41 protein-coding genes, 4 tRNA genes and 9 pseudogenes (1 of these 54 running past the window's edge) are annotated in these 57,671 nt (G+C 60.3%); 42 read left to right on the forward strand and 12 right to left on the reverse strand.

Annotated elements, in window-relative coordinates:
* Window positions 1-511: 511 nt before the first annotated feature.
* Window positions 512-1,396, reverse strand: coding sequence for a helix-turn-helix domain-containing protein (locus ACZZZP_RS05225; RefSeq protein WP_463382026.1), 885 nt, complete (start codon window positions 1,394-1,396; stop codon window positions 512-514).
* A gap of 212 nt (window positions 1,397-1,608) precedes the next feature.
* Here ACZZZP_RS05225 and ACZZZP_RS05230 point away from each other — a divergent pair, with 212 nt between their 5' ends.
* From ACZZZP_RS05230 to arfB, 10 genes are all read left to right on the forward strand, one after another.
* On the forward strand, window positions 1,609-2,967 hold the full coding sequence (locus ACZZZP_RS05230; protein ID WP_463382027.1) for a glutamine synthetase family protein: 1,359 nt from the start codon (window positions 1,609-1,611) through the stop codon (window positions 2,965-2,967).
* 40 nt (window positions 2,968-3,007) lie between these two features.
* Window positions 3,008-4,099 (forward strand): polyamine ABC transporter substrate-binding protein, encoded by a 1,092-nt coding sequence (locus ACZZZP_RS05235; RefSeq protein ID WP_463382028.1) that lies wholly within the window; start codon window positions 3,008-3,010, stop codon window positions 4,097-4,099.
* Window positions 4,100-4,226: 127 nt separating this feature from the next.
* Window positions 4,227-5,549, forward strand: coding sequence for an NAD(P)/FAD-dependent oxidoreductase (locus ACZZZP_RS05240; RefSeq protein ID WP_463382029.1), 1,323 nt, complete (start codon window positions 4,227-4,229; stop codon window positions 5,547-5,549).
* A 178-nt stretch (window positions 5,550-5,727) separates the two neighbouring features.
* Window positions 5,728-8,136: an EAL domain-containing protein gene (locus ACZZZP_RS05245; protein ID WP_463382030.1), complete on the forward strand. Its 2,409-nt coding sequence runs from the start codon at window positions 5,728-5,730 to the stop codon at window positions 8,134-8,136.
* 487 nt (window positions 8,137-8,623) lie between these two features.
* Window positions 8,624-9,721: a 4-hydroxyphenylpyruvate dioxygenase gene (hppD, locus tag ACZZZP_RS05250; RefSeq protein ID WP_463536331.1), complete on the forward strand. Its 1,098-nt coding sequence runs from the start codon at window positions 8,624-8,626 to the stop codon at window positions 9,719-9,721.
* 16 nt (window positions 9,722-9,737) lie between these two features.
* On the forward strand, window positions 9,738-10,889 hold the full coding sequence (locus tag ACZZZP_RS05255; RefSeq protein WP_463382032.1) for a homogentisate 1,2-dioxygenase: 1,152 nt from the start codon (window positions 9,738-9,740) through the stop codon (window positions 10,887-10,889).
* A 114-nt stretch (window positions 10,890-11,003) separates the two neighbouring features.
* Complete coding sequence (locus ACZZZP_RS05260; protein WP_463382033.1) at window positions 11,004-11,987, forward strand: fumarylacetoacetate hydrolase family protein; 984 nt, start codon at window positions 11,004-11,006, stop codon at window positions 11,985-11,987.
* Between the two features lie 3 nt (window positions 11,988-11,990).
* On the forward strand, window positions 11,991-12,641 hold the full coding sequence (gene maiA / locus ACZZZP_RS05265; protein WP_463382034.1) for a maleylacetoacetate isomerase: 651 nt from the start codon (window positions 11,991-11,993) through the stop codon (window positions 12,639-12,641).
* Between the two features lie 117 nt (window positions 12,642-12,758).
* Window positions 12,759-14,168 (forward strand): amino acid permease, encoded by a 1,410-nt coding sequence (locus ACZZZP_RS05270; protein WP_463382035.1) that lies wholly within the window; start codon window positions 12,759-12,761, stop codon window positions 14,166-14,168.
* Between the two features lie 31 nt (window positions 14,169-14,199).
* Window positions 14,200-14,628: an alternative ribosome rescue aminoacyl-tRNA hydrolase ArfB gene (arfB, locus tag ACZZZP_RS05275; RefSeq protein WP_463536332.1), complete on the forward strand. Its 429-nt coding sequence runs from the start codon at window positions 14,200-14,202 to the stop codon at window positions 14,626-14,628.
* Window positions 14,629-14,717: 89 nt separating this feature from the next.
* Here the strand turns inward: arfB and ACZZZP_RS05280 are convergent, their stop codons facing one another.
* From ACZZZP_RS05280 to phhA, 3 genes are read right to left on the reverse strand one after another with little or no spacing between them, the layout of a single operon-like run.
* On the reverse strand, window positions 14,718-15,914 hold the full coding sequence (locus ACZZZP_RS05280; RefSeq protein WP_463382036.1) for an amino acid aminotransferase: 1,197 nt from the start codon (window positions 15,912-15,914) through the stop codon (window positions 14,718-14,720).
* Window positions 15,911-16,267, reverse strand: coding sequence for a 4a-hydroxytetrahydrobiopterin dehydratase (locus ACZZZP_RS05285; RefSeq protein ID WP_463382037.1), 357 nt, complete (start codon window positions 16,265-16,267; stop codon window positions 15,911-15,913). The genes ACZZZP_RS05280 and ACZZZP_RS05285 overlap by 4 nt, the downstream gene beginning before the upstream one ends.
* 21 nt (window positions 16,268-16,288) lie before the next feature.
* Complete coding sequence (phhA, locus tag ACZZZP_RS05290; RefSeq protein WP_463382038.1) at window positions 16,289-17,074, reverse strand: phenylalanine 4-monooxygenase; 786 nt, start codon at window positions 17,072-17,074, stop codon at window positions 16,289-16,291.
* Between the two features lie 276 nt (window positions 17,075-17,350).
* Here phhA and ACZZZP_RS05295 point away from each other — a divergent pair.
* The 21 genes and pseudogenes from ACZZZP_RS05295 (at window position 17,351) to ACZZZP_RS05395 (ending at window position 40,375) form a co-directional block, all read left to right on the forward strand.
* Window positions 17,351-18,903, forward strand: a pseudogene (locus ACZZZP_RS05295) (sigma-54-dependent transcriptional regulator).
* 236 nt (window positions 18,904-19,139) lie between these two features.
* Window positions 19,140-21,096 (forward strand): annotated as a pseudogene (gene acs / locus ACZZZP_RS05300) (acetate--CoA ligase).
* A gap of 934 nt (window positions 21,097-22,030) precedes the next feature.
* Window positions 22,031-22,810, forward strand: a complete 780-nt coding sequence (locus ACZZZP_RS05305) for an ABC transporter substrate-binding protein (protein ID WP_463382041.1) — start codon at window positions 22,031-22,033, stop codon at window positions 22,808-22,810.
* Window positions 22,811-22,992: 182 nt separating this feature from the next.
* Window positions 22,993-23,682 carry an ABC transporter permease gene (locus ACZZZP_RS05310; protein ID WP_463536333.1) on the forward strand — a complete coding sequence of 230 codons (690 nt, stop codon included), beginning with the start codon at window positions 22,993-22,995 and terminating at the stop codon, window positions 23,680-23,682.
* Window positions 23,679-24,377, forward strand: a complete 699-nt coding sequence (locus ACZZZP_RS05315) for an ABC transporter permease (RefSeq protein ID WP_122451804.1) — start codon at window positions 23,679-23,681, stop codon at window positions 24,375-24,377. The genes ACZZZP_RS05310 and ACZZZP_RS05315 overlap by 4 nt, the downstream gene beginning before the upstream one ends.
* A 59-nt stretch (window positions 24,378-24,436) precedes the next feature.
* Window positions 24,437-25,200, forward strand: a pseudogene (locus ACZZZP_RS05320) (ABC transporter ATP-binding protein).
* 88 nt (window positions 25,201-25,288) lie between these two features.
* Entirely contained in the window at window positions 25,289-26,269 is a 981-nt protein-coding gene (gene argR, locus ACZZZP_RS05325) for a transcriptional regulator ArgR (protein ID WP_122492566.1), read from the forward strand.
* 342 nt (window positions 26,270-26,611) lie between these two features.
* Window positions 26,612-27,833: pseudogene (locus ACZZZP_RS05330) on the forward strand (aspartate aminotransferase family protein).
* Window positions 27,834-28,000: 167 nt separating this feature from the next.
* Window positions 28,001-29,016 (forward strand): annotated as a pseudogene (gene aruF, locus ACZZZP_RS05335) (arginine/ornithine succinyltransferase subunit alpha).
* Between the two features lie 11 nt (window positions 29,017-29,027).
* Window positions 29,028-30,059, forward strand: coding sequence for an arginine N-succinyltransferase (gene astA / locus ACZZZP_RS05340; RefSeq protein ID WP_463382044.1), 1,032 nt, complete (start codon window positions 29,028-29,030; stop codon window positions 30,057-30,059).
* Window positions 30,056-31,519 carry a succinylglutamate-semialdehyde dehydrogenase gene (gene astD, locus ACZZZP_RS05345; RefSeq protein WP_463382045.1) on the forward strand — a complete coding sequence of 488 codons (1,464 nt, stop codon included), beginning with the start codon at window positions 30,056-30,058 and terminating at the stop codon, window positions 31,517-31,519. Before astA ends, astD begins: the two co-directional genes overlap by 4 nt.
* Window positions 31,516-32,882: pseudogene (astB, locus tag ACZZZP_RS05350) on the forward strand (N-succinylarginine dihydrolase). The gene astD and the pseudogene astB overlap by 4 nt, the downstream one beginning before the upstream one ends.
* Window positions 32,883-32,895: 13 nt before the next feature.
* Window positions 32,896-33,183, forward strand: coding sequence for a topoisomerase II (locus tag ACZZZP_RS05355; RefSeq protein WP_463382047.1), 288 nt, complete (start codon window positions 32,896-32,898; stop codon window positions 33,181-33,183).
* A gap of 28 nt (window positions 33,184-33,211) precedes the next feature.
* Window positions 33,212-34,231 (forward strand): succinylglutamate desuccinylase, encoded by a 1,020-nt coding sequence (astE, locus tag ACZZZP_RS05360; protein WP_463382048.1) that lies wholly within the window; start codon window positions 33,212-33,214, stop codon window positions 34,229-34,231.
* A gap of 82 nt (window positions 34,232-34,313) precedes the next feature.
* Window positions 34,314-35,327 carry a low-specificity L-threonine aldolase gene (ltaE, locus tag ACZZZP_RS05365; RefSeq protein WP_463382049.1) on the forward strand — a complete coding sequence of 338 codons (1,014 nt, stop codon included), beginning with the start codon at window positions 34,314-34,316 and terminating at the stop codon, window positions 35,325-35,327.
* 212 nt (window positions 35,328-35,539) lie between these two features.
* Window positions 35,540-38,164: an alanine--tRNA ligase gene (alaS, locus tag ACZZZP_RS05370; protein WP_463536334.1), complete on the forward strand. Its 2,625-nt coding sequence runs from the start codon at window positions 35,540-35,542 to the stop codon at window positions 38,162-38,164.
* A gap of 87 nt (window positions 38,165-38,251) precedes the next feature.
* The gene (locus tag ACZZZP_RS05375; RefSeq protein WP_122492557.1) at window positions 38,252-39,487 is read left to right on the forward strand and encodes an aspartate kinase; all 1,236 of its coding nucleotides are present in this window, start codon (window positions 38,252-38,254) and stop codon (window positions 39,485-39,487) included.
* A gap of 194 nt (window positions 39,488-39,681) precedes the next feature.
* Window positions 39,682-39,867: a carbon storage regulator CsrA gene (csrA, locus tag ACZZZP_RS05380; protein WP_003283978.1), complete on the forward strand. Its 186-nt coding sequence runs from the start codon at window positions 39,682-39,684 to the stop codon at window positions 39,865-39,867.
* Window positions 39,868-39,928: 61 nt separating this feature from the next.
* A tRNA-Ser gene (locus ACZZZP_RS05385) sits at window positions 39,929-40,019 on the forward strand.
* 108 nt (window positions 40,020-40,127) lie between these two features.
* Window positions 40,128-40,204: transfer RNA gene (locus ACZZZP_RS05390), tRNA-Arg, on the forward strand.
* Between the two features lie 94 nt (window positions 40,205-40,298).
* A tRNA-Arg gene (locus ACZZZP_RS05395) sits at window positions 40,299-40,375 on the forward strand.
* A 41-nt stretch (window positions 40,376-40,416) separates the two neighbouring features.
* Here the strand turns inward: ACZZZP_RS05395 and ACZZZP_RS05400 are convergent.
* Window positions 40,417-40,923: a DUF4124 domain-containing protein gene (locus ACZZZP_RS05400; RefSeq protein WP_463382051.1), complete on the reverse strand. Its 507-nt coding sequence runs from the start codon at window positions 40,921-40,923 to the stop codon at window positions 40,417-40,419.
* Window positions 40,924-41,240: 317 nt separating this feature from the next.
* Between ACZZZP_RS05400 and mgtE the strand changes: the two genes are divergently transcribed.
* Complete coding sequence (gene mgtE, locus ACZZZP_RS05405; RefSeq protein WP_122492555.1) at window positions 41,241-42,683, forward strand: magnesium transporter; 1,443 nt, start codon at window positions 41,241-41,243, stop codon at window positions 42,681-42,683.
* Between the two features lie 80 nt (window positions 42,684-42,763).
* Here mgtE and ACZZZP_RS05410 read toward each other — a convergent pair whose 3' ends face one another.
* Window positions 42,764-43,096, reverse strand: coding sequence for an Arc family DNA-binding protein (locus ACZZZP_RS05410; protein WP_122451789.1), 333 nt, complete (start codon window positions 43,094-43,096; stop codon window positions 42,764-42,766).
* A gap of 411 nt (window positions 43,097-43,507) precedes the next feature.
* On the opposite strand from ACZZZP_RS05410, the gene phnN reads away from it, so the two are divergent.
* The gene (gene phnN, locus ACZZZP_RS05415; RefSeq protein ID WP_463382052.1) at window positions 43,508-44,059 is read left to right on the forward strand and encodes a phosphonate metabolism protein/1,5-bisphosphokinase (PRPP-forming) PhnN; all 552 of its coding nucleotides are present in this window, start codon (window positions 43,508-43,510) and stop codon (window positions 44,057-44,059) included.
* On the opposite strand, the gene ACZZZP_RS05420 is transcribed toward phnN, so the two are convergent.
* On the reverse strand, window positions 44,056-44,529 hold the full coding sequence (locus ACZZZP_RS05420; RefSeq protein ID WP_122492553.1) for an Lrp/AsnC family transcriptional regulator: 474 nt from the start codon (window positions 44,527-44,529) through the stop codon (window positions 44,056-44,058). The genes phnN and ACZZZP_RS05420 overlap by 4 nt on opposite strands.
* A gap of 199 nt (window positions 44,530-44,728) precedes the next feature.
* Here ACZZZP_RS05420 and ACZZZP_RS05425 point away from each other — a divergent pair, with 199 nt between their 5' ends.
* The 4 genes and pseudogenes from ACZZZP_RS05425 (at window position 44,729) to ACZZZP_RS05440 (ending at window position 51,276) form a co-directional block, all read left to right on the forward strand.
* On the forward strand, window positions 44,729-48,214 hold the full coding sequence (locus ACZZZP_RS05425) for an indolepyruvate ferredoxin oxidoreductase family protein (RefSeq protein ID WP_463382053.1): 3,486 nt from the start codon (window positions 44,729-44,731) through the stop codon (window positions 48,212-48,214).
* Window positions 48,215-48,343: 129 nt separating this feature from the next.
* Window positions 48,344-48,418: transfer RNA gene (locus tag ACZZZP_RS05430), tRNA-Arg, on the forward strand.
* A gap of 246 nt (window positions 48,419-48,664) precedes the next feature.
* Window positions 48,665-49,907: pseudogene (locus ACZZZP_RS05435) on the forward strand (glutamine synthetase family protein).
* A gap of 61 nt (window positions 49,908-49,968) precedes the next feature.
* Window positions 49,969-51,276, forward strand: coding sequence for an MFS transporter (locus ACZZZP_RS05440; RefSeq protein WP_463536335.1), 1,308 nt, complete (start codon window positions 49,969-49,971; stop codon window positions 51,274-51,276).
* Between the two features lie 60 nt (window positions 51,277-51,336).
* On the opposite strand, the gene ACZZZP_RS05445 is transcribed toward ACZZZP_RS05440, so the two are convergent.
* The 4 genes and pseudogenes from ACZZZP_RS05445 to flgA all read right to left on the reverse strand — a co-directional run bounded on the left by ACZZZP_RS05445 (window position 51,337) and on the right by flgA (window position 53,954).
* Window positions 51,337-52,080 (reverse strand): flagellar brake protein, encoded by a 744-nt coding sequence (locus tag ACZZZP_RS05445; protein WP_463382054.1) that lies wholly within the window; start codon window positions 52,078-52,080, stop codon window positions 51,337-51,339.
* A gap of 99 nt (window positions 52,081-52,179) precedes the next feature.
* Window positions 52,180-52,650 (reverse strand): flagellar protein FlgN, encoded by a 471-nt coding sequence (locus ACZZZP_RS05450; RefSeq protein ID WP_122492548.1) that lies wholly within the window; start codon window positions 52,648-52,650, stop codon window positions 52,180-52,182.
* Between the two features lie 56 nt (window positions 52,651-52,706).
* Window positions 52,707-53,045 (reverse strand): flagellar biosynthesis anti-sigma factor FlgM, encoded by a 339-nt coding sequence (gene flgM, locus ACZZZP_RS05455; protein ID WP_122492547.1) that lies wholly within the window; start codon window positions 53,043-53,045, stop codon window positions 52,707-52,709.
* A gap of 149 nt (window positions 53,046-53,194) precedes the next feature.
* A pseudogene (flgA, locus tag ACZZZP_RS05460) lies at window positions 53,195-53,954 on the reverse strand (flagellar basal body P-ring formation chaperone FlgA).
* Window positions 53,955-54,037: 83 nt separating this feature from the next.
* Here flgA and ACZZZP_RS05465 point away from each other — a divergent pair.
* Window positions 54,038-54,965 (forward strand): annotated as a pseudogene (locus ACZZZP_RS05465) (chemotaxis protein CheV).
* Between the two features lie 55 nt (window positions 54,966-55,020).
* Window positions 55,021-55,848, forward strand: coding sequence for a protein-glutamate O-methyltransferase CheR (gene cheR, locus ACZZZP_RS05470; protein ID WP_122492545.1), 828 nt, complete (start codon window positions 55,021-55,023; stop codon window positions 55,846-55,848).
* Here cheR and ACZZZP_RS05475 read toward each other — a convergent pair.
* Complete coding sequence (locus ACZZZP_RS05475) at window positions 55,841-56,050, reverse strand: hypothetical protein (protein WP_463536336.1); 210 nt, start codon at window positions 56,048-56,050, stop codon at window positions 55,841-55,843. The two genes, cheR and ACZZZP_RS05475, sit on opposite strands and share 8 nt — an antisense overlap.
* 54 nt (window positions 56,051-56,104) lie before the next feature.
* Between ACZZZP_RS05475 and flgB the strand changes: the two genes are divergently transcribed.
* The 3 genes in view from flgB to ACZZZP_RS05490 are tightly spaced (at most 19 nt apart) and all read left to right on the forward strand, a layout consistent with a single transcriptional unit that may run on beyond the window.
* Window positions 56,105-56,512, forward strand: a complete 408-nt coding sequence (flgB, locus tag ACZZZP_RS05480; protein ID WP_122492544.1) for a flagellar basal body rod protein FlgB — start codon at window positions 56,105-56,107, stop codon at window positions 56,510-56,512.
* 14 nt (window positions 56,513-56,526) lie between these two features.
* On the forward strand, window positions 56,527-56,979 hold the full coding sequence (gene flgC / locus ACZZZP_RS05485; RefSeq protein WP_122492543.1) for a flagellar basal body rod protein FlgC: 453 nt from the start codon (window positions 56,527-56,529) through the stop codon (window positions 56,977-56,979).
* 19 nt (window positions 56,980-56,998) lie between these two features.
* Window positions 56,999-57,671, forward strand: partial view of a flagellar hook assembly protein FlgD gene (locus ACZZZP_RS05490; protein WP_463382056.1) — the 5' portion only. The gene runs 5 nt beyond the window's last position; 673 of the gene's 678 nt are visible here — the first part of the coding sequence; the start codon lies at window positions 56,999-57,001; its stop codon lies off the right edge, out of view.

The raw sequence follows: 57,671 nt of genomic DNA on the forward strand, positions 1-57,671 counted from the left end.
CTTAAGGCGTTGCGGAGCATTCGCTGGGCGCAACCACACGCCCACTTTTAGCCCGAGCGAGCGCTCGGTTTATTCCAGCCCGGGCGCGAGTAAGCCATTCGCCAGCGCGCTATAGCGAAAGGCTTACAAGAAGCGGTTCCGATATCGCCTTTTATGTATGTAGGAGATTTCTTAATCTAACCGCGTCACTGAAGCGCAGGGAGTGCTTCAGGATCAGGGACGATCGACCATTGCCAAGGTGGCTGCCGACAGGATGTTGGGATGGTCTGAGAAAAACCCGCTTCGGCGGGTTTTTTGTTGTCTGCGATTTACCGGGGCTGAAAAAGCATCGAGGCTAAAGCCTCTCCCACAGGTAATCAGCTCTCCTACAGGTGATGAGTTTTTTGTGGGAGAGGCTTCAGCCTCGAGCTTTTGATCTTGGCATTGGCCAGGTCGAGAGCAGTTCAACAGCATCGAGGCTGAAGCCTCTCCTACAGGTGATGAGTTTTTGTGGGACGTGAGCGCTGCGGGCTCAACTCCAACGCCGCTGCAACGTGCACCGGGGCATCTCGTTAAACAACCCCCGATACGCTTCGGAAAAGCGCCCCAAATGCCAGAACGACCAACGCATCGCTACCTCTGCCACGGTGGTTTCTTCCGGCGCGGCGCGGGCCAGGTCGCGGTGGGCGGCGTTCAGTCGGCGCAGGCGCAGCCAGGCGCTGGGGGTAATGCCGGTGAACTGGGTGAACGAATGCTGTAACTGGCGCACGGTCACGCCGGCTGCGGTCGCCAGTTCCAGCACGTTGAAATTGTCTTCCGGGTAGGCGCTGGCCAGCTCGAATACCTTGCCGACGATGCGCCGGTCTTCGGCTAGGCGCCGTTGCCGCGATTGGTCGAGCGAGCGCGACGAGCAGTCGAGTACGAATAAACAGTCGTCCACCAACTGCCGCGACAAGTTGGCGTCCAGACTGGCGCCCGGCGTGGCGGAAAGTTTGTTCAGCACGTAGCTCAACCATGAACTGAACACCTGGCTCTGCTGCGATTTCAGCGGCGTCAGCAGCAGGCCGTCGAGGCTGTTGGGGCAGGGCGGTTGGCCCATCAGGTCGAGGTCGATTACCACCGCCACTTCGCGGTAGTTCTCGGGGGTGATCCAGGTGTTCTGGGTTTCGCTGTTGAGCAGGTACAGGGCGCCGTCGGCCATGTCGAAGCTGAACACCAGGGCGTTGTCGGGCGCATGAAAATGCTGCTCGACGCGGGTGTTCATCCGTTCTTCGTAGGCTTCCACGCCGTTGCATTGGGCATGCACGATGCGGCCGTGGAAACGCCCCGCCGACATCTGCGCGTAGTGCTGGTGCCAGCCGTCGATGGCCGTCCTTTGCTGGTCGACGTCCAGAGTTTGCAAGACCTTGATCGCCATCGCGAATCACGTTTTCAGATTGTTATGCGCCCGATTATGGCCGGGCTTGCCGAGGCGTTGGTTTAGTCGTTGGCGGAGCTTAGGTGTGCCGTTTCGCGACTAAACGCCACATGCGCCAAAAAGTGGCAGCCACCGTTGCGCAAACTGGATAGATGCCCCGCGAACGCCCCGCGCAGAATCGGCGCCTTCAAGCACAACTCCCCTGAGGGTTTATGAAAGGCGATCTGCAACAGCTGAAAACTTGGCTGAATAACAATAAAGTCACCGAAGTCGAGTGCCTGGTCTCCGACCTTTCCGGCATCGCCCGCGGCAAGATTTCCCCCACCAACAAGTTTCTCGCTGAGCAGGGCATGCGCCTGCCAGAGAGTGTGCTGTTGCAGACAGTGACCGGCGACTTCGTCGACGACGACGTCTACTACGACCTGCTCGACCCCGCCGACATCGACATGCATTGCCGCCCCGACGAAAACGCCGTGTTCCTGGTGCCATGGGCGCTGGAGCCGACCGCTCAGGTGATTCACGACACCTACGACAAGATGGGCAACCCCATCGACCTGTCGCCGCGCAACATCCTCAAGAAGGTGTTGGCGCTGTACACCGCGAAAAACTGGAAGCCCATCGTTGCGCCGGAAATGGAGTTCTACCTCACCGAGCGCAGCCCCGACCCGGACTATCCGTTGAAGCCGCCAGTAGGCCGTTCCGGTCGCCAGGAAACCGGCCGCCAGAGCTATTCCATCGAAGCCACCAACGAGTTCGATCCTCTGTTCGAAGACATGTACGACTGGTGCGAAGCCCAGGGCCTGGACCTCGATACCCTGATTCACGAGGAAGGCACCGCGCAGATGGAAATCAACTTCCGTCACGGTGACGCGCTGCATCTGGCGGACCAGATTTTCGTGTTCAAACGCACCATGCGCGAAGCGGCACTGCGCCATAACGTGGCCGCCACCTTCATGGCCAAACCGATGACTGGCGAGCCGGGCAGCGCCATGCATTTGCACCAGAGCGTGGTCGACCTGACCACCGGCAAAAGTGTGTTCGCCAACGACGACGGCAGCATGAGCGCGCTGTTCCTCGGCCACATCGGCGGCTTGCAAAAGTACATCCCCGACACGCTGCCGCTGTTCGCACCAAACGTGAACTCGTTCCGCCGCTTCCTGCCCGACACCTCGGCGCCAGTGAACGTGGAGTGGGGCGCAGACAACCGCACCGTGGGCCTGCGTGTACCGGAATCTGATCCGCAAAACATGCGCGTGGAAAACCGTTTGCCAGGCGCTGACGCCAACCCGTACCTGGCCCTGGCCGCCAGCTTGCTGTGCGGTTATGTCGGCATGGTCGAAGGTCTGAACCCGAGCGAGCCGGTGGTCGGTCGCGGTTATGAGCGCCGCAACCTGCGCTTGCCGCTGACGCTGGAACAAGCCCTGGAATGCATGGAGCAATCGACCGTGGTTAAGGAGTACCTGGGCCAGCGTTTCCCGGCTGCGTACGTGGCAGTGAAGCGTGCTGAACACGAAAACTACAAACGCGTCATCAGCTCGTGGGAGCGCGAGTTCTTGTTGCTGAGCGTGTAAAAACAAAAACCTGAAAGGGACACACCCTAGAGGAAGGCGAATGAGCAAGTCACTGATCAAAACAGTGTTGGCGAGCAGCGTATTGCTGCTCAGCGGCGGCGTATCTGCCGGCGGCGTGGTGAACGTTTACAACTGGACCGACTACATCGGCGAAACCACCTTGAAAGACTTCAAGGCCGAGACCGGCATCAACCCGGTGTACGACGTGTTCGACTCCAACGAAACCCTGGAGGGCAAGCTGCTGGCCGGGCGCACCGGTTACGACATCGTCGTGCCGAGCAACCACTTCCTTAGCCGTCAGATCCGCGCTGGCGTGTTCCAGCCGTTGGACAAAAGTCTGCTGCCGAACTGGAAAAACCTCAGCCCCGCCTTGCTCGAACGCCTGCAAGAAAACGATCCCGGCAATCAATACGCCGTGCCCTACCTGTGGGGCACCAACGGCATCGCCTTTAACGTCAAGAAAGTAAAAGAGGCGCTGGGCGTCGACACTATCGATTCCTGGGCCGTGCTGTTCGAGCCGGAGAACATCAAAAAGCTGCAAGCCTGTGGCGTGTCGTTGATGGACTCGCCAGACGAGGTTTACCCCTCGGTGCTCAACTACATGGGCAAAGACCCACGCAGCAAAAACCTTGAAGACTATAAGGAAGCGCAGAAAAAGCTCGACGCCATTCGCCCGTACATCACCTATTTCCATTCCTCGAAATACGTGGCGGACCTGGCCAACGGCAATATCTGCGTGGCCTTCGCCTATTCGGGCGACGCCTTCCAGGCCATGAGCCGCGCCAAGGAAGCCGGCAACGGCATCGACATCGCCTACGTGGTGCCCAAAGAGGGCGCCAACCTGTGGTTCGACATGTTGGCCATTCCCGCCGACGCGAAAAACATCGCCGAGGCGCACGCCTACATTAACTACCTGCTCAAGCCGGACGTGATCAGCAAAGTCAGCGACTTTGTCGGCTACGCCAACGCCAACCAGGCGGCCGACGCGGTGATGGACCCGGAAATTCGCAACAACCCGTCCATCTACCCGTCGGACGAGGTCTTGAAAAAGCTCTACGTATCGTCCGAATGGACCACCGCCGTCATGCGCTGGACCACCCGTGCGTGGAACAAATACAAGTCCGCCCGCTAATAGCGCTCGGCGCTGCATCTGCGCAATAAGAGCATCGAGGCTGAAGCCTCTCCTACAGGTGGTTTCTCGCCTGCTGTGGGAGAGGCTTTAGCCTCGATTCCTGGAAACATTAATACCGGGTCTTTGTATGACGCTGAACTCCCCTAATCCTGGCACCGCGCCCACGGCCCACACCGCCTCCTACTACCACGCCACGCGCAACAAACAGATCGACTTTCCGGTGCTCACTGGCGCGCTGGATTGCGATGTGTGCATCGTCGGCGGCGGTTTCAGCGGCTTGAACACCGCCATTGAATTGGCCGAACGCGGCCTGTCTGTGGTGCTACTGGAAGCCAAGCAAATCGCCTGGGCCGCCAGCGGTCGCAACGGCGGGCAATTGATTCGTGGCGTCGGCCACGACTTGTCGAAATTCGCCAGCCAGATCGGCACCGACGGCGTGGCCACGCTCGAACGCTTGGGGCTGGAAGCGGTGGAAATCGTTCGCCAGCGCGTCGCCAAATACGGCATCGAATGCGACCTGCGCTGGGGCTACTGCGACCTGGCCAACACGCCGCAGCACTACCAAGGGTTTATCGAAGACAAACAGGCGCTCGAGCGCATGGGCTACAGCCATGAGCTGACCCTGATCGAGCCCGACCAAATGGAGCGCGTGGTCGGCTCCAAGGTGTTTGTCGGCGGCATGATCGACAGCGGCTCAGGCCATTTGCATCCGCTTAACCTCGCACTTGGCGAAGCCGCCGTAGCGCACAAGCTGGGCGTACGAATTTTCGAGAACAGCGCCGCGCAGCGCATCGAATACGGCGCCAAAGTGAAAGTGCACACCGCCTCCGGGCTGGTGCGCGCGGGCTCGCTGGTGCTGGCCGGCAATGCTCACCTGGCCGGGCTGGTGCCGGAACTCAGCGGCAAAGTGTTGCCCGCTGGCAGCTACATCATCGGCACCGAACAACTCAGTGAAGCGCAGGCCGAGCAGTTGATTCCGGGCAACCGCGCCTTGTGCGACCAGCGCGTGGGGCTCGATTACTTCCGCTTGTCTGCCGATCGCCGTCTGTTGTTCGGCGGCGCCTGCCATTACTCGGGGCGCGACCCTCAGGACATCGCCGCGTATATGCGGCCGAAAATGCTCCGCGTATTCCCGCAATTGGCCGACACCCGCATCGACTTCGCCTGGGGCGGCACGATCGGCATCGGCGCCAACCGCTTGCCGCAAATTGGCCGCCTGAGTGGCGAAACCAACGTGTACTTCGCCCAGGCCTACTCGGGGCATGGCGTGAACACCACTCACCTGGCCGGTCGGCTGCTCGCTGAAGCCATCTGTCGTCAGGACAGCACCGGCTTCGACCTGTTCGCGCAAGTGCCGCACATGAAATTCCCGGGCGGCAAACTGCTGCGCACGCCGCTGTTGGCGCTGGGCATGTCGTGGTATCGGCTGCGGGAGATTGCCGGTATTTGAACAACACCGGTGTGCGTGCGCAGGGCCCGATTGCCGGGCCCTGCGCAGCTTCTGCGGTTTGCTTCTATGCTGCAAAAGCCGCCCTACAAGGCGGGCAGCAGTGGGGCACTACGCGGGAGCGAACCGGGCACTGACCCCGAGGCCTTTCGCTTCATAAGGATTGAGCGGGGCACTTCGGATGCGGGACAAACGTCGCCTGTTCGTGTTGGTGTGGCCTTTTATCGCCATTGTTGTGCTGCAGGCCGCGCTGGCGGGCCTCAGCCTGGACGTGATGTCGTCGGTGCGCGCCTATGTGACCGGCGAAAGCCTGTGGTCCAAAGGCCAGAAAGATGCGTTTTCCTATCTGCATTTGTACGCCGACACCCGCGACGAAGCCGACTACCGCGCCTACCAGGCGGCCATCGCCATTCCCTTGGGCGACCATGCCGCGCGCCTGGCCATGGACCTGCCAACCCCCGACTACCGCGCTGCCCACGAAGGGTTTCTGCGCGGCGGCACGCACCCGCAAGACATTCCCGGCCTGATCTGGCTGTATCGCGACTTTCGCCACTTCAGTTACCTGAGCACCGCCATCGGCCATTGGCAGGTCGGCGACCGTTTCATTCTCGCCCTGCAAGACGTCGGCGAGCGCATGCACCAAAGCATCAGCACCGGCAGCGCAACGCCTGAACAGGTGGAGGTCTGGAACGAGCAGATCTACGCCATCAACCAGCAAGTCACGCCGGTGGCCAAGGCGTTTTCCGACACCCTGGGCCAGGGGTCGCGCTTTATTCAGCGCTTGCTGCTGGGCGCCAATGTGCTGGCCGCTGCCGTGTTGATCGCGCTGGCGACCCTGCGCACGTTGAAGCTGGTGCAACAGCGCGAAACCTTCGAGCTGGCCCTGCAAACCGAGAAGGAGCGGGCGCAAACCACCCTGGCCTCGATTGGCGATGCGGTGATCCGCACGGACGAACGCGGCTGCCTGGAATACATGAACCCGGCCGCCGAAGACCTGATTTTGTGCCGCAACGAACACGCCCGCGGCCGCTCGCTGGGCACGCTGTTCCAGCTGCAAGACGGCGACTGTCAGCAAGCCGACACGCCGCTGGTGGAACGCATTCTGACCGGCGAAATCGGTGGCAGCGCCCACGCCCAGCAAGTGGTGCGCCTGGACGGCAGCAAGGTGGCGGTGGCGTTGGTCAGCGCGCCTATTCGTATCGCCGGACGCATTGCCGGCGCCGTGCTGGTGCTGCACGACATGACCCGCGAACGCCAGTACATCGACACCCTGTCTTGGCAGGCATCCCACGACGCCTTAACCGGCCTGGCCAACCGCCGCGAATTCGAGCAACGCCTGGAAAGCGCCTTGCTGCGCCTGGAAACCCAGGCGGGGCAGCACGCGCTGATGTTTCTCGACCTCGACCAATTCAAAGTGGTCAACGACACCTGCGGCCATGCGGCGGGCGACCAGTTGTTGCGCCAAGTGTGCGTGTTGCTGCAAGAGCACCTGCGCGAAGGCGACACCCTGGCGCGGCTGGGTGGCGATGAGTTCGGCATTCTTCTGCAAAACTGCCCGGCCGCGCCGGCGGCACGTATTGCCGAACTGCTGCGCATGACCGTGCACGACCTGCAGTTCGTCTGGGACGGGCGCAACTTCAACATTGGCGTGAGCATCGGCCTGGTGATGCTGGCGCAGTCGCGCCTCACCCTTGCCGAGGCGCTGCGCTCGGCCGACATGGCCTGCTACATGGCCAAGGAAAAAGGCCGTAACCGCGTGCAGGTGTATGAAAGCGACGACTCGGAGATGTCCAACCGCTTCGGCGAAATGGCCTGGGTGCAGCGCATTCATGCGGCGTTGGAAGAGCAGCGCTTTTGTCTGTACTACCAACTGATCGCGCCGGTGGCGGCGGAGCAGGGCAGCGGCGCGCACCTGGAACTACTCGTGCGCCTGCGCGACGAAGACGGCCAGTTAGTGCCACCGATTCGCTTTATTCCGGCCGCCGAACGCTACGGCCTGATGCCGCTTATTGACCGCTGGGTGGTCAGCCATGCGTTTTACGTGTTGGCGCAACGACAGGCCAACCCGGACAGCGAGCCGATCGCCACCTGCGCCATCAACCTGTCGGGGCCGACCTTTGGCGACCAGGCCTTCCTCGGCTTTGTGCGCGAGCAACTCAGCCACTTCAACATCGCGCCGCAGCAAATCTGTTTTGAAATTACCGAAACCAGCGCCATCGCCAACCTGGCCAGCGCCATCCATTTCATCCGCGAACTGAAAAGCCTCGGCTGCCGCTTTTCTCTGGACGATTTCGGCGCGGGCATGTCCTCGTTTGGCTACCTGAAACACTTGCCGGTGGACTACCTGAAAATCGACGGCAGCTTCGTCAAAGACATGCTCGAGGACCCCATCGACCGCGCCATGGTTGAGTCGATCAACCAGATCGGGCACGTCATGGGCAAACTGACCATCGCCGAATTCGTCGAGACGGCGGAAATAATGCAAGCGCTGGCGGAGGTCGGCGTGGATTACGCGCAGGGGTATGCGATTGCCAAGCCGATGCCGTTTGATGCGCAGGTGAGGTGGAGTACCGGCGTCAGGCCGGGGTGAGCGGGGCGAAGGCGAGCGCTTGGGTGGTGGACGTAACGAAAGGTGGCCGGGGTGGCAGGTTTTCTTTACGTTTTTGGCCGGTTAAAAGCGGTCAAGTACTCCGACGTCGAAGGCCCAGGCGGGGCGGATATATAGGTTCGCCATGCAAGCCTGGATCCCGAATCGTCGGACCGCCGCCTGCGCGGGGATGGCGGAGGTTTGATTGCCGAGTTTTGTTCGGCTTACACCGTCATTCCCGCGAAGGCGGGAATCCAGAGTAGTGAAGGGAGCAAACTTCATCGCCCCGACGAAACTCCCTGAATCGGAGCAAAGCACCGCCTCACCAAAACCCACCCAACCCACCCCCGTATCAAATCCTTGCCACCTCACGCCACAACCCCCTCAAAACCTCCACCCACCCCATCTTGTTCCCGCCCCCCGCAAGCGCTGTTATGAACCCCACCGGCCACCCCCCGGCCACCGCCATAACAACAATTCAGGAGGCGCAATGAACGCCGTGCACGCTCTCAAACCCGATCCAATCCAGGCCCACAACCCCATCGGCACCGACGGCTTCGAGTTCGTCGAATACACCGCGCCAACGCCCGAAGGCATCCAGCAGCTGCGTGAGCTGTTCACCGCCATGGGCTTTACCGAAACCGCCAAGCACCGTTCCAAGGAAGTTTTTCTGTTCCAGCAGAACGACATCAACTTCGTGCTCAACGGCAGCCCCACCGGCCATGTGCGCGAGTTCGGCCTCAAGCATGGCCCCAGCGCCTGCGCCATGGCCTTCCGGGTACAGAACGCCGCGCAAGCCGCCGCTTACGTGCAGTCGCAAGGCGCCAAGCTGGTGGGCAGCCACGCCAATTTCGGCGAGCTGAATATTCCCTGCGTCGAGGGCATCGGCGGCTCGCTGCTGTATCTGGTTGACCGTTACGGCGACAAGAGCATTTACGACGTCGACTTCGAATACATCGAAGGCCGCACCCCGAACGATAACGCTGTGGGCTTGCGGGAAATCGATCACCTGACCCACAACGTCAACCGTGGGCAAATGGACGTGTGGTCCGGCTTCTACGAGCGCATCGCCAACTTCCGTGAAATTCGCTACTTCGACATCGAAGGCAAACTCACTGGCCTGCTGTCGCGCGCCATGACCGCGCCGTGCGGCAAGATCCGCATCCCGATCAACGAGTCGGCCGACGATAAGTCGCAAATCGAAGAGTTCATTCGCGAGTACCACGGCGAAGGCATCCAACACATCGCGCTGGCCAGCGACGACATCTACGCCACCGTTCGCCAGCTACGCGCCAATGGTGTGGACTTCATGACCACCCCCGACACCTATTACGCCAAGGTCGACACCCGCGTGGCCGGGCATGGCGAGCCGACGGCCGTGCTGCAAGAGCTGAACCTGCTGATCGATGGCGCGCCGGGCGATGACGGCATCCTGCTGCAGATTTTCACCAATACGGTGATAGGCCCGATCTTCTTTGAAATCATCCAGCGCAAAGGCAACCAAGGCTTCGGCGAGGGCAATTTCCAGGCGCTGTTCGAGTCGATTGAGGAAGATCAGGTTCGCCGTGGCGTGATCGCAGCGGACTAAGCACAGGAGCTGCACCATGAGCCGCAACTGGATTCAGTTTCCCCTGCGCGAAGGCGACTGTTCACGGCAAGCGCACTGTGACTTTCCCGAAGGCACCTATGAGCGTGAGATGGGCCGCGAGGGCTTTTTCGGCCCCGCCGCGCACCTGCACCACAAGCATCCGCCAACCGGCTGGGTGGATTGGCAAGGCCCGCTGCGCCCCCATGCGTTCGACCTGAATCGAGTGCCGAGCGAAAGCGATTGCCCGCTCGCCGCGCCGCTGGCGCTGCACAACAGCGACGTGCGCATTCGCGTGTGGAAATGCAACGGCGCCATGCGCCATCTGGTGCGCAACAGCGACGGCGATGAGCTGCTGTTCGTGCACGAAGGCAGCGGCCATTTCTACTGCGACTTCGGCCACTTGCAGTACCGCGACGGCGATTACCTGGTGGTGCCACGCGGCACCGCCTGGCGCATCGAGGCCAGCGAGCCGACATTTATGCTGCTGATCGAAAACACCGACGGCGCCTATCAGTTGCCCGACAAAGGCCTGTTGGGCCCACACGCCATCTTCGACCCCGCCGTGCTCGACCACCCGCATCTGGACGACGCGTTCAAAGCCCAGCAAGACGAAAACACCTGGCAAATCCGCATCAAGCGGCGCAACCAGATCAGCACCGTGACCTACCCGTACAACCCGCTGGACGTGGTCGGCTGGCACGGCGACAACACCGTGGTGCGCCTGAACTGGCGTGACATTCGCCCGGTCATGAGCCACCGCTACCACCTGCCGCCGTCGGCGCACACCACCTTCGTGGCCAATGGTTTTGTGGTCTGCACCTTCACGCCGCGCCCGGTGGAAAGCGACCCTGGCGCGTTGAAAGTGCCGTTCTATCACAACAACGACGACTACGACGAAGTGCTGTTTTACCACCGCGGCAACTTCTTCAGCCGCGACAACATCGAGGCCGGGATGGTCACGCTGCACCCCTGCGGCTTCCCCCACGGTCCACACCCCAAGGCCCTGAAAAAGAGCCAGGAAAGCCCGGCGACCTTTGTCGAGGAAGTGGCGGTGATGATCGACACACGGCGTGGCCTGGAAATTGGCGAAGCCGCGGCGGCGGTGGATGTGGCGGCGTATGTGGATTCGTGGCGGGCGCCGGGGAAACCGACTGACGCTGCTCCCTGACGCCCACTTTCGTAAAAGCCAGCTTGCTGGCGAAGCCCTTTGTGCACCCGCTTCGCCAGCAAGCTGGCTCCTACAACAGCCGCGCGAACCGGCACCCTTATTTGGAATCCTGAGATGAAACTCGCATCCCTGAACACCGGCCGTGACGGCCAACTCATCGTCGTTTCCCGCGACCTGATCCGCGCCGTCAAAGTCCCAAGCATTGCCGCCACCCTGCAAGCGGCGCTCGACAACTGGGCCACCGCCCGCCCGAAACTCGAAGCGGTGTACCAGCGCCTGAACGATGGCCTGGAAGGCGAGGCCTTTGCCTTCGACCAGAGCGCCTGCGCCAGCCCATTGCCCCGTGCGTATCACTGGGCCGACGGCAGCGCCTACGTCAATCACGTGGAGCTGGTGCGCAAAGCCCGTGGCGCTGAAATGCCGGAAAGCTTCTGGCACGACCCGCTGATGTACCAAGGCGGCGCCGATACCTTTATCGCGCCCCATAGCCCGATTCTGATGGCGGACGAAGCCTGGGGCATCGACCTCGAAGCGGAAATCGCCGTGGTCACCGACGACGTGCCCATGGGCGTGTCGGCGGCCGAGGCGGGCGCGCATATCCAATTGCTGATGCTGGTTAACGATGTGTCGCTGCGTAACCTGATTCCCGGCGAACTGGCCAAGGGTTTCGGTTTTTACCAAAGCAAACCGTCGTCGAGTTTCTCGCCGGTGGCCATTACCCCGGACGAGCTTGGCGAAAGCTGGCGCGACGGCAAGGTGCACCGGCCGCTGACCTCGCACATCAACGGCGAGCTGTTCGGCCAGCCCGACGCCGGCACCGACATGACCTTCAACTTCCCGACGCTGCTGGCTCACGCGGCGAAAACCCGCGCGCTGGGCGCGGGCAGCATCGTCGGCTCGGGCACCGTGTCGAACTATGACCGCAGCGCCGGCTCAAGTTGCCTGGCTGAGAAGCGCATGTTGGAAATCGTCGAACACGGCGAGGCAAAAACCCCGTTCCTGCGCTTTGGCGACCGGGTGCGCATCGAGATGTTCGACGCGGCAGGGCAGAGCATTTTCGGCGCCATCGACCAAGTGGTCACTGCGTACCGAGGCTGAGCCATGCTGACGCTCTATGACTACTGGCGCTCCAGTGCGGCGTACCGGGTACGCATCGCGCTGAACCTTAAAGGCCTGGCGTACCAGTCGGTGCCGGTGCATTTGGTTAAAGACGGCGGCCAGCAGCACAGCGCCGACTACAAAGCGCTGAACCCGCAAGGGTTGTTGCCACTGCTGGTGGATGGCGACACGCGCATCGCGCAGTCCATGGCCATTCTCGAATACCTCGAAGAGTGCTACCCGCAACCGGCGCTGCTGCCCCGCGACCCAAGCCTGCGTGCGCAAATTCGCAGCGTGGCGCTGCATATCGCCTGTGATATCCACCCGTTGAACAACTTGCGCGTGTTGCAGTACCTAAGCGGAACGTTGGGCATAGAGGCGGCGGCCAAGGACGCGTGGTACCGGCACTGGGTCGATAGCGGCTTGGCGGCGGTTGAACAGAACCTGCAGCGAATGCCGAGCGAACTGTCGATGGGCGAGCGGCCGGGTTTGCTGGAGGTTTGCCTGGTGCCGCAGGTGTACAATGCCCGCCGTTTTAACTGTGACCTCCATGCGTACCCACGCATTCTCGCTGTAGTCGAGCGCTGCAATTCCCTTGAAGCATTTGCCAATGCGACGCCGGAGGTGCAGCCCGACGCTCCCCCGCTGTTGTAGGTGTAAAGGGGCGCGCCGACCACACCAAGGCCGCGCGCCCGCCTTGCTGAATTCCGCCGTGCCACAAGCGCGGCGGGTCCGATCCCGTCACAGATAAAAACAAGTAGGTGACGTTACATGCACGACAGTCAGACCTCCGGCCAGCTCAAACGCGGCCTGAAAAATCGCCACATCCAATTGATCGCCTTAGGCGGCGCCATCGGCACCGGGCTTTTCCTGGGCTCGGCCGGGGTGCTGAAAAGCGCCGGGCCGTCGATGATTCTCGGCTATGCCATTTGCGGCTTTATCGCCTTTTTGATCATGCGCCAGCTCGGCGAAATGATCGTCGAAGAGCCGGTAGCCGGGTCGTTCAGTCACTTCGCACATAAATACTGGGGCGGTTTCGCCGGCTTTCTGTCCGGCTGGAACTGCTGGGTTCTGTACATTCTGGTGGGCATGTCCGAGCTCACTGCCGTCGGCAAATACATTCACTACTGGTGGCCGGAAATTCCGACTTGGGTGTCGGCGGCCGTGTTCTTCGTACTGGTGAATGCCATCAACCTGGCCAACGTAAAACTCTTCGGCGAGGCGGAATTCTGGTTCGCCATGATCAAGGTGGTGGCCATCGTCGGCATGATCGCCCTGGGCTGCTACTTGCTGGTCAGCGGCGCTGGCGGTGAGCAGGCGATGGTCAGCAACCTGTGGGCCCACGGCGGATTCTTCCCCAACGGCATCAGCGGCTTGGTCATGGCCATGGCCTTTATCATGTTTTCCTTCGGTGGCCTGGAAATGCTCGGCTTCACCGCTGCCGAAGCGGATCAGCCGAAAAGCGTGATTCCCAAAGCAATCAACCAGGTCATCTACCGCATCCTGATCTTCTACGTCGGCGCGCTGGTCGTGCTGCTGTCGCTGACGCCTTGGAATCTGTTGCTTGAACACATCAACAGCGCCGGCGACCCGTACAGCGGCAGCCCGTTTGTGCAGGTGTTCTCGCTGCTGGGCAGCAACACCGCCGCGCACTTGCTTAACTTTGTGGTGCTGACGGCGGCGGTGTCGGTTTACAACAGCGGCACCTACTGCAACGGCCGCATGTTGCTGGGCCTGGCGGAGCAGGGTGACGCGCCCAAAGTATTCGCCAAAGTGGATAAACGCGGCGTACCGGTAAACGCCTTGCTGCTCTCGGCGCTGGTTACCGTTCTAGCTGTGGTGGTGAACTACGTGGTGCCGCAGAACGCCCTGGAACTGTTGATGTCGCTGGTGGTGGCGGCCCTGGTGATCAACTGGGCGATGATCAGTTACTCGCACCTGAAATTCCGCCAACGCATGGAACAAGACGGTGTACGCACCGCCTTCCGCGCCTTGCTGTTCCCCTACGGCAACTACCTGTGCCTGGTGTTCGTGTTGTTTATTCTCGGCGTGATGCTGCTGATTCCGGGCATTCAGGTGTCGGTGTACGCGATTCCGGTGTGGCTGGTCATCATGTGGGCGTGCTACCGATTGAAGCTGTCGCGGGCACGCACTGCCGCGCTGCAAGTCGCCACAGACTGACCCCTGCAAAAAGCAAAAGAGCGAACGTCCAATGCTGGAGATTTCCAACAACGTGCACCTACCCGACGCCGAAATTGAGCTGAGCGCCATTCGCGCTCAGGGCGCCGGTGGGCAGAACGTGAATAAAGTCTCCAGCGCCATGCACCTGCGCTTCGACATCAACGCCTCGTCGCTGCCGCCGTTCTACAAAGAGCGGCTGCTGCAATGGCGCGACAGCCGCATCACCAGCGATGGCGTGGTGGTAATCAAGGCGCAGCAATACCGAACCCAGGAACAGAACCGCGCCGATGCGCTTGAACGCCTGAAAGAGCTGATTCTGGCCGCCAGTAAAGTCGAGAAAAAACGCCGGCCGACCAAGCCGACGTTGGGCTCGAAGAAGCGGCGGCTGGAGGGCAAGAGTCAGCGTGGGGCGATCAAGGCGGGGAGGGGAAGGTGGAGTTTTGAGGTAAGTCGGCTTTAAAGGCTCGAGGCTGAAGCCTCTCCTACAGATTGCGCAGTACCTGTGGGAGAGGCTTCAGCCTCGATTCCTGCAAACAAAGAACGTCGCGATCAACCACTCACCTTGGCAATTGCCGCCGCCAGATAACCCAGCCGCCGCTCATCAATCCCCGCCACGTTCGCACGCCCCGAACTGACCATGTACACGCTGTGCTCATCGCGCAGTCGCCTCACCTGCTCGGCACTCAACCCGGTATACGAAAACATCCCGCGCTGGCTGCCGATATGGGCGAAACGTTCGGCCAAACCATACGGCTGCAACGCCGCCAGCAAACCCTGACGCAACTCGGCAATGCGCACACGCATGGCCTCGACCTCCGCCTGCCAGGTCAAGCGCAAACCCTCATCCGCCAGAATCTGCGCCACCACCGCCGCGCCATGGGCGGGCGGGGTGGACCACAAGTTGCGCGCGATGGCTGCCAGTTGGCTGCGCACGTCGGTGAGTGAATCCGGGGTGGCGCTCACCACCACCAGCGCACCGGTGCGTTCGCGGTACAGGCCGAAGTTTTTCGAGCACGAACTGGTGATCAGCACCTCCGGCAATTCAGCCGCGAACAGGCGCACGGCCCAGGCGTCCGCTTCCAGGCCTTCGGCGAAACCCTGGTAGGCGAAGTCGATCAGCGGCAGCAGCTCGCGCGCGCGCACCACGTCCAGCACCTGACTCCATTGCCCCTGATCCAGGTCGAAGCCGCTGGGGTTGTGGCAGCAGGCGTGCAGCAACACCACATCGCCGCGCGGAATTTGCTGCAGCGCGGCGAGCATGGCGTCGAAGGCCAGGCGATTGTCGGCGTCGACATACGGATAGTGATGCACCGCCAGCCCAGCCGCCGCGAACAGCGTTTCGTGAATCGGCCACGTCGGATCGCTCAGCCAAATGCTGCGCCCCGGCAGGCAATGGCGAATAAAGTCGCCGGCCAGGCGCAACGCGCCGGTGCCGCCTGGAGTTTGCGTGGCGCCAGCGCGGTTGCCGGTCAGCAACGGCGAGTCGGCGCCCAGAACCAGGCGCGCCAAATGCTGGGTGAACAGCGGGTCGCCATGGCCGCCGATGTAGCTCTTGGTGGTTTCGCTGTCGACCAGGTGGCGCTCGGCAATTTTCACCGAGGGCAGAATCGGCGTGTTGCCGTGGGGATCTTTGTACACGCCCACGCCAAGGTCGATTTTGTGCGGGTTGCTGTCGCTGCGGTACGCGTCGATCAGCCCGAGAATCGGGTCGCCGGGCACGCGTTTCACCGTGTCGAAATGGCTCACTTCACGCCTTCCGCCGTCTTGGCCACCTGATCGGTGCGTGCCGCCATGATGAAGTCGTTGCGGTGCAGGCCTTTAATCGAATGGCTCCACCAGGTGACGGTGACTTTGCCCCATTCGGTGAGCAGGCCAGGATGATGGCCCTCGGCTTCGGCGATTTCGCCGACGGCGTTGGTGAAGGCCAGGGCGTGTTTGAAGTTTTTGAAGTCGTAGCGTTTTTCCAGTTGCAGCACGCCGTCGCGCACTTCGATGTTCCAGTCCGGTATTTCCTTGATCAGCGCGGCCAGTTCGTCATCCGACACTTTTGGCGCATCGGCTTTGCAGGCTTCGCAGTGGGCTTGGTTCAGGGCAGTCATCGGAGGCTCCAGTCAGAAAAGTCAGGCCGCTTTTGGCGGAAATTTTGCGGGGTGCAGGCCCAATTGGGCGGCTTGGGCAACCATGGCCATGAGGTCTTCATGGGCGAGGTCGAACAGGCGCTTGAGGTCGGGCAGCACGAAATACAGCGGTTGCAGGATGTCGATCCGGTACGGCGTGCGCATGGCGTCCAGCGGGTCGAAGGCCTGATGCTCCGGTGCATCGGACAAGCTATAGAGGGTTTCCTTCGGCGAAGAAAGAATGCCGCCGCCATAAATCCTCCGGCCGTGTGGCGTGTCGACCAAGCCGAATTCGATGGTCATCCAGTACAAACGGGCAAGAAACACGCGCTGCTCTTTGCTGGCCTTGAGGCCCAGCTTGCCGTAGGTGTGGGTGAATTCCGCGAACCACGGGTTAGTCAGCAGCGGGCAGTGGCCGAACACCTCGTGGAAAATGTCCGGCTCTTGCAGGTAGTCGAGTTCTTCGGGCGTGCGAATAAACGTGGCGACCGGAAATTGCTTGCTGGCGAGTAGTTCGAAGAACGTCTGGAAGGGAATCAGCGCCGGCACCCGCGCCACTTGCCAGCCCGTGGTCGCGCCCAGCACGCGGTTGATCTCGCCCAACTGCGGAATGCGCTCATGGGGCAGGGCCAATTGCTCGATGCCGTCGAGGTATTCCTGGCAGGCGCGGCCTTCGACCAGTTTCAGCTGCCGCGTAATCAAGGTGTTCCAGACTTCATGCTCGGCATCGGGGTAATCGATAAACCCATTGCTGTCCGGCTCGCGTGCCACGTAGTGCGACTGCTTCATCGCTGCCTCTCTTCATTGTTGTTATTGACGACCGCTTGTGGGGCTAGAGATAACCTGCGGCGCGCCTGATTTCAGCTGGGCCTAGGCAGTCCGGTGTGATGACGGCGTGCAAAAACCGTAAAGAAATGATGACAAGCAGGCGAAAGCGGCGAGGCCTCGTATTGCTGGCGCGCTAATTCGTAAACTATCCTTTACGAAAATTCCGCCGCGTCGTCAGATTTTCCTGATGGCGACGGTGATAGCAGCGCCTATCAGAACAACAACAATGAGCCCGCCATGCGTATCAAAGTCCATTGCCAGAACCGGATTGGCATTCTTCGCGACATCCTCAATCTGCTCGTCGAGTACGGCATCAACGTCGCGCGCGGCGAGGTCGGCGGTGAGCAGGGCAACGCCATCTACCTGCATTGCCCGAACCTGATCAACCTGCAATTCCAATCCCTGCGACCTAAGTTCGAGGCGATTGGCGGTGTGTTCGGCGTCAAGCGCGTGGGGCTGATGCCGAGTGAGCGGCGGCACCTGGAATTGAACGCATTGCTGGGAGCGCTGGAGTTTCCCGTGCTGTCGATCGACATGGCCGGCTCTATCGTCGCGGCAAACCGGGCGGCGGCGCAGTTGCTGGGCGTGCGCGTTGATGAAGTGCCGGGCATGCCGCTGTCGCGCTACGCCGAAGACTTCGACTTGCCGGAGCTGGTGCGCGCCAACAAATCGCGCATCAACGGCCTGCGCGTGAAGATCAAAGGCGACGTATTCCTCGCCGACATCGCGCCGCTGCAAACCGAGCATGAAGAAAGCGACGCCATGGCGGGCGCTGTGCTCACCCTGCACCGCGCCGACCGCGTAGGCGAGCGCATCTACCATGTGCGCAAACAGGAACTTCGCGGCTTCGACAGCATTTTCCAAAGCTCGCGGGTGCTCGCCGCCGTGGTGCGCGAAGCCCGGCGCATGGCGCCGCTTGATGCCCCTTGCTTATCGAGGGTGAAACCGGCACCGGCAAGGAACTGCTGGCTCGCGCTTGCCACCTGGCCAGCCCGCGCGGCCAGTCACCGTTTATGGCGCTCAACTGCGCGGGCTTGCCCGAGTCGATGGCCGAAACCGAGCTGTTCGGCTACGGCCCCGGCGCGTTCGAAGGTGCGCGCCCCGAAGGCAAGCTTGGCCTGCTGGAACTGACGGCGGGCGGCACGCTGTTTCTCGACGGCGTCGGCGAAATGAGCCCGCGCCTGCAAGCCAAACTGCTGCGCTTTCTGCAAGACGGCTGCTTCCGCCGCGTCGGCAGCGACGAAGAGGTGTACCTCGACGTGCGGGTGATCTGCGCCACTCAGGTGGACTTGTCGGAGCTGTGCGCCAAAGGCGAATTCCGCCAAGACCTGTACCACCGCCTGAACGTCCTGAGCCTGCACATTCCGCCCCTGCGCGAATGCCTGGATGGGCTGATGCCGCTGGTTGAACACTTCCTCGACCAGGCCAGCCGGCAAATCGGCTGCCCGCTGCCGACCCTTGCGGCGCCGGCCTTCGAGCGCCTCAATCACTACCACTGGCCGGGCAACGTGCGGCAGCTGGAAAACGTGCTGTTTCAGGCGGTGTCGTTGTGCGACGGCGCTGTGGTGAAGGCCGACCATATCCGCCTGCCGGATTACGGCGCGCCGCAGCCGCTGGGCGACTTTTCCCTGGAAGGCGGGCTGGACGCGATCCTCGGGCGCTTTGAACAGGCGGTGCTGGAGCGGCTGTATCACGAGCATCCGAGTAGCCGGCAACTGGGCAAGCGGTTGGGGGTTTCGCATACCACCATTGCCAACAAGCTGCGGCAGTATGGGTTGGGTAAGGAGTAAACATCGGCCCTCACCCCCAGCCCCTCTCCCGCAAGCGGGAGAGGGGAGCCTTACCGCAATTTGTCATGCCACCTCGTTCAGTCCCCTCGCCCCAGAGGGGAGAGGGTTAGGGTGAGGGGAGCGGGTTCTCGGCTGTGGTTCACGCGCCCGGTAAGACCATGGTCGAATGGCCCAGCCGGGAGGGGAGGGCTACAAAAGGCGCCATACAAAAACAACGATTGCCCGAGGTATCCCCGATGAGTGCTGTGTATCCCGTACGTCCTGAGGTCGCGGCTAACACGCTGACCGACGAGGCCAGCTACAAGTCCATGTACCAACAGTCGGTCGTCAACCCCGATGGCTTCTGGCGTGAACAGGCCCAGCGCCTGGACTGGATCAAGCCGTTCTCGGTGGTGAAACAAACCTCGTTTGACGATCACCACGTGGACATCAAATGGTTCGCCGACGGCACCCTGAACGTCTCGGCCAACTGCCTGGACCGCCACCTGGCCGAGCGTGGCGATCAACTGGCGATCATCTGGGAGGGCGACGATCCTTCCGAGCACCGCAACATCACCTACCGCGAGCTGCACGAAGAAGTCTGCAAATTCGCCAACGCCCTGCGCGGCCAGGACGTGCACCGCGGCGACGTGGTGACCATCTACATGCCGATGATTCCCGAAGCCGTGGTTGCCATGCTGGCGTGCGCGCGCATCGGTGCCATTCACTCGGTGGTGTTCGGCGGCTTCTCGCCGGAAGCCCTGGCCGGGCGCATCATCGACTGCCGTTCCAAGGTGGTGATCACCGCTGACGAAGGCCTGCGCGGCGGTAAGAAAACCCCGCTGAAAGCCAACGTCGACGACGCCCTGACCAACCCGGAAACCAGCTCGATTCAGAAAGTGATCGTGTGCAAACGCACCGGCTCGCCGATCAAGTGGAACCAGCACCGCGACATCTGGTACGAAGACCTGATGAAGGTCGCCGGCAGTGTCTGCGCACCGAAGGAAATGGGCGCTGAAGAAGCCCTGTTCATCGCTTTACACCTCCGGCTCCACCGGCAAACCCAAAGGCGTGCAACACACCACTGCCGGTTATTTGCTTTACGCCGCGCTGACCCATGAGCGCGTGTTCGATTACAAACCGGGCGAGGTGTACTGGTGCACCGCCGACGTCGGCTGGGTGACCGGCCACAGCTATATCGTGTACGGCCCGCTGGCCAACGGCGCGACCACGCTGCTGTTCGAAGGCATTCCGAACTACCCGGACATTACCCGCGTGTCGAAAATCATCGACAAGCACAAGGTCAACATCCTCTACACCGCGCCAACCGCCATTCGCGCCATGATGGCCCAGGGCAAGGCCGCCATCGAAGGTGCCGACGGCTCAAGCCTGCGTCTGCTGGGTTCGGTGGGCGAGCCGATCAACCCGGAAGCCTGGAACTGGTACTACGAAACCGTCGGCCAGTCGCGCTGCCCGATTGTCGATACCTGGTGGCAGACCGAAACCGGCGGCGTGCTGATCAGCCCACTGCCTGGCGCCACGGCGTTGAAGCCTGGCTCGGCGACACGGCCTTTCTTTGGCGTGGTGCCGGCGCTGGTGGATAACCTGGGCAACCTGATCGAAGGCGCGGCCGAGGGCAACCTGGTGATCCTCGACTCGTGGCCAGGTCAGGCGCGCACGCTGTACCGCGACCACGACCGCTTCGTCGACACCTACTTCAAAACCTTCCGTGGCATGTACTTCACCGGCGACGGCGCGCGCCGTGATGAAGACGGTTACTACTGGATCACCGGCCGCGTCGACGACGTGCTTAACGTCTCTGGCCACCGCATGGGCACCGCCGAAATCGAAAGCGCCATGGTCGCCCACCCGAAAGTGGCCGAAGCCGCCGTGGTCGGCATGCCGCACGACATCAAAGGGCAGGGCATCTACGTCTACGTGACGCTCAACAACGGTGAAGAACCGAGCGAAACGCTGCGCCAGGAACTTAAACAGTGGGTGCGTAAAGAGATCGGCCCGATTGCTGTGCCGGACGTCATTCAATGGGCGCCGGGCCTGCCGAAAACCCGCTCGGGCAAAATCATGCGTCGCATCCTGCGCAAGATCGCCACGGCGGAATACGACAGCCTAGGCGACATCTCCACCCTGGCCGATCCGGGTGTGGTGCAGCATTTGATTGATACGCACAAGGCGATGCAGCAAGCGGTGGCGTAACGGCTTCGCTGTGACAAAACGCCCGCTTGGTTGCGGGCGTTTTGTTTTGCGTATTCCTTGCACCCAACATCGTCATTCCCGCGAAGGCGGCGGTGCGACGATTCGGAGTCCAGGGTTTCGGAAGAGTTGCATTTCCCTGTCAGATACTGGATCCCCGCGTTCGCGAGGATGACGGGGGATTTTACTGATGGCTGTGTGTCGACTGACGCACTGCAGGGGTACGAAGCCCCCAAACAAAACACCCGTCATTCCCGCGCAGGCGGAGGTGCGACGATTCGGAGTCCAGAATCTCGGACCGTTTCGCCATCTTTGGCACGTCCAAAACTCTGGATCCCCGCGTGCGCGAGGATGACGGAGGTTTTAAATACCCGTCATTCCCGCGAAAGCGGAATCCAGAGTTTCGGACGTGTCGAAGATCACGAGACAATCCAAAACTCTGGATCTCGAATCGTCGGAGCGCCGCGTTCGCGAGGATGACGGGGGTTTTTATGAAGATTTTTATCCGTCTTCCACGACCCGGTATCACTCCCGACCGATAACGGGGCAATCGGAAACAGCCTGCCCCCTTCACGGGCGTTTTCCTCGTTTCGAAAAAAACATTTCTTTGGCAAAACCCAATGCCCGTAAAGGCTCATAAAAACCTGGCCCAAATCCTGCTGTAGTTTCCCGTTTACCCGCGTTCTCGCGGCTGCCGCTTTTCGCAGCTGCTGTCAATAGGCCGAGCGCCTCTCAAAGCCGTTTTGTAATTACTTGTCGCATTGAAGAAATATCGGCTTTAGGGCTGTCGTTAGAATGCCGCCACCCAGACGCCGCTACTCGCGCGTCGGCCGATGAGCTTCGTCCCTTCGGGTTATCACCCGGCAAAGATGGCGACTCTTCCTATAATTTCACGGTCGGCCTGTTACCCAGCGCACGACCTAATAAGGAGTCCACGATGAAGAAGCTCGCCCTTCTCGGCGCCCTGGCGGTGTCGCTGCTGTCGCCCCTGGCCATGGCCGATGATGCCAAGCCCCTGCGTATCGGTATTGAAGCGGCTTACCCGCCCTTCGCCTTCAAGACTCCTGACGACAAAATCACCGGCTTCGACTACGACATCGGCATGGCCCTGTGCGAAGAGATGAAGGTCGAGTGCAAGTGGATCGAGCAAGAGTTCGACGGTCTGATCCCTGCGCTGAAGGTCCGCAAGTTCGACGCGATTCTGTCGTCCATGTCGATCACCGACGACCGCAAGAAGTCGGTCGATTTCACCGGCAAGTACTACTCCACCCCAGCCAAGCTGGCGATGAAGGCCGGCACCACCCTCAACGACCCGTTGACTGACCTTAAAGGCAAGAAAATCGGCGTTCAGCGTTCCTCGGTTTATGACCGTTACGCCACCGAAGTCTTCGCCCCGGCCGGCGCCGAGATCGTGCGTTACAGCTCGCAGAACGAAGTGTTCCTCGACCTGGCTTCGGGCCGCCTCGACGCCACCCTGGCGGACTCGGTGAATATCGACGACGGCTTCCTGAAAACTGACGCTGGTAAAGGCTTCGCCTTCGCCGGCCCAGATTTCACCGAAGAGAAATACTTCGGCGAAGGCCAAGGCATTGCGGTGCGCAAGGGCGACAAAGCCCTGGCCGACAAGATCAGCGCGGCCATCCTGGCCATTCGCGCCAACGGCAAATACAAGCAAGTGCAAGACAAGTACTTCGCCTTCGACGTTTACGGCAAGTAACTCCAGCACGCTGACAGTGGCACAGGCTCGATTGACGGGATGTGCCACTTTTTGTTTGCGCCACAGATCTCTGTGGGAGCGGCTTTAGCCGCGATGCGGTTAGCGCTTAAAGCGAGTGCGGCCAACCGCAGTGCCGGACCGGCCTCTCCCACAGCGACCTTTATTCTCACGGGCTCTTCATCATGCTCAACGGCTACGGCTCGACCATTCTCGATGGCGCATGGCTGACCATTTCCCTGGCGCTGACTTCGATGGCGCTGGCGATTGTGCTCGGCCTGATTGGCGCTGCGTTTCGTTTATCGCCGATAAAGTGGCTGGCATTGCTGGGCGAAACCTACGCCACGGTCATTCGCGGTATTCCCGACCTGGTGCTGATTCTGCTGATTTTCTACGGTGGCCAAGACGTGGTGAACCGCGTGGCGCCGCTGATGGGCTTTGAGGATTACATCGACCTGGACCCGTTTGCCACCGGCGTGTTCACCATGGGTTTTATCTTTGGTGCGTACCTGTCGGAAACCTTTCGGGGCGCCTTCATGGCCATTCCCAAGGGGCAGAGCGAGGCGGGCGCCGCCTACGGCATGAGCGGTATGCAGGTGTTCTTCCGGGTGCTGGTGCCGCAGATGATCCGGTTCGCCATTCCCGGTTTTACCAATAACTGGCTGGTATTGGTCAAAGCCACCGCGCTGGTTTCAACGGTGAGCCTGCAGGACATGATGTTCAAAGCCAAGAACGCCGCCGACGCGACGCATCAGCCGTTCACCTTCTACCTGGTGGTGGCAGCGTTGTATTTGGCGATCACCAGCGTGTCGCTGCTGCTGTTGCGGGCGTTGGAAAAACGCTATTCGGTGGGCATGAAGGTGGCTGGATTATGATTTTCGACTTCGCGCCTATCTGGGAAAACATCCACCTGTACCTGGGTGGCATCCTGATCACCCTCAAGCTTTTGCTGATTTCCCTCACGGTTGGTCTGGCCGCCGCGGTGCCCCTGGGCTTGATGCGGGTGTCCCGGCAGCCTTTGGTAAACGCCACGGCCTGGCTCTACACCTACGTGATTCGCGGCACGCCGATGCTGGTGCAGCTTTTCCTGATCTATTACGGCCTGGCGCAGTTCGCCGGCGTGCGCGAAAGCGTGTTCTGGCCGTACCTGTCCAACGCCACGTTCTGCGCGTGCCTGGCCTTCGCCATCAACACGAGCGCCTACAGCGCGGAAATTCTGGCCGGTAGTTTGAAGTCGATTCCCCACGGCGAAATCGAGGCGGCCAAGGCCATGGGCATGTCGCGCGCCAAGCTGTATCGCCGCATTCTGCTGCCCTCGGCCTTGCGCCGGGCGCTGCCGCAATACAGCAACGAAGTGATCATGATGCTGCACACCACCAGCCTGGCGTCGATCGTCACGCTGGTGGACATCACCGGTGCGGCGAAAACCATCAACTCGCAGTTCTACCTGGCCTTCGAGGCCTATATCACTGCCGGTGCCATTTACCTGTGCCTGACCTTCGTGCTGGTGCGCCTGTTCAAGCTGGCCGAGCGCCGCTGGCTGGCCTACCTGGCGCCGCGTAAGGCCTGAGAATTTCCGAATTAGCAACGCCAGCCACGGCTGAACCCTTGCCTGCCGAGAACCTGACCATGTACAAACTTGAAGTCAAGACCTGCATAAACGCTACGGCAGCCATGAAGTGCTCAAGGGCGTGTCGCTGGCCGCCAAGGCGGGCGATGTGATCAGCATCATCGGCTCCAGTGGTTCGGGCAAAAGTACCTTTCTGCGTTGCATCAACCTGCTCGAACAGCCCCACGGCGGCAAGATTCTGCTCAACGGCGAAGAGTTGAAACTGGTGGCCAACAAGGAAGGCGCGCTGAAAGCCGCCGACCCCAAGCAGCTGCAACGCATGCGCTCGCGCCTGTCGATGGTGTTTCAGCACTTCAACCTGTGGGCGCACATGACGGCGCTGGAAAACATCATCGAAGCGCCGGTGCATGTACTTGGCGTGCCGAAAAAAGAAGCCATCGAAAAGGCCGAGCATTACCTGGCCAAAGTGGGCGTGGCCCATCGTAAAGATGCCTACCCGGCGCACATGTCGGGCGGCGAGCAGCAGCGCGTGGCCATCGCTCGTGCCCTGGCAATGGAGCCGGAAGTGATGCTGTTTGACGAGCCCACCTCGGCGCTTGATCCCGAGTTGGTCGGCGAAGTGCTGAAAGTGATGCAGGACCTGGCCCAAGAGGGGCGCACCATGGTTGTGGTCACCCACGAAATGGGTTTTGCTCGCGAAGTTTCCAACCAGTTGGTGTTTCTGCACAAAGGCGTGGTGGAAGAGCGCGGTTGCCCGAAGGAAGTGTTGGTCAATCCGCAGTCCGACCGTCTCAAGCAATTTCTTTCCGGCAGCTTGAAGTAAGCTTCAGCGCGGCTATTAACCTAAGACTGCTTCGTAGCAGCACAACCGGCCATGTGAATGCATGGCAACAGAGCCTAGACTGCCAGCCATGACTGCCCACCGAATCGGTTTTCTCCTCTGGCCCAACACCAAGGCCATGACCCTGGCTCTGGCCGAAGAAGCTTTGCGTGTCGCCCAGCGGGTGCACCCCGAAGTGGCCTATGAACTGGTATTTCTCCAGGCCGAACCGGCCACCGAAGGCGCCTGGCGTCTGCCCGGCGAGCCCTGGGCCGGCAAACTCGAAGGCTGCCAAAAACTCTTTCTGTTAGCGGACGAGCCGCCAGGGCACCTGGCCCCGGCGCTGTCCAGCGCACTGAAACAACTGGTGCGTGCCGGTTGCGTGATTGGCGGGTTGTCCGCAGGCGTGTACCCGCTGGCGCAACTTGGTTTGCTCGACGGCTACCGCGCCGCCGTGCACTGGCGCTGGCAAGACGATTTCACCGAACGTTTCCCCAAAGTGATCGCCACCAGCCACTTGTTCGACTGGGACCGCGACCGCCTCACCGCCTGCGGCGGCCTGGCCGTGCTGGACCTGCTGCTGGCCGTGCTGGCTCGCGACCACGGCGCCGAGCTGGCGGGCGCGGTGTCGGAAGAGCTGGTGGTCGAACGCATTCGCGAAGGCGGCGAGCGCCAACGCATTCCTCTGCAAAACCGCCTCGGCTCCAGCCATCCCAAGCTGACCCAGGCCGTGTTGTTGATGGAAGCCAACATCGAAGAACCGCTGACCACCGATGAAATTGCCCAGCACGTCTGCGTGTCGCGCCGTCAGCTGGAACGCATCTTCAAGCAATACCTCAACCGCGTTCCGAGCCAGTACTACCTGGAACTGCGCCTGAACAAAGCGCGCCAACTGCTGATGCAAACCAGCAAATCGATCATCCAGATCGGCCTCTCGTGCGGCTTCTCCTCCGGCCCGCACTTCTCCAGCGCCTACCGCAACTTCTTCGGTGCCACGCCCCGCGAAGACCGCAATCAACGGCGCAGCAGCAGCCCGTTTGAACTGAGCTCGATTCCTTCCGAACGCGGTTGATTTGCCCCGCCTTAAAGCATCGCGGCTAAAGCCGCTCCCACAGACCGCCCTCGCTCCATGTGGGAGCGGCTTTAGCCGCGATGCGCTTGACCTCGGATACCAGAAGGCGCCGTCGCTCGAGATCCCACAACCCCGCTTCGATCATATTTCCGTCCCGTCGCCAACCCTGTTTAAACTGCGCCTCTGCGAACCTTTCTGTCGCAATTCGGAAAGCCGCGGGAAATCAGGGGTTGGCGCTATAAGAAGTTGTCGCATGCCGACAATGCCCTCCCCAAATCGAGTCCCTACAATTCATTCCAACGCCGGCCTATGGGGTCGGCGGTCCTTGTCAGGAGAGCTTCGATGTCCGTTGAGCAAGTGCAGGTCCAGCGCGCCGATTTTGATCAGGTGATGGTGCCCAACTACGCCCCAGCCGCGTTTATTCCGGTGCGTGGTGAGGGTTCCCGAGTCTGGGATCAAAGCGGCCGAGAGCTGATCGACTTTGCTGGCGGCATTGCCGTGAACTCCTTGGGCCACGCGCACCCAGCGCTGGTCAAGGCACTCACTGAACAAGCCAACAAAATCTGGCACGTGTCCAACGTGTTCACCAACGAGCCGGCCCTGCGCCTGGCGCACAAGTTGGTCGATGCCACCTTTGCCGAGCGCGTGTTCCTCGCCAACTCCGGCGCCGAGGCCAACGAGGCCGCCTTCAAGCTGGCTCGCCGTTATGCCAGCGATGTGTATGGCCCGGAAAAATTTGAAATTATCGCCGCCACCAACAGCTTTCACGGCCGCACGCTGTTCACCGTAACCGTGGGCGGGCAGCCGAAGTATTCCGATGGCTTCGGTCCGAAAATCGAAGGCATCACCCACGTTCCATTCAACGACCTGGCCGCCCTCAAAGCGGCCATCTCGGACAAAACCTGCGCCGTGGTGCTTGAGCCGGTACAAGGCGAGGGCGGTATTTTGCCGGCCGACAAAGCCTATCTGCAGGCCGTGCGTGAACTGTGCGACGCCCACAACGCGCTGCTGGTGTTCGATGAAGTGCAGAGCGGCATGGGCCGCAGCGGTGAGCTGTTCGCTTATATGAACTACGGCGTCACGCCCGACATTCTCACCAGTGCGAAAAGCCTGGGCGGCGGCTTCCCCATTGGCGCCATGCTCACCACCACTAAAATCGCCTCGCACCTGGCGGTTGGCGTACACGGCACCACATACGGTGGCAACCCGCTGGCATGCGCAGTCGCTGGCGCAGTGCTCGACGTGATCAACACGCCGGAAGTACTCAACGGCGTGAAAGCCAAGCACCAGCGTTTCCGAGCGCGCCTGGAAGCCATGGCGGCCAAGTACGGCATCTTCACCGAAGTGCGTGGCCTGGGCCTGTTGATTGGCGCCGCGCTCAGCGATGCCTGGAAAGGCAAAGCCAAAGACGTGCTCAACGCCGCTGAAAAAGAATGCGTAATGGTGCTGCAAGCCGGCCCGGACGTGGTGCGTTTTCGCGCCAAGCCTGGTGATTCCGGACGCCGACATCGACGAAGGTCTCGACCGCTTCGAGCGCGCCGTGGCCAAGCTGACCCAAGCCTGACGGCTGTACGCGGACGCTGATCTGCTTTTTGTAGGAGCGGCTTCAGCCGCGATGCTCTTAAAAGAGCACCGCGGCCAACCGAAGCGCCGAACCGGCCGCTCCTACAAAATTCGAGCCTTCAGCGTTTCCGCTTTTCAAATACCAAAGAGAATTTAAGGAGTAACACCATGCTGGTGATGCGCCCTGCGCAAATGGCTGACTTGGCGGACGTGCAACGTCTGGCTGCGGACAACCCGGTTGGTGTTACTTCGCTGCCGGACGATGCCGGCCGGCTGGGCGATAAAATCGCCGCGTCGGAAGCGTCGTTCGCGGCCGAGGTGAGTTTCAACGGTGAAGAAAGCTATTTCTTCGTGCTGGAAGACACGGAAACCGGCCGCCTTGTCGGCTGTTCCGGCGTTGTCGCTTCGGCCGGTTATTCCGAGCCGTTCTACAGCTTCCGCAACGAAACCTTCGTACACGCCTCACGCTCGCTGTCGATCCACAACAAGATTCACGTCTTGTCGCTGTGCCACGACCTGACCGGCAACAGCCTGCTCACCAGCTTCTACGTTGAGCAGCCGCTAGTGGATTCGCCATGGGCCGAGCTGAACTCCCGTGGGCGCCTGCTGTTCGTGGCCAGCCACCCGGAGCGCTTTGCCGATGCGGTGGTGGTGGAAATTGTTGGCCATAGCGACGAGCAGGGCGATTCACCATTCTGGGACGCCGTGGGCCGCAACTTCTTCGACCTCAACTATGCCGAAGCCGAGCGACTGTGCGGGCTGAAGAGTCGGACCTTTCTGGCCGAGCTGATGCCGCATTACCCGATTTACGTGCCATTGCTCCCCGACGAAGCCCAGGAAGCCATGGGCCAAGTGCACCCGCGCGCGCAGATCACCTTCGACATTCTGATGCGCGAAGGTTTTGAAACCGACCACTACATCGACATCTTCGACGGCGGCCCGACGCTGCATGCGCGCACCTCGGGCATTCGCTCCATTGCGCAAAGTCGCGTGGTGCCGGCGCGTGTCGGTGAGCCTCGGCAAAGGCCGCTTGTATCTGGTTGCCAACGGCCAGCTGCAGGATTTCCGTGCAGTGGTGGTGGAGTTGGATTGGGTGCCGGGCAAGCCGGTGAACCTGGAGTGCTGATGTTGCTGAGGCCTTGGGCGTCGGTGAGGGCGCGAGCGTGCGCCTGGTTGCGGTTTAAGAGGAATAGCCATGATCGTTCGTCCCGTGCGCAGTGCTGACTTGCCTGCCTTGATAGCCCTGGCCCGCAGCACCGGCGCTGGCTTGACCACGCTGCCTGCCAACGAAGAGCGCCTGGCGCACCGCGTTGGCTGGGCGGAAAAGGCGTTCCGTGGCGAGGCGACCCGCGCCGATGCCGACTACCTGTTCGTGCTGGAAGACGACGACGGCAATGTGGTCGGCATTTCTGCCGTGGCCGGTGCCGTGGGCTTGCGTGAGCCTTGGTACAACTACCGCGTCGGCCTGACGGTGAGCGCTTCCCAAGAGCTGAATATCTACCGCGAGATTCCGACACTGTTCCTGGCCAACGATCTGACGGGCAATTCGGAACTGTGCTCGCTGTTTTTGCAGGCGGACCACCGCACCGGGCTCAATGGTCGGTTGCTGTCCAAAGCACGCTTCCTGTTTATCGCCGAATTCCCGCAGCTGTTCGGCAACAAGCTGATCGCCGAAATGCGCGGCATGTCGGATGAACACGGGCGCTCGCCGTTCTGGGAAAGCCTGGGCCGGCACTTCTTCAAAATGGAGTTCTCCCGCGCCGACTACCTCACCGGTGTAGGTAACAAGGCGTTTATCGCCGAGCTGATGCCCAAGTTTCCGCTGTACACCTGCTTCCTGTCGGAAGAAGCGCGGGACATTATCGGCCGCGTGCACCCCGATACCGAGCCGGCGCTAAACATGCTCAAGGCCGAAGGCTTCAGCTATCAAGGCTACGTCGACATCTTCGACGCCGGCCCAGCTATCGAGGCGGAAACCAACAAGATTCGTGCGGTGCGCGACAGCCAGGCGCTGGTGCTGGCCATCGGCACGCCGGGCGACGACGCCACCACCTTTCTGATGCACAACCGCAAGCGCGAAGAGTGCCGCATCACTGCCGCCCCGGCGCGTTTGGCGGCAGGCACGTTGGTGGTTGATCAGGCCACGGCCAAACGCCTGCAACTCAAGGCCGGCGATCAGGTGCGTGCCGTACCGCTAGCGGTGGAAAACAAGGAGCTGAGCCGATGAGCAGCCATTTCATTGCAGGCGCCTGGCAGGCCGGCGCGGGTGAGGCACTGGAATCCTTGAATCCGGTGACGCAAGCCGTGGTGTGGACCGGCAAGGCGGCCACGGCACCGCAGGTGGATGCTGCGGTGCAAGCGGCTCGCGCGGCGTTTCCGGCGTGGGCGAAGCTGACCCTGGACGAACGCATTGCCGTGCTTGAACGCTTTGCCGCCACCCTCAAAGCGTGTGGCGATGAACTGGCGCGCACCATTGGTGAAGAAACCGGCAAGCCGTTGTGGGAGTCGGCCACCGAGGTGACCAGCATGGTCAACAAAGTCGCCATTTCCATTCAGAGCTACCGCGAGCGCACCGGCGAGAAAAGCGGCCCACTGGCCGACGCCACCGCCGTGCTGCGCCACAAGCCTCATGGCGTGGTCGCCGTGTTTGGCCCCTATAACTTTCCCGGCCACTTGCCCAACGGCCATATCGTGCCGGCGCTGTTGGCAGGCAATGCCGTGGTGTTCAAGCCCAGTGAGCTGACGCCCAAAGTGGCTGAGCTGACGGTGCAGTGCTGGATCGAAGCGGGTCTGCCGGCAGGCGTGCTGAACCTGTTGCAAGGCGCTCGCGATACCGGTGTTGCCCTGGCCGCCCATGCGGGCATCGATGGACTGTTTTTCACCGGCTCCAGCCGCACCGGCAATCTGCTGCATCAACAGTTTGCCGGTCGCCCGGACAAGATTCTGGCCCTGGAAATGGGCGGCAATAACCCGCTGGTAGTCGACGAAGTCAGCGACCTCGACGCCGCCGTGTACACCATTATTCAGTCGGCGTTTATTTCCGCTGGCCAGCGCTGCACCTGCGCGCGCCGCCTGCTGGTGCCGCAAGGCGAGTGGGGCGATGCGCTGCTGGCGCGCCTGGTTGCGGTGGCCGCGACGATTCAGGTTGGCGCCTTTGACGCACAGCCGGCGCCGTTTATGGGCTCGGTTATTTCTCTGGAAGCGGCTCGCCAGCTGCTCAAAGCCCAGGCGAATTTGCTTAGTAACGGCGCCAGCGCCTTGCTGGCGATGACTCAGCCGCTGGAAAACTCGGCCTTGCTGACGCCCGGCATCATCGACGTCACGGCTGTGAGCGAACGCCCGGACGAAGAGTTTTTCGGTCCGTTGCTGCAAGTGATCCGTTACACCGATTTTGCCGGCGCTATCGCTGAAGCCAACAACACCCAATATGGTCTGGCGGCCGGGTTGCTGTCCGATTCTGCCGAGCGCTATCAGCAGTTCTGGCTGCAAAGCCGCGCCGGTATCGTCAACTGGAACAAACAACTGACCGGGGCGGCGAGTTCGGCGCCGTTTGGCGGCGTGGGTGCTTCGGGCAATCATCGCGCCAGCGCCTATTACGCAGCGGATTACTGCGCGTATCCGGTCGCCTCGCTGGAAAGCGAACGCGTGAGCCTGCCTGCAACCCTGACCCCGGGAGTCAGCCTGTGACTGTCGCCAATAATAAAAACACTGCTTATGAAGTGAACTTCGATGGCCTGGTTGGCCCGACCCACAACTACGGCGGCTTGTCGTACGGCAATGTGGCGTCGCAGGGCAACAGCCAGCAGGTGTCCAACCCTAAGGTCGCGGCCAAGCAAGGCCTGGCGAAAATGAAAGCGCTGATGGAAATGGGCTTCAAGCAGGGCGTGTTGGCCCCGCAGGAACGCCCGGATGTCGCCGCGTTGCGCCGTATCGGTTTTACCGGCAGCGATGCCGAGGTGATTCAGCGCGCCGCCAAAGAAGCGATGCCGCTGCTGGTCGCCAGTTGCTCGGCCTCAAGCATGTGGACCGCCAACGCCGCCACCGTTAGCCCAAGTGCGGACACCCGCGACGGGAAGGTGCATTTCACCGCCGCCAACCTCAACTGCAAATTCCACCGCAGCCTGGAACACCCGACTACCAGCCGCATTCTCGGCGCGATGTTCGCCGACGAAGGCCATTTCGCCCATCACGCCGCCTTGCCCGCCGTTGCTCAGTTCGGTGACGAAGGCGCGGCCAACCACACCCGTTTCTGCAAAGACTACGGCGATGCTGGTGTGGAATTTTTTGTGTTCGGCCGCAGCGCGTTCGATGCGCGCTATCCCGCGCCTCAACGCTACCCGGCGAGACAGACGCTGGAAGCCAGCCAGGCGGTGGCGCGTCTGCACGGTCTGGACGACGCCGGCGTGGTCTACGCCCAGCAGAACCCAGCCGTCATCGATCAGGGCGTGTTCCATAACGACGTGATCGCGGTGGGTAACGGCGAAGTGCTGTTCTATCACCAGGACGCGTTCCTGGACACCGACAAGGTGCTGGCCGAACTGCACGAAAAACTCGACCGTCGTGGCGGTCGCTTGCAGGCCGTGTGCGTGCCGCGCGATGCCGTCAGCGTTGAAGACGCCGTGCATTCCTACTTGTTCAACAGCCAGCTGTTGTCGCGCGCCGATGGCGGGATGTTGTTGATCGTGCCGGAGGAATGCCGCAACAACGAGCGCGTATGGCGTTACTTGTCGCGCCTGATCGCCGAAGACGGACCGATCCGAGACGTGCAGGTGTTCGATCTCAAGCAAAGCATGCAAAACGGCGGCGGTCCGGCCTGTTTGCGCTTGCGCGTGGCGCTTAAAGACCACGAACTGAACGCGGTAAACAGCGGCGTGATCATGACGCCCTCGGTATACGACACGCTTAACGTGTGGGTCGACAAGCACTACCGCGACCGCATGGCCGAAAGCGATTTGGCCGATCCACAACTGCTCATCGAATGCCGTTCGGCATTGATGAGCTCACGCAGATCCTTAAACTAGGCTCTGTGTACCCCTTCCAGCTTAATTAAGAGTGCCCTGACCATGTCCGATAGCCTGCAACTGATCCTCGAAGATACCGACGGCACCCAGCTGGAAACGTCCTGCACCCGCTTTGCCGTGATCTGGCAGGGCAAGGAAGTGTGGATTCAGCAAGACGGCCGCGGCCAACTGATCATCGGCGTCGACGTGGAGGAGGGCGACGAGGAATACGCCAACCTGTTGCTGCGCCCCCTGGCTACCAACCTGGTGAGCCTGGAGCTAGAAATGGAGCCGGCCGGCCAGATCGACGACGAACACGGCCACGTGCACGGCCCGGACTGCAACCACTAAAACCGCTACACCAAGACGGAACTTACCCATGCTAGCCCTCGGCAAACTGCTGGAACTGACCCTGGTGGGCCGCGAGCCGGCCGCGAAGATTCAGCTGACGCCTGACGGCGCACGGTTGCGCTGGTTGGCCGAGGGGGCGTTGGAGATTACGCCGCCTGCCGGCCAGGACAGCGGCCTGGACCTGCTGTTGTCCGCCGGCATTCACGGCAATGAAACCGCGCCTATCGAACTGCTTGATCGCTTGCTGCACGGCATTGCCCGAGGCGAGTTAAAACCCCGCGCGCGCATTCTGTTTCTGCTCGGCAACCCCGAAGCCATGCGCAAGGGCGAGCGTTATATCGAGCAAGACATCAACCGTCTGTTCAACGGGCGTCACGAGCAGAGCAGTGGTTCCGAAGCCCTGCGTGCCTGCGAGCTTGAGCGCCTGAGCGCCACGTTTTTTAACCAGGCGCCCAGCGACTCGCCTCGCCAGCGCCTGCATTACGACCTGCATACAGCCATTCGCGGTTCAAAAATTGAGCAGTTCGCGCTGTATCCATGGCGCGAGGGCTGCAAGCATTCAGTGACGGAACTGGCGCGCTTGAAGGCGGCGGGCGTGGCGGCCGTGCTGTTGCAGAGCAAAGCGTCTATCACCTTCAGCGCGTTCACCTACGCGCAACTGAACGCCGAAGCCTTCACGCTGGAGCTGGGCAAGGCGCGCGCATTTGGGCAGAACGAGGCGGTGAATCTCGATGCGCTTGAGGAGCGCTTGCAGCGGCTGATCGAAAACAACGAACCGGCGTTGGATGACACGGGTTTGGATGGGTTGCAGCTGTTTGCTGTATCGCGGGAAATCATCAAACACAGCGACGACTTTCGTCTGAACCTGCCTGCCGACATCGAGAATTTCAGCGAGCTGCCTGTGGGCTATGTATTGGCCGAAGACATCGCTGGCATGCGCTGGGTAGTGGAAGAGCAGGGCGCGCGAATTATTTTTCCGAACCCGAAAGTTAAAAACGGTTTGCGTGCTGGCATTCTGGTGGTGCCCACCAACGCTGACGCGTTGTAGTCGCCATTTAGTCGTAGAGCCCCTTGTCGCTATGGGACGCCTGCATTAGGGTCGACAGTCCGCCGTAAAAGGAGAGCTGTTAATGCCTGTTATCGACTTGCGTAGCGACACCGTCACCCAGCCCACCGCCGGCATGCGCGAGGCCATGTTGCAGGCCCCGGTCGGCGACGATGTTTACGGCGAAGACCCCACCGTTATCCGACTGCAAAACTACCTGGCCGACAATCTCGGCTTCGCCCAAGGTTTGTTCGTGCCCAGCGGCACCATGAGCAATCTGCTCGGCCTGATGGCGCACTGCGAGCGCGGCGACGAGTACATCGTCGGTCAGGAAGCGCACACCTATAAATATGAAGGCGGCGGCGCGGCGGTATTGGGCTCAATTCAGCCACAGCCATTGCAGGTTGAAGCTGACGGCTCCCTCGACCTTGAGCGTGTAGCGGCAGCGATCAAACCCGACGATTTCCACTTTGCCCGCACCCGGTTATTGGCGCTGGAAAACACCATGCAGAGCAAAGTGCTGCCACTCAGTTACCTGGCGGCGGCACGCAGGCTCACCCACGAGCGGGGGCTGCAGCTGCATTTGGACGGCGCAAGGCTGTACAACGCGGCGGTGAAACAAGCGGTTGAAGCGCAGGAAATTACCCAATATTTCGATTCCGTTTCCGTGTGTTTGTCCAAAGGTCTCGGCGCGCCGATAGGCTCGGTGCTCCTGGGCAACGATCAACTCATCGACAAGGCGCGGCGCCTGCGCAAGATGGTCGGTGGCGGTATGCGCCAAGCCGGTATCCTTGCAGCGGCGGGACTGTATGCCTTGGAACATCAGGTGGCGCGTCTGGCTGATGACCACGCCAATGCCGCGGCCCTGGCGGCCGGATTGGTGGAGTTGGGGTATAGCGTCGAGCCGGTGCAAACGAATATGGTCTACGTGAAGATGACCGGGCGGGCCGCCGCATTGAAAGCATTTATGGCCGAACGCGGCATCACCATTTCCGCTGCCGACCGTTTGCGTCTAGTCACCCACCTCGACGTGAGCCGCGATGATATTGGCCAGGTGATCGACGCGTTTGCCGCTTTTGCGCAAAAACAATCCGGTTGAAACCTGTACCTGCTGTGGAGATTTCGACTGTGCGTGTGGGTGTGGCCAACGGCGCACCAATCGTTTTCATAGAGCCCATAGCGACAAAGGCACTGTACCCCGGGGCCGAGGCCGATATAATGCGGCCCTTTGCCGGCCTAAAAGCGGTAGTTATTAGCCCTATCGCGCGCTGTACCTAATTAGATCGCCGCCTTTCCCGTGGAAAAAAATTGATGAAAAGCGCAGAAATCCGCGAAGCCTTCCTCCGCTTCTTCGAAGAACAGGGTCACACCCGTGTTGCTTCCAGCTCGCTCATTCCAGGCAACGACCCGACGCTGCTGTTCACCAACGCCGGCATGAACCAGTTCAAAGACTGCTTCCTGGGCCAGGAAAAACGGGCTTACACCCGCGCGGTGAGCAGCCAGAAATGTGTGCGCGCCGGTGGCAAGCACAACGACCTGGAAAACGTCGGTTACACCGCACGGCACCACACCTTCTTCGAAATGCTCGGCAACTTCAGCTTTGGCGACTATTTCAAGCGCGACGCGATCAACTACGCCTGGCAATTCCTGACCTCGGAAAAGTGGCTGAATCTGCCCAAGGAAAAACTCTGGGTGACGGTGTACGCCAGCGACGACGAGGCCTACGACATCTGGACCAAAGAGGTCGGTGTGCCAGCTGAGCGCATGGTCCGTATCGGCGACAACAAGGGCGCGCCCTATGCGTCCGATAACTTCTGGACCATGGGCGACACCGGCCCATGCGGACCCTGCACCGAGATTTTCTTCGACCACGGCGCTGACATCTGGGGCGGCCCGCCTGGCTCGCCGGAAGAAGACGGCGACCGTTACATCGAAATCTGGAACAACGTCTTCATGCAGTTCAACCGCACTGCCGACGGTGTGCTGCATCCGCTGCCAGCGCCGTCGGTAGACACCGGCATGGGCCTTGAGCGCATCAGCGCCGTGCTGCAGCACGTGCACTCGAACTATGAAATCGACCTGTTCCAAAGCCTGCTGGCCGCCTGCGCCAAGGCCATTGGTTGCGCGAACGACGATCAGCCGTCGCTGAAAGTAGTGGCTGACCACATCCGTTCGTGCGGCTTCCTGATTGCCGACGGCGTCACGCCATCGAACGAAGGTCGTGGCTATGTGCTGCGCCGCATCATTCGTCGCGCCTGCCGTCACGGCAACAAGCTGGGCGCCAAAGGCAGCTTCTTCTATCAGATCGTTTCCGCGCTGGTCGCGGAAATGGGCGACGCCTTCCCGGAACTGAAACAGCAACAAGCGCACATCGAGCGCGTGCTGAAGACCGAAGAAGAGCAATTCGCCAAGACCCTCGAGCAGGGCCTGAAAATTCTCGAGCAGGATCTGGCCGAGCTGAAAGGCAGCGTCATTCCGGGCGAAGTGATTTTCAAGCTGTACGACACCTTCGGTTTCCCGATGGACCTGACAGGCGACATCGCCCGTGAGCGCGAGCTGACTCTGGACGAAGCCGGTTTCGAGCGTGAGATGGAAGCTCAGCGCGAGCGCGCTCGCAAAGGCAGCTCGTTCGGCTTGGACTACAACAGTCTGGTTAAAGTCGACAGCGAAACCGTATTCCTTGGCTACAAAGCCACGTCGGGCGACGCCAAAGTGCTGGCCCTGTTCAAGGCCGGCCAGGCGGTCGATACGCTGGGCGCAGGCGAGGAGGGCGTTGTGGTGCTGGACCAGACGCCGTTCTACGCCGAATCCGGCGGTCAGATTGGCGACTGCGGTTATCTGCAAGCAGCCGGCGTGCGCTTTGATGTGCGCGATACCACCAAGACCGGCGGCGCGTTCCTGCACCACGGCGTGGTCACCGAAGGCAGCCTGAAAGTGGGCGCGGCCATCGAATCGCATGTCGAAGCTGACGTGCGCCAGGCCACCGCACTTAACCACTCGGCCACGCACTTGCTGCACGCTGCGTTGCGTCAGGTGCTGGGTGATCACGTTCAGCAGAAAGGGTCGTTGGTCGACAGTCAGCGTCTACGCTTCGACTTCAGTCACTTTGAAGCCATCAAACCTGAGCAAATCAAGGCGCTGGAAGACATCGTCAACGCTGAAATCCGTAAGAACACCGCTGTCGAGACCGAAGAAACCGACATCGAAACCGCCAAGAACAAAGGCGCCATGGCGCTGTTCGGCGAGAAGTACGGCGACAACGTGCGCGTGTTGAGCATGGGCGGCAGCTTCTCGGTAGAGCTATGCGGCGGCATTCATGCCTCGCGCACCGGCGATATCGCGCTGTTCAAAATCACCAGCGAAGGCGGCGTTGCCGCTGGGGTGCGCCGTATTGAAGCGGTCACGGATGCCGCCGCGCTGGCCTATCTGAACAGTGCCGAAGAGCAACTTAAAGAAGCGGCCGTGCTGGTTAAAGGCAACCGCGACAACCTGCTGGACAAGCTCGGCGGTTTGGTGGAACGCAACCGTCAGCTGGAAAAAGAACTCGAGCAGCTCAAAGCCAAAGCCGCCAGCGCGGCCGGCGACGATTTGTCGGGTTCGGCAGTAGAAGTGAAAGGCGTGAAGGTACTCGCCCATCGTCTGGATGGCATGGACGGCAAAGCGCTGTTGGCGCTGGTCGACCAGCTGAAGAACAAACTCGGCCGCGCAGTGATCCTGCTCGGCGGGGTGAGCGATGACAAAGTTGTGTTGGTCGCAGGCGTTACCCAGGACCTGACCGCGCAGCTCAAGGCTGGTGATTTGATGAAGCAGGCCGCTCAAGCGGTCGGCGGCAAGGGCGGCGGTCGCCCGGACATGGCCCAGGGCGGCGGCGTCGATGCCGGTGCGCTGGACGCCGCGCTGGCGTTGACCGTGCCTTTCGTCGAACAGGGTCTATAACGCTCGCCCGACAATGCCGCCTGCTGCCCGGCAGGCACAGGCATTGGGGTGAGGCGACTGATTAATGAGGGGCTGAGGCAGCTGCAAATGGCTTTGATCGTACAGAAGTTTGGGGGCACCTCCGTCGGCACCGTCGAGCGTATCGAGCAGGTAGCCGAGAAGGTCAAGAAATTCCACGAAGCCGGGACAGACCTGGTGATCGTGCTGTCGGCCATGAGCGGTGAAACCAACCGCCTGATCGACTTGGCCAAGCAGATTAGCGACCAACCGGTTCCCCGTGAGCTGGACGTTATGGTGTCTACCGGTGAGCAGGTCACCATCGCCCTGTTGGCCATGGCCCTGATTAAACGCGGTGTGCCGGCGGTGTCGTACACCGGTAACCAAGTGCGCATTCTGACCGACAGCGCTCATAACAAAGCGCGCATTTTGCAAATTGACGATCAGAAAATTCGCGCCGATCTCAAGGCCGGGCGCGTGGTGGTAGTGGCTGGTTTTCAGGGCGTAGACGAGCAGGGCAATATCACCACGCTCGGTCGCGGCGGCTCGGATACCACGGGTGTCGCATTGGCTGCAGCCTTGAAAGCCGATGAGTGTCAGATTTACACCGATGTCGATGGCGTCTACACCACCGACCCGCGTGTCGTGCCGCAAGCGCGTCGTCTGGACAAGATCACCTTTGAAGAAATGCTGGAAATGGCCAGCTTGGGTTCCAAGGTGTTGCAGATCCGCTCGGTGGAGTTTGCTGGCAAGTACAACGTCCCGCTGCGCGTGCTGCACAGCTTCCAAGAGGGGCCGGGCACCCTTATTACTATTGATGAAGAGGAATCCATGGAACAGCCGATCATCTCCGGCATCGCCTTCAACCGCGACGAAGCCAAGCTGACCATCCGTGGCGTGCCGGATATCCCAGGTGTTGCCTTCAAAATTCTTGGCCCGATCAGCGCCGCGAACATTGAGGTGGACATGATCGTGCAGAACGTCGCGCACGATAACACCACCGATTTCACCTTCACCGTGCACCGCAACGACTACCAGAATGCCCAACAAGTGCTGGAGCAGACGGCGCGTGAGATCAATGCGCGTGAAGTCAGCGGTGACTTGAAGATTGCCAAGGTTTCGATCGTTGGCGTTGGTATGCGCTCTCATGCGGGTGTCGCCAGCCGTATGTTCGAGGCACTGGCCAAGGAGAGCATCAACATCCAGATGATCTCGACGTCTGAAATCAAGGTGTCGGTGGTCATCGAAGAGAAATACCTGGAACTGGCGGTACGTGCATTGCACACCGCGTTCGAGCTCGACGCGCCGGCGCGACAAGGCGAATAAGCGTTTATTCGAAAGGCGCGGTTGATTCCGCGCCTTTTGTCTTTTTGGCGGGGTAGGTGGAACTTTCTTTCTGCCTACACTAGTCAATACTTGGGTGACGGCAGCGGGGTGGTTGATATGCACCGCTGCCGTCGCCATTTTAATTTTGCAGACTGTCTAGTTGTCCTGAACTGTAATCCGTAAGGAGAAAGGGAATGCTGATTCTGACTCGCCGGGTCGGAGAGACCCTGATGGTAGGTGATGATGTCACTGTCACCGTGTTGGGCGTTAAAGGTAACCAGGTGCGAATCGGCGTCAATGCGCCAAAGGAAGTTGCCGTGCACCGGGAAGAAATTTACCAGCGCATCCAGAAAGAGAAGGACCAAGAACCAAGCCACTAATTTTTATCAATTTTTGGCTTTGCAAACGGGGAAAACATGGATATCATGCGCCCCGTGTTGCGGAGAGGTGGCCGAGTGGCCGAAGGCGCTCCCCTGCTAAGGGAGTACACCTCAAAAGGGTGTCGGGGGTTCGAATCCCCCCTTCTCCGCCATTAATTTCAACGAAATTGATGTTCTGGTGTTTAGCGTTAAGTCGTTGAAATTACTGGAAAAATTGATTGAAAATCGATTTCGAAGCTTTATAATTTGTTCCGCAAAATGCACTCATAGCTCAGCTGGATAGAGTACTCGGCTACGAACCGAGCGGTCGGAGGTTCGAATCCTCCTGAGTGCACCATTTAAGCAGCCTGATTTGTTGTTAAAGCAAGTCGGTTATTTAAAGTCAGAGATGTAACTCGAGAGTCTCTGAATGTTGTTGAAAGTTGTACTTTGCACTCATAGCTCAGCTGGATAGAGTACTCGGCTACGAACCGAGCGGTCGGAGGTTCGAATCCTCCTGAGTGCACCATATTTGAAGGGCCTGCAGACATGCAGGCCCTTTTTTATTGTCTAGGATTTTACGCAACCATCGACATCAAAACTGATGTTGCGCTTGCGGCCACTGTGTTTGTCGACGTAGTTGAAGCGCGCCTTGCCGTTTTGACTGCTGATGCTGTCGGGCTTGCCCAGCATGCTCTCTACATCCGCCTGGGTCATGCCTGGACGTGCTTCCTTGTTGATCATCGCCTTACGCCGCGCCGCTGGCGTAAGCAGATTGCCGCAACCGTCTTGCCGCGCACCGGTGCCCGCGACAGCAGAGCTCTGCCGGTTCGCGCGTGGCGGCTTTTCACTCGCAGCCTTGCTCACCTTTTTTGTGGGTTGGGCAGCCCCTGCGTTTTCAGACTCAGTGCTCGGCATGTTGAGCATTTCACTCGCCAGCCCATGCTCGGCCGAGCAACCAAGTTGGGTGAAGGTGACGTGGCCTTTTTCGTCTTGGCAGCGGTGAACCGTAGCGCCATAGGAAGTAGTGGCGGGGCAAAGAAGAAGTGCAAGCGTAAGTGCAAGCATGAGATGCATGGGGTGTCCTCCGTGACAGAAGTTGCCACCCTAACGCGTAAATATTCGTCGGTCTGTAGTGCCCCATGGCGCTTGCAATGCGTCGTACACAGGATTCAGAAGAAACCTAGCTTTGTGGCGCAAGCACTTGTTCTTGCCTAGATTTTTGTCGCGTGCAAAGACAAGGCGCAGTGGTATCATTTGCCGGTCAGCCTCGCCGAGGCTTATGGATTGCCATCATGGACTTACCCAGTAGTAGCTCAATACCTCGCTTTACCAATCAAGAATTGACTGATTGATCCCTTTGGCGCGCTCTGCCGCTGGGGGTGGAGTGTGCTATGACAGAAGTAGAAGCAAAAAAGCCGCAAGAAAGCCTGCAGGACCGACTTGCCCAAGTCGTTGAACTGCTGCATCGGCACCGGCTTGTTGAAGACCTGACCCACCGTCAGGAAGGCCAGAATCAGGAGCGCGTAGAGAGCCTGGTTCACCGGCAAAACCTCGCCGAGTTGCAACGCAAGCTCGACGACCTGCACTCCGCCGACGTTGCCCATATTCTCGAAGCGCTGCCGCTCGATGACCGTCTGACCGTCTGGCAGTTGGTCAAAGCCGAGCGCGACGGCGACATTCTTCTCGAAGTGTCCGACTCCGTTCGTGAAACGCTGATCGCCGACATGGACGATCACGAGATTCTCGCGGCCGCCAAAGACATGGACGCCGACGAGCTGGCCGACCTCGCGCCGGAGCTTCCGCGCGACGTTGTGCACGAGCTGATGGAAACCCTTGACGCCCAGCAACGCGAACGCGTGCGATCGGCGTTGTCGTACGAGGAAGACCAGGTCGGCGCGTTAATGGACTTCGAGATGGTCACCATCCGCGAAGATGTCAGCCTGGAAGTGGTGCTGCGTTATCTGCGCCGCCTGAAAGAATTGCCTGGCCATACCGACAAGCTGTTCGTGGTTGACTACGACGGTGTGCTCAAGGGTGTGCTGCCGATCAAGCGATTGCTGGTGAATGATCCGGACAAGCAGGTTGCCGAAGTCATGGCCGATGATCCGGTGAGCTTCCACCCGGACGAAGATGCCTACGACGCCGCGCAAGCGTTTGAGCGTTACGACCTTATCTCTGCGCCCGTTGTGGATAAGAACGGCAAGCTCATCGGCCGTCTGACCATCGACGAAATGGTCGACTTGATTCGCGAAGAAAGCGAAACCGAAGTCTTGAACATGGCGGGTCTGCGTGAGGAAGAAGACATCTTTGCCTCGGTGTGGAAATCGCTGCGCAACCGTTGGGCTTGGCTGGCGATCAATCTAATCACCGCGTTTATCGCATCTCGCGTGATCGGGTTGTTTGAAGGGTCCATCGAGAAACTGGTGGCGTTGGCGGCGCTGATGCCGATTGTGGCCGGCATAGGCGGCAACTCGGGCAACCAGACCATCACCATGATTGTTCGCGCGATGGCGTTGGACCAAGTGAGCACTGGCAACACGTCGCGCTTGATGCGCAAGGAGCTGGCGGTTTCGCTGTTTAACGGCGTGGTGTGGGGGGGCGTGATCGGGGTGGTTGCCTACATGTTGTACGGCAGTTGGTCGCTAGGCATTGTGATGACGGCGGCCATGACGCTCAACCTGCTGCTAGCCGCGCTAATGGGTGTGCTCATTCCCATGACACTGACGCGCATGGGGCGCGATCCGGCGCTAGGCTCCAGCGTCATGATTACTGCCGTTACCGACAGCGGTGGCTTCTTTATCTTCCTGGGGCTCGCTACGTTGTTTCTCTTGTAAGCCCTCAAATCGCAGACATAAAAAAACCGCCATTGGCGGTTTTTTTATGGAGGCTTGTTACGTGAAGCTGTCCGGCCGACTTAGGCTTCTTCTGCTTCAGCGTTCATCTCGGCATCGTGAGCGATCAAAGCGACCAGGGCATTTTGCTGACGACGGGACAGTTGGCGAAACCGTTGCAGCAGCTCACGCTCATGCAGAGAAAGTTCCGGTCTATCCAAGCGCATGCTCAGGTCTTCGTCCAGCGAGCCTTCCTGGAGCATGCTCTGTTCCAGGCGAGCGATGATCTCGGAGTTCATGCTGCGGTGATGATTACGCGCTACATCCGCGATGCGCTCACGCATGCCATCGGGTAAGCGAACGACGAACTTGTCAGCCGTACGGCTGGAATAAATAGCCTGTTTCATAGGGCGCATACATTTAAACCGGTTAGTTCAGGGAAGCGATGCTGGCACTTGGCTGCATGATTGTCACCGGTTTGACCATCATTAGCACTAGCCGTTCAACGGGAGGGCAATTATCCCCTGTTGACCCATGAGTCGCTGCATCAGTTATTTGACGCCAAATCTGTGTCGCAGTTTGAACTCACTAGCGGCTTTGTGCCAGCACCAACTGTCGAAAATGCGCGCCATTTGTCAAAGTGGGCATTTCTGGCACGGAAGTACTGTGCATTTAAGCCCATGTTTGCCTTGTCGTCATACAACTTGTCGGCATTGGTGAGGAGTTTCACGATTTGCTTGCCCAGTCTGAGACGTGATCGGGCAAGATTGCGGCTCCGTCGACTCAGTGCGGCATTAGCGCTAGGCATTTGTAGTGAGGTGATGTAGATGGGCGCGTTGGTTTACCTGATGGGGCCGTCAGGTTCTGGCAAAGACAGCCTGTTGCAGGCCGCTGCTGGCGAGCTTGAGGCGCATGGTTGCCGCCTGGTGCGACGGGTTATCACCCGTTCAGCCGAAGCGGTAGGCGAAGACGCCGAAGCCGTTACGCCAGAACGATTCGAACAATTGGAAACCGAAGGTGCCTTTGCCATGAGTTGGCGCGCAAACGGGCTCGCCTATGGCATTCCAGCCCACATCGACACATGGTTGGCGAACGGCGACAACGTGGTCGTCAACGGCTCGCGCGCTTACTTGCCTGAAGCTCGCCGCCGCTATCCCAACCTTCTCGCTGTGCTACTGACAGTCGAGCCGGCGATTCTGCGCCAACGCCTCCTGGCTCGCGGTCGTGAAACACTCGCTGAAATAGATGCCCGCCTGGCCCGCAGCGCCCACATTCAGCCCGCCGCAGAAGCTGATGGGCTGGAAATGCTCGACAACTCCGGCGCCCTAGCGACCACCGTGTCCGCGTTGTTGCGCCTAATCGCCACCCCGCGCAGTTAAACCAGGTCCAGCGGCAGCTCGGTGGTGCGCTTCACTTCGCTCATGGCGATGTTCGAGTGGGCTTCCAATACATGCGGGCGCTGCAACAACTGGTCGCGTAGAAAACGCTCGTAGCTGGCGATGTCTTTGGCCACCACCTTAAGCAAGTAATCGGAGCCGCCAGCCATGGTGAAACACTCCAGCACTTGCGGATAACCCACGATCGCCTGCTCAAACTCCGTGAGGTTGTTGCGCCCGTGGGCAGACAGTTTGATGTTGACGAAGACGGTGATGGAGAAGCCCAGCAGCGTCGGATTCAGCAGAGCCACCTTGCGCTCGATCAAACCCTCTTCCTGCATGCGGTGAATCCGCCGCCAACAGGGCGACTGGGATAGCTCAACCTTTTCAGCGATCTCGGCTGCAGACAAATCGGCGTTGTGCTGCAGCAAGCGCAGAATCTTCCTATCGATAGGGCTTAGCGCGCTTTGCATAAGTCAGTCTCTTTTGTTGTTTTTCTTGGATAACTCATGCGCAAGAGTGGCGCGGCGGCCCGAAAATAGAAAGAAAAAATCGGAACCGTCCGGTCATATTCTTAGCCATGTGCCTCGGCAGAAATCCTGCCGTTAGCCAAAGTAGGGCGGCTTTACCGTAGCCGCCCAGGTCGCCATAAAAATAACAGGAGCGCCCGCTATGTCTCTGGCCGAGATCCGCCTGGATGACAAGTACCGACTCGCAACCGGTCATCTCTACCTCACCGGCACCCAGGCACTCACCCGCCTGCCGATGCTGCAAAAACAGCGCGACAGCGCCCATGGCCTCAACACGGCCTGCTTTATTTCCGGTTACCGCGGCTCGCCATTAGGCAATCTTGATAAAAGCCTGTGGGAAGCCAAAACCTTTCTGCAAGACAACCACATCCACTTTCAGCCCGGCGTTAACGAAGAGCTCGCGGCTACGGCCGTATGGGGCAGTCAGCAAACGTCCTTGTTTCCCGGCGCGCGTTACGACGGTGTGTTCGCCATGTGGTACGGCAAAGGGCCGGGCGTCGACCGTTGCGGCGATGTGTTCAAACACGGCAACTCCGCCGGCGTCTCGGCTCATGGCGGGGTGCTATTGCTGGCCGGCGACGACCATGGCTGCAAATCATCGAGTATCGCCAACCAGAGCGAGCACGCCTTTATCGCAGCGTCGATTCCGGTGCTCAACCCCGCCAATGTTCAGGAAATTCTCGATTACGGCATCCTCGGCTGGGAACTCTCGCGCTACAGCGGCTGTTGGGTGGCGCTGAAAACCATCGCCGAGAATGTCGATTCCTCGGCCGTTGTTGATGTCGACCCGCTGCGTGTTCAAGTCCAGTTACCCACCGACTTCCAGTTGCCCGAAGACGGTGTGCACATCCGCTGGCCGGACCCGCCCCTGGTTCAGGAAAAGCGCCTCAACACCTACAAAATTTACGCCGCCCGCGCATTTGCGCTGGCCAACAACCTCAACCAGGTGAAGCTCGACTCCCCCAATCCGCGCCTCGGCATCATCACCACCGGCAAGTCGTACCTCGATGTACGCCAGGCATTAGTCGACCTCGGTTTGGACGACGAACTCTGCGCGCAAGTCGGCCTGCGGGTGCTTAAAGTCGGCATGAGCTGGCCGCTCGAGCCCGTGTCGGTGCATGAGTTCGCGCAGGGCTTAGACGAGATTCTGGTGGTCGAAGAGAAGCGCAGCATCATCGAGGACCAGCTCACCGGGCAGCTCTACAACTGGCCGGTCGACAAACGCCCCCGCGTGGTGGGGGAGTTTGACGAGCAGGGCGTTTCCCTGTTGCCGAACCTCAGCGAGCTGACGCCCGCCATGATCGCCCGCGCAATTGCCAAACGCCTGGCGCCGATATACTCCAGCGAGCAAATCGAGTCACGCCTAGCTTTTCTGGCCGCCAAGGAAAAAGCCCTGGCCGCGCCAAAGCACAAAACTGTTCGCACCCCACATTTCTGTTCTGGCTGCCCGCACAACACCTCGACGAAAGTGCCGGACGGCAGTCGCGCCCAAGGCGGCATCGGCTGTCATTACATGACGCAGTGGATGGACCGCAACACCGATACTTTCACGCAGATGGGCGGCGAAGGCGCGACATGGATCGGCCAGGCGCCGTTCACCGACACGCCGCATATTTTCCAGAATCTGGGCGACGGCACTTACTTCCACTCCGGCCAACTGGCGGTGCGGGCAGCGGTCGCCGCCGGCGTGAATATCACCTACAAAATTCTCTACAACGACGCGGTCGCCATGACCGGAGGCCAGCCTATTGACGGTGAATTGCGCGTCGATCAGCTCAGCCAGCAACTGTTCTCCGAAGGCGTTAAACGCATTGCGCTGGTGTCCGATGAGCCAGACAAATACCCCACCCGCGCCACCTTCGCGCCCATCGTCACCTTTCATCATCGTCGCGAGTTGGACGCCGTGCAGCGGGAGCTGCGCGAGTTCAAAGGCACGTCGGTGATCATCTATGACCAAACCTGCGCGACCGAAAAACGTCGGCGGCGCAAACGCGGCAAGTTGGTTGATCCGGCCAAGCGCGCCTTTATCAACCCGGCGGTGTGTGAAGGCTGTGGTGATTGCAGCGTGAAGTCGAACTGCTTGTCGGTGCTGCCGCTGGAAACCGCGCAAGGGCGTAAACGCGAGATCGACCAGAATTCCTGCAACAAGGACTTCACATGTGTCGATGGCTTCTGCCCGAGCTTTGTCACCGTGCATGGCGGCCGCTTGCGTAAGCCCGAAGCGCTCGGCCACGGCGCAGAGTTCGCCGCCGTGCCCGAGCCGGTTCAGCCGACCTTGGAGCGCCCTTACAACATCCTATTGCCGGGCGTTGGCGGCAGCGGCGTCACGACGGTCGGCGCCTTGCTGGGCATGGCTGCGCATCTGGAAGGCAAAGGTTGCAGCGTGCTCGATCAAGCCGGTTTGGCGCAAAAGTTTGGGCCGGTGATTACCCACATCCGCATTGCCGAGAAGCAAGACGACATCTATGCCGTGCGCATCGCTGCCGGCGAAACCGACCTGCTGCTGGGCTGCGACTTGGTGGTAGCCGCCAGTGAAGAAGCGTTGGCCAAGCTGAACGAGCAAATTGCCCACGCCGTGGTGAATAGCCATGAAGCAGCGACCGCCGAATTCACCCGTAACCCCAACGCTGAATTCCCCGGCGCGGCTATGCAGCAGGCGATCATCGAGGCGGTGGGCGGCAGCAAAACCCATTTTGTCGAAGCCACTGAATTGGCCACCGGCTTGCTCGGCGACAGCATCGCCACCAACCTCTTTATGTTGGGTTACGCCTATCAACTGGGGCTGGTGCCGGTTAGCGCAGAAGCGATCAACCAGGCCATCGAACTCAATGCGGTCGCCGTGGCGCTGAATCAACAGGCATTTTTGTGGGGCCGGCGCGCGGCGCACTCGCCGGACGCCGTCAAGGCGCTGGCCAAGCCCGATGCCGCGGCGCAGTTGGCTGAAAAAGAACTGACCTTGGAGCAGCGTATCGAGCGAAACGCGGCGAACCTGCGCGCGTATCAGGACGACGCCTATGCCGATCGCTACCTGGCATTGCTGAGTCACGTGCGCGCCACTGAATCTCGCCTGTTCCCCGGCCAGCCGCTGGCGCTGACTGAGGCGGTTGCCTTCAACTATTTCAAACTGCTGGCTTACAAGGACGAATACGAAGTCGCGCGCCTGTACAGCAATGGCGACTTCACTCGCCAATTGGCAGCGCAGTTCGAAGGCGATTACCGCTTGCAGTTCCACCTGGCGCCGTCGTGGCTAAGCAAGCGCGATGCGCGAACCGGTGAGCTGCGTAAACGTAGTTTCGGGCCCTGGATGTTGCAGGCCTTTGCCGTATTGGCGCGCTTCAAATTCCTGCGCGGCACGCGGTTCGATCCGTTTGCCTACAGCCACGAACGGCGCACGGAGCGCGAGCTGATCGGCCACTACGAAGCCGATGTTGCGCTGATTCTTGAGCGAATCAACGAAGCAAAACGCCATAGCGCCTTGGCGCTGGCGCGGGTCCCGGAACGCGTTCGCGGTTATGGGCACGTTAAGGATCAGGCGCTGCTGGCGGTGACGCGTCAGGCAGAAGAGCTGCGCCGTTCGTTGCGAGACGAGGGCAGCCAGTCGCCGCCGCTTTACGTGGCAGCAGCCTGATAGCCGCTTACGCCGCTGCCGTGCAGGACGCACGCAGCGGCGTTTTTGCGCCCGGCAAACACATGACAAAAACGCAGCCCGCCGTTAACATGCCGGCCGGTCGGCAGCACGTGCCGGCTGGCTCGATTTGTCTCCTTAGTTCAATGGATAGAATAAGCCCCTCCTAAGGGCTAGATGCTGGTTCGACTCCAGCAGGGGACACCATCTCTTTTTCCCGTTTCCCTTCCTGTCCGGCTCACCGCTGCGGCGGTTTATCTGTGCTCGCTGCTTGAAATCCTGAACAGCCGATGCGTATTTTGTACGCGCCCGCGCTCCCATGCGTGATGGCTCTAATAAGGACAAGACGTTATGAGTACTGATGGCCCCAGTTCACTGGCCGCGCACTTGGCCGGCATCGACGAAATTGAATGCGTAACCCCTGACCTCAACGGCGTGCCGCGCGGAAAAGTGATGACCGCCGCTGGCTTCCTGGAGGGGCGCCGGCTGCAACTGGCGCGAGGGGGTGTTGCTGCAATGCATCATGGGCGGCTATCCGCCCGCGCCGTTTTACGGTGGCGACGACGGCGACCTGGCGCTAAACGCCGACCCTACGCAAATTCACCGTCTGCCCTGGAGCGACGTGCCCCGCGCGTTGGCCATTTGTGACGCTGATGAACTCGACGGCAGCAGCTCCGGCCTTTCCACGCGCGGGCTGCTCAAGCGTGTGCTGCGCAATTACGCGGCGCGGGGGCTTTCGCCGGTGGTCGCCACAGAACTCGAATTTTTCGTGTTTGCGGCCAATGCCGATCCGCAGCAAGCATTTCAGCCGCCGCTTGGGTTGGATGGTCGTCGTGAGGATGGCTGCTCGGCTTTTGGCGTGTCGTCGAACAACGGCTTGCGGCCGTTTTTCAACGAGGTGTATCGCTGCATGGCGGCCCTGGGTTTGCCGCGCGACACGTTTATGCACGAGATGGGCGTCAGCCAGTTCGAGATCAATTTGCTGCACGGCGATCCGCTGCTGCTGGCCGACCAAACCTTCCTGTTCAAACATCTGTTGAAGGAAGTGGCACTCAAGCACGGCGTGATCGTGGTGTGCATGGCCAAGCCGCTGGCCCATACGCCGGGCAGTTCGATGCATATCCATCAGAGCGTGGTAGAGCAGGGCAGTGGCCGGAATATTTTCAGCGACGAGCAGGGCGAAGCGACGCCCGCGTTCTTCCACTTCATCGCAGGCCAACAAGCGGCAATGGCCGATTTCACCTTGCTGTTTGCGCCGAACGTGAATTCCTACCAGCGCTTGTTTCATCCGTATGCATCGCCGAACAACGCCTGCTGGTCGCACGACAACCGCGCTGCCGGCTTGCGTATTCCGGCCAGTTCGCCGGTGGCACGGCGGGTCGAAAATCGTCTGCCGGGCGCTGATGCCAATCCGTATCTGGCCTTGGCGGCAAGCTTGGCGGCGGGCTTATATGGCATGGAGCGGGAACTGCAACCGAGCGAGGCGATTCAAGGCGAATTCGAGGTGCCCGATGCCTTGCGGCTGCCGTCTACGATGCAGGCTGCGATAGACCGCTTGCAGCGCAGCACGCTGGCGCGCGAGCTATTCGGCAACGAGTTCATTGACGGCTACATTGCTACCAAGACGTTGGAGCTCACCAGCTTCTACGATGAAATAACGCCGTGGGAGCGCCGCGTGTTGGCGGCCCAAGCGTAAGCGTCACCGTGCCGGACCACTGGGGTCCGGCCTCTATTTCAAGGAGCCGTTCGGAAAGCCGATGCGTCGAATCTGGAAGTCTTTTCGAGCGCTTTACTTCGCCAGCCTGCTGATGCTGATTGGCTCGGGTTTGTTGAGCACCTACCTGGGCCTGCGCCTGGCCGCCGATAAAGTCGACTCGCTGTGGGTCGGCGCCTTGATGGCGGCGTATTACTTCGGCCTGGTGCTCGGCGGCAAAATCGGCCACCGGCTTATCGCCCGCGTCGGCCATATTCGCGCGTATGTGTCATGCGCCGGCATCGTGACGGCGGCGGTGTTGGGCCATGGTCTGCTCGATTGGTTGCCGGCCTGGACGGTGCTGCGGGCCATCGTCGGCGTCGGCATGATGTGTCAATACATGGTCATCGAAAGCTGGCTCAACGAGCAGGCCGAAGCCAGTCAGCGCGGGTTGGTGTTTTCCGGCTACATGATCGCTTCGTACCTGGGCCTGGTGCTCGGCCAACTGGTGTTGATCGTTCACCCGGCGCTGGGGCTGGAGCTGTTGATTCTGGTGGCGTTGTGTTTCTCGCTGTGCCTGGTGCCGGTGGCTATTACGCGCAAGATTCACCCAGCGCCGATGCGTCCGGCGCCGCTGGAGCCGCGCTTTTTTATCGACCGCGTGCCGCAATCGTTGCAAACCACATTGGTGTCCGGGCTGATCATCGGTTCGTTCTACGGCTTGGCGCCCCTGTACGCCGCGCGGCAAGGGCTGAGCAACGAACAGGTCGGTTTGTTTATGGGCTGCTGCGTGTTTGCCGCACTGGTGGTGCAGTGGCCGCTGGGGTGGCTGTCGGACCGCCACAACCGCGCCGTGCTGATTCGCGGTTGCGCCTTGTTGCTGGTGCTGGCGGCGTTGCCGTTGGCGGTCATGCCCAGTGTGCCGCTGGAGCTGTTGTTGCCGATTGGCTTCGCCTTGAGCCTGCTGCAGTTCAGTTTGTATCCGCTGGCGGTGGCGTTTTCCAATGACCATGTCGAGGCAGAGCGGCGGGTGTCGCTGACGGCGATTTTGCTGGTGACCTTCGGCATTGGCGCTTGCGTTGGGCCGTTGGTGGCGGGCGGGCTGATGCGGCAATTCGGGCCGAACATGCTGTTCGCCTTCGTGTGCTTCTGCGCCGCGGTACTGGTGCTGCGCATTCGCCCGGATGCGGTCACCAACCTGCATCAGGTCGACGATGCGCCACTGCATCACATGTCCATGCCGGACAACATGACCAGCTCGCCCCTGGTGGCCGCTCTAGACCCTCGCGTTGACGAGCAGATCGTTCACGACCAGATGCAAACCCAGACGCCGCCAGATGTGGATCACCCGGCGGACACCAAGTCGACCTGACGTTCGCCGCACCAACAAAAACGCCACCTCATCGGGTGGCGTTTTTATTTGAGCGCGGGTTTAGTCGTCCATGTCGTCGCGACGGGCTTCGCGTTGCAGTTGGTACACGAAACGGTCGATCTGACGCTGCTCCAAGCCGTTCATTCGATGGAAGCGCATGCCGGCAAAGGTCATGTCGAGCTTTTCGTCGTACACGAGATGGCGCAGCTCCACCGCCGTGGTCATCGCGCCGAAGGGCAGCTGCGCAACCAGGCGTTCGTACACCTGGCCAGACTGCAGGCCTTTGCTGGCGTCGCCGGAAAAGCGCAGCTTGCAGCCGGTGGCAGAGATGTCGAGCAGATGACCTTTGATGGGGCTTTTCAGGCGCTCGCCGCTCAATTCGATCTTCACCGCTTGCGCTTGCTTGAGCGGGGCGCGGTAGGCGTTGCGACGTTGGTGATAGAGCACCTCGGTCGGCATCGGGCACCAATAGCAGTTGGAGCCTTCGAGCTGCCCGACTTGAATCTGTTGGGTGTATTCCCAAGCGATGCGCACGCCGTCGTGGAAACCTTCGATGCGAAAGCTTTCTCCGGCTTTGAGAAAACGTTCGCCATCGTTGGGCACCATTTCGTCCAGCGCCACGAGGCCGCGTTCACGGTTGATCTGAATGATGAACGTCTGGAAGCGCTGCGAGCGCTCGTCGAAGGTGATGATCAGCGGGTCGCGGTGTTCTTCTAATTGGCGCAGCGCCGCGAAAACTTCCAGCGGAGCTTTCAGGACTTTCGGTGGTTGCGGGCCATCACCCGCGGCGAAGGGGTTGGACACGGTCCAGAATTCTCCGAGCAAAATACGGTGGCACGACCCAGGTTGGGTTCTAGCATACTGGCATTCTGCCGGTACGTCCCTTGCCCCTTGTTATTAGTTTCAGGCCTGACTGAGCGGGCGCTGCTGGCCGATTCTAGCGGCACCACCGCGACTGTCATAGAGCCCTGGCGTGTCGGCATTACCGCGCAGAATGCCGAGCATGCCGCCGACCGAGGCCTGGTTCACTCGAATCAAGCGGCCGTTGCGCGTGTTGGCAGCCTGGCAGCGTTCCAGCAGCGCACTGAGCTCGGCCCCACGTGCCAGCAATTCGGCGCCCACAGGCGACTGTTCGGCCACGGCGTTAAGGCCGCTTTGGTCGGCTTGGAGTGAGAGGGAGGTGAGGAGCTTGTTGCGTTCGGCGCCGTGTTGGCCGAGCACCGCGAGCAGGGGTTGCTTGTCGGCCAGAATGCTTTCCAGACGAGGCAGGTCGCGGTCGGTGAGGGCTTGGAATTCGGCGTCGATCAGCTCAAGTAACTGCGAGGCGGTGCCGATGTCTTCGTTGAACAGGTGCAGCAGGGTCGTATCGTGCATGGCGAACTCTCGGAGTTAGGCGTCCAACAACACCCCCAGAGTCGCCCGCTGACGGGTTAACGCTGGGATTCGAAATCGAGCAGTTTACTGGCTACGCGTTTGCTGTCGACTTGGTAGCTGCCGTCGGCCACAGCCTGTTTCAGGCGAGCCACACGTTCTTTGTCGACAATCGGTTGATCACTAAGTTTGTCGGTAACTTTTTGCAGCTGCTGAGCTTGTTGGCTGAGCTGAACCGACTCACCGGTTTTAGCGGTGCTTTGTTCGGCAGCGTTAGCTGGCGCGACGGGTTGCGTGGCGCTCGCGGTATCAGTGCTCCGGCCAGTTTGGGACGCGTTGGTACGCCCAGTGCTGGTGGACGCGGCGGCATTATTTAGCCGGTTGATATCGATAACCATGATGCAAAACCTCTACGGTGTTTGGACGCTTGCCTAGCTTGTCGGCGCTGGTTGAAGAAACTTTAGGATTTTTTTTCACCGACTTTTGGCTGCGTCCAGCTGGGCGCCAGTGTATGAAAACGGACAGCAAATTGCCCGGAAAAATCCAGCTACATGCCAACTTCCACTTGGCCTGGCCCCACCACTCGCGCTTTCACCACCCGTTTGGAACTGAGGTTACGCACACGAATTTGCTCGCCCAGCACGCCGTCCGATAGCGCTTCACCTTGCATGCGCACATTGATGCCGCCCTTTTTCGCGCTGATCACTACTTGGTCGCTTTTGCTCACTGCCTTGGCTTGCTCGATGGTCACCGGCGCCAGCACTTGATCGGTCATCACCCCGCGCGTCAGGGTGGTGCCCAGCACCTGGCCCATATCGGTCATGTAACCCTGCGTCAGCAGGCGCCACATCCCGCTCCACCAGCGCAACGTCGGCCTCGCTGAGTTGCACGCCGCGCTTTAATGGCCGAATCGCGATGACCACCTTGCGGTACAGCTTGACCTGGGCGGGCACGAAAACTGTCCAAGGCGTGGAGCCCTCGCAGCGGATCCGCACCGTCACCCGACCAACGGGCTGCGCCGGGCTTTCGAGTGACGCGCTCAAGTCTTCGTCGCATAACGGCAGCTGCAACCGCGGGTCGAGTCGATTAATTTGAATCTCTTGCCGCGCCTGGATTTCGCTACGCTCTAAATAGTCCTGAACCGTGACCTCAAGAAAGCCTTGGCTTGCGCCGATAAGTTGTTCAGGTAATGTCAGCTCAGCGGCCGCACTGTTAACATGGCCTAACGCCAGCAAAGCCAGCCATGATCCGGCTGTCCGCAGTGGCCGGAAAGAGAAGCGTCGAGAAAGTGGCGTTTTCAGTTTCATGCTCAGCTACAAAGCAAAGCCCGTGCCGGCTGCTAGGCTGAAAGCGGGGGCACGGTGGTCAACATATTAATGAGGGGCAGGGTATGGCCGGAGTGATGGACTCGGTTAACCAGCGTACGCAGTTGGTGGGGGCAAAACCGACTGGAGCTGTTGTTATTCCGCCTGGACAGCAAACAGTTGTACGGCATCAACGTGTTCAAAGTGAAGGAGGTGCTGCAGTGCCCCAAGCTCACGATCATGCCCAAATCCAGCCCGGTGGTTCGCGGGGTGGCCAATATTCGCGGCGGTACCATTCCCATTCTTGACCTGTCCATGGCCACCGGCCGTGCGGGCCTGGCGGATCTGGACAGCAGCTTCGTCATCATCACCGAATACAACACCAAGGTTCAGGGCTTTCTGGTGCGCTCGGTTGAACGCATCGTCAACATGAACTGGGAAGAAATCCATCCGCCACCCAAGGGCACCGGGCGCGATCACTACCTCACGGCAGTGACCCACCTGGACCAGCAACTGGTGGAAATTATCGACGTGGAGAAAATCCTCGCCGAGGTGGCGCCTATTTCCGAAGCCATCACCGCTGGGGTGATCGACGTCGAGACTCAAGGCAAGGCGGTGACCAAGCACGTGCTGATCGTTGACGACTCGTCAGTGGCACGAAAGCAGGTCACCCGTTGTCTGCAGTCGGTGGGCGTTGAAGTGACAGCGCTTAACGATGGCCGTCAGGCCCTGGAATTTCTGCGCAAGTTGGCAGACGAGGGCAAGCGTCCGGAAGATGAATTCATCATGTTGATTTCCGATATCGAAATGCCGGAGATGGATGGCTACACGCTGACAGCGGAGATTCGTGCGGACTCGCGCATGCAGAAGCTGCACATCCTCCTGCATACTTCCCTGTCGGGCGTATTCAACCAAGCTATGGTGAAGAAGGTGGGGGCCGACGATTTCCTCGCCAAATTCCGGCCAGACGACTTGGCCAACCGCGTGATTGAACGCATTAACGTTTCAGATTGAAGCTGAGGGCCGCACGGCCCTTTAGCAAACCTACAGGTATGGTGAGGCAGCGCTAGTGTCTTCAGGTAACGTGGATTTTGAGCAGTTCCGGATTTTCCTGGAAAAGGCCTGTGGCATCGTGTTGGGGGCCAACAAGCAGTACCTGGTCTCCAGCCGGCTCAACAAGCTGATGGAACAGAACAGCATCAAATCCCTCGGTGAACTGGTGCAACGCATGCAAAGCACGCCGCGCGGCGGGCTGCGCGAGCAGGTGGTCGATGCCATGACCACTAACGAAACCTTGTGGTTTCGCGACACCTATCCCTTCGAAGTATTAAAGAATCGCGTCTATCCCGAGCTGCTCAAAGCCAACCCCAGCGCGCGTTTGCGCATCTGGTCGGCGGCGTCTTCCTCGGGGCAGGAACCGTATTCGTTGTCGATGGCTACCGATGAGTTTGAGCGCAGCAACCTGGGCCAGCTCAAAGGCGGCGTGCAAATCGTTGCCACCGATCTCTCCAGCGCCATGCTGCAAGCCTGTAAATCGGGGGAGTACGACAGCCTGGCGATTGGCCGGGGACTCTCGCAAGAACGTTTGCAGCGTTACTTCGATCCCAAAGGCAACGGCCGTTTTGCCATCAAACCCGCCATTCGTACCCGCGTTGAATTTCGTGCACTGAACCTGCTCGACAGCTACGCCAGCCTCGGCAAGTTCGACATCGTGTTCTGCCGCAACGTGTTGATCTACTTCTCGGCCGAAGTGAAGAAAGACATCCTGCTGCGCATTCACGCCACCTTGAAGCCGGGCGGCTATTTGTTCCTCGGTGCATCCGAAGCGCTTAACGGCCTGCCGGATCACTATCAGATGGTGCAGTGCAGTCCCGGCATCATCTACAAGGTTAAATAACGTCGTAGCGATGCCAAAAAGGGAGGCCACGTGCCTCCTTTTTTATCGCCATGCGTTTGCCCTTGAGCGGCAAATTTCTATCACGTCCCCGCCGTTGCCATTGCCGGGCAGCGGAAAAAGCTTTGCCGGTTTCGCCGGGAAATCGACTCGCCATATCGCCAATATACTGATTTATAAGCAATAAATTAGTTGGCACAAGCATTGCTATATGTCTTGCACAGAAAACCTGTTGGCCCATTGGCAAAGGTTCGCAGACATGAGCATCAGCTTCGACTCAGCACTCGGCATTCACGAAAAGGCATTGGGCTTTCGCGCTCAACGCGCCGAAGTGTTGGCCAACAACCTGGCCAACGCAGACACCCCCAACTTCAAAGCCCGCGACCTAGACTTCGCCTCGGTGCTCGCCGCCCAGGCTGAAAAGAGCCAGCGCTCGCCGGTTTCCCTGGCCACCACCAACACCGGCCACATCGCCGCTGAAGGCATGGCCATTGCCGACCCGGGCCTGAAATTCCGCGTGCCGACGCAGCCCTCGATTGACCAAAACACGGTCGACGAGCAAATCGAGCAATCCAATTACGCAGAAAACGCTGTGCAATTCCAAGCCAGCTTCACCCTGCTGAACGCCAAATTCAAAGGCCTTGTTGCTGCGATTCGCGGCGAATAACGGAGACCACTGCCATGTCCCTTTCCAGTGTGTTCAATATCGCCGGTACCGGCATGAGTGCTCAGACCACCCGCCTGAACACCATCTCCAGCAACATTGCCAACGCCGAGACTGTGTCCTCCAGCGTCGACAAAACCTACCGCGCTCGTCATCCGGTGTTTGCCACCGTGTTTACCGACCAGCAAGCGCAGCAAAACGGCGACCGTGGTTCGCTGTTCGCCGACCAGGACAACTCGGGTCGTGGCGTGCAGGTCATGGGTGTGGTGGAAGACCAGAGCAGCCTGACACCGCGCTACGAACCCAATCACCCGGCGGCGGATAAGGACGGCTACGTCTATTACCCCAACGTCAACGTGGTGGAAGAGATGGCCGACATGATCTCCGCCAGCCGCGCGTTCCAGACCAATACCGAAATGATGAATACCGCCAAACAAATGATGACCAAGGTGCTGACCCTGGGTCAGTAAGCCGGACTTAGGGTAAGAAATGGCCGTCGATAGCGTAAGCAACCAGTCATCGATCCTTGATCAGTACGCCATCAAGGACACTGGTACCCAGGACAAGACCCTCGGCAAGGATCAATTCCTGCAATTGCTGGTAGCCCAAATGAACAACCAGAACCCGCTGGACCCGCAAACCAACAGTGAATTCGTGGCGCAGTTGGCCCAGTTCACTCAGGTTGAGAGTCTGGACAACCTCAACACCAGCGTGGAAAGCATCCTCTCCAGCACCCAGTCGTCGCAGGCGTTGCAAGCATCGTCGCTGGTGGGCCGCAAAGTGATCCTGTCCACCGACACCGCCATGGTCGACACCAAGGAAACGTTCAAAGGCTCGATTGCCCTCACCAGCGGCACCGACAACCTGTTCGTCAACGTGCTCGACAGCAAGGGTTCGCAAGTGGCGCGGGTCAACCTCGGGCAGCAGAAAACCGGCCAGGTCACGTTTATGTGGGATGGCAAAGATTCAAGCGGCAACCTGTTGCCGCCTGGCAAATACAGTTTCGAAGCCAAAGCGTCGGTGGGCGGCAAAGAGGTCGCCATGGGCACCAGCCTGCCGGCCAACGTCGACAGCGTGACCCTGGGAATCAACGGCGGCGAAATGCTGCTCAACCTCGCAGGGCTCGGCAGCATCGGCATTTCCAAAGTTCAAGTGATAGGTC

It is taken from the genome of Pseudomonas sp. AC211 (genome assembly GCF_979258055.1).

What these genes read in the sequence shown, in the direction of transcription:
- phnN (WP_463382052.1), top strand. Translation starts at nt 43,508, where the DNA reads ATGGGCGCGTTGGTTTACCTGATGGGGCCGTCAGGTTCTGGCAAAGAC.
- flgM (WP_122492547.1), bottom strand. Translation starts at nt 53,045, where the DNA reads ATGGTTATCGATATCAACCGGCTAAATAATGCCGCCGCGTCCACCAGC.
- ACZZZP_RS05440 (WP_463536335.1), top strand. Translation starts at nt 49,969, where the DNA reads ATGCGTCGAATCTGGAAGTCTTTTCGAGCGCTTTACTTCGCCAGCCTG.
- ACZZZP_RS05270 (WP_463382035.1), top strand. Translation starts at nt 12,759, where the DNA reads ATGCACGACAGTCAGACCTCCGGCCAGCTCAAACGCGGCCTGAAAAAT.
- ACZZZP_RS05315 (WP_122451804.1), top strand. Translation starts at nt 23,679, where the DNA reads ATGATTTTCGACTTCGCGCCTATCTGGGAAAACATCCACCTGTACCTG.
- ACZZZP_RS05240 (WP_463382029.1), top strand. Translation starts at nt 4,227, where the DNA reads ATGACGCTGAACTCCCCTAATCCTGGCACCGCGCCCACGGCCCACACC.
- mgtE (WP_122492555.1), top strand. Translation starts at nt 41,241, where the DNA reads ATGACAGAAGTAGAAGCAAAAAAGCCGCAAGAAAGCCTGCAGGACCGA.
- ACZZZP_RS05475 (WP_463536336.1), bottom strand. Translation starts at nt 56,050, where the DNA reads ATGCTTGTGCCAACTAATTTATTGCTTATAAATCAGTATATTGGCGAT.
- ACZZZP_RS05230 (WP_463382027.1), top strand. Translation starts at nt 1,609, where the DNA reads ATGAAAGGCGATCTGCAACAGCTGAAAACTTGGCTGAATAACAATAAA.
- ACZZZP_RS05355 (WP_463382047.1), top strand. Translation starts at nt 32,896, where the DNA reads ATGTCCGATAGCCTGCAACTGATCCTCGAAGATACCGACGGCACCCAG.
- alaS (WP_463536334.1), top strand. Translation starts at nt 35,540, where the DNA reads ATGAAAAGCGCAGAAATCCGCGAAGCCTTCCTCCGCTTCTTCGAAGAA.
- flgB (WP_122492544.1), top strand. Translation starts at nt 56,105, where the DNA reads ATGAGCATCAGCTTCGACTCAGCACTCGGCATTCACGAAAAGGCATTG.
- ACZZZP_RS05425 (WP_463382053.1), top strand. Translation starts at nt 44,729, where the DNA reads ATGTCTCTGGCCGAGATCCGCCTGGATGACAAGTACCGACTCGCAACC.
- ACZZZP_RS05225 (WP_463382026.1), bottom strand. Translation starts at nt 1,396, where the DNA reads ATGGCGATCAAGGTCTTGCAAACTCTGGACGTCGACCAGCAAAGGACG.
- ACZZZP_RS05410 (WP_122451789.1), bottom strand. Translation starts at nt 43,096, where the DNA reads ATGCGCCCTATGAAACAGGCTATTTATTCCAGCCGTACGGCTGACAAG.
- astD (WP_463382045.1), top strand. Translation starts at nt 30,056, where the DNA reads ATGAGCAGCCATTTCATTGCAGGCGCCTGGCAGGCCGGCGCGGGTGAG.
- ACZZZP_RS05420 (WP_122492553.1), bottom strand. Translation starts at nt 44,529, where the DNA reads ATGCAAAGCGCGCTAAGCCCTATCGATAGGAAGATTCTGCGCTTGCTG.
- maiA (WP_463382034.1), top strand. Translation starts at nt 11,991, where the DNA reads ATGCTGACGCTCTATGACTACTGGCGCTCCAGTGCGGCGTACCGGGTA.
- astE (WP_463382048.1), top strand. Translation starts at nt 33,212, where the DNA reads ATGCTAGCCCTCGGCAAACTGCTGGAACTGACCCTGGTGGGCCGCGAG.
- ACZZZP_RS05255 (WP_463382032.1), top strand. Translation starts at nt 9,738, where the DNA reads ATGAGCCGCAACTGGATTCAGTTTCCCCTGCGCGAAGGCGACTGTTCA.
- ACZZZP_RS05450 (WP_122492548.1), bottom strand. Translation starts at nt 52,650, where the DNA reads ATGCACGATACGACCCTGCTGCACCTGTTCAACGAAGACATCGGCACC.
- arfB (WP_463536332.1), top strand. Translation starts at nt 14,200, where the DNA reads ATGCTGGAGATTTCCAACAACGTGCACCTACCCGACGCCGAAATTGAG.
- ltaE (WP_463382049.1), top strand. Translation starts at nt 34,314, where the DNA reads ATGCCTGTTATCGACTTGCGTAGCGACACCGTCACCCAGCCCACCGCC.
- flgC (WP_122492543.1), top strand. Translation starts at nt 56,527, where the DNA reads ATGTCCCTTTCCAGTGTGTTCAATATCGCCGGTACCGGCATGAGTGCT.
- argR (WP_122492566.1), top strand. Translation starts at nt 25,289, where the DNA reads ATGACTGCCCACCGAATCGGTTTTCTCCTCTGGCCCAACACCAAGGCC.
- csrA (WP_003283978.1), top strand. Translation starts at nt 39,682, where the DNA reads ATGCTGATTCTGACTCGCCGGGTCGGAGAGACCCTGATGGTAGGTGAT.
- ACZZZP_RS05400 (WP_463382051.1), bottom strand. Translation starts at nt 40,923, where the DNA reads ATGCATCTCATGCTTGCACTTACGCTTGCACTTCTTCTTTGCCCCGCC.
- ACZZZP_RS05235 (WP_463382028.1), top strand. Translation starts at nt 3,008, where the DNA reads ATGAGCAAGTCACTGATCAAAACAGTGTTGGCGAGCAGCGTATTGCTG.
- ACZZZP_RS05245 (WP_463382030.1), top strand. Translation starts at nt 5,728, where the DNA reads ATGCGGGACAAACGTCGCCTGTTCGTGTTGGTGTGGCCTTTTATCGCC.
- ACZZZP_RS05285 (WP_463382037.1), bottom strand. Translation starts at nt 16,267, where the DNA reads ATGACTGCCCTGAACCAAGCCCACTGCGAAGCCTGCAAAGCCGATGCG.
- ACZZZP_RS05260 (WP_463382033.1), top strand. Translation starts at nt 11,004, where the DNA reads ATGAAACTCGCATCCCTGAACACCGGCCGTGACGGCCAACTCATCGTC.
- ACZZZP_RS05375 (WP_122492557.1), top strand. Translation starts at nt 38,252, where the DNA reads ATGGCTTTGATCGTACAGAAGTTTGGGGGCACCTCCGTCGGCACCGTC.
- ACZZZP_RS05310 (WP_463536333.1), top strand. Translation starts at nt 22,993, where the DNA reads ATGCTCAACGGCTACGGCTCGACCATTCTCGATGGCGCATGGCTGACC.
- phhA (WP_463382038.1), bottom strand. Translation starts at nt 17,074, where the DNA reads ATGAAGCAGTCGCACTACGTGGCACGCGAGCCGGACAGCAATGGGTTT.
- hppD (WP_463536331.1), top strand. Translation starts at nt 8,624, where the DNA reads ATGAACGCCGTGCACGCTCTCAAACCCGATCCAATCCAGGCCCACAAC.
- astA (WP_463382044.1), top strand. Translation starts at nt 29,028, where the DNA reads ATGATCGTTCGTCCCGTGCGCAGTGCTGACTTGCCTGCCTTGATAGCC.
- ACZZZP_RS05305 (WP_463382041.1), top strand. Translation starts at nt 22,031, where the DNA reads ATGAAGAAGCTCGCCCTTCTCGGCGCCCTGGCGGTGTCGCTGCTGTCG.